Source organism: Brucella anthropi, assembly GCF_046630315.1.
Lineage (GTDB): Bacteria > Pseudomonadota > Alphaproteobacteria > Rhizobiales > Rhizobiaceae > Brucella > Brucella anthropi_A.
This window is the reverse complement of record NZ_LQBD01000002.1, coordinates 114,938-172,608: the sequence shown is the minus strand read 5'-3', so window position 1 is coordinate 172,608 and position 57,671 is coordinate 114,938. Positions and strand designations below refer to the sequence as shown.

Below are 57,671 nucleotides of genomic sequence, written 5' to 3'. Positions count from 1 at the left end.
GGCGGCGGAAACGACGTCATTCTCGACTTCAATCCCGGTGAAGACATTCTGCAAATTCAGAAGGGCATCAATGGCCTTGATATCTCTTCCGCAGACGATCTTGCCGACCGTGTCACGCAGGTTGGTGGCAATGTCGTTGTCGATCTCGGCAATGGCGACACCGTTACCCTCGTGAACACCAATGCAGATGACGTGCAGGCTCATCCCGACCAGTACTTCACTGTGCACTGATTGAACATTCAAGAGCGTGCCCGGCAATCCTCCCGCCGGGCACGTTTTGTTTTCACCGGGCACGCATCGTTCCTGACCTTGCGTGTCCGGGCCTTCCAGCAAGCCAGATTTCCCTGCAAGAATGAAAGGGCCACACATTGAACCTCGACCATTCTGCGGACATTGAAAGCAAAACCGAGAACCTCTCCATTTGCCGTCTTTGCGCCGATGTCGCTGTGGTCATCTGGGATATCCCGGGCCCGGCCCGCACAAGCACCAAATGCACATTTGAAATGACGGTCCAGCCGGTTCCCCTGCTGAGTGTCGGCATTCCGCTCGAAAATGGCGGCTTGCGCATGTTCTGGGCCATGCGCACCGGCAATGAACCCGCCGAACTTTCGCTTTCCGCAGGGGCTCTCGGCCCGACGGCGCAGGCGATCGTCTATCCGGCCAACGAACTCGCCCCCTTCGACGTCGAATATGTCGTGGGCGATCTCACCTTGTCCGGACATATCAAGCTTCTCACCACAATTCTGACCACGTGGCGCAGCACTTTCCGGCTTTCGCGAAACCAGACTTTCGCATCCCTCGTGCGAGACCTGACTTTCGCATTGACGCCGGAACCGCGCGAGGCCCAGCATTGCGGCGAACCGGTTCAGGGACACCATCTCCTTGAAACAGCGGTCGACCCGATGCTGGGCGAGATTTCTGCCGTCTATGGCATCACCTCCGGCAGCGTGATGGTCATTCCGCCGCGCTTTGTGGTGGGCAGGCCCACGCGCAATGCCTGGCAGCCATGTCACCTTCTGCTGGAAGCGGCGCAGGATCTGCCGTCATCGCTGCTGCTGGTGCTCACCGGCCAAAAGGGCGTTGCCGTTCGCAAGCTTGCCGCACCAGCCGGCGAGCAAACGGATTTTGCAAAATGGTGGACCAAATGGCAGGGCAATGGCGCATTGCGGGAATTTCTGGTTCGCCAGCTTGGCAAGCTCAGCCCTGCCGGTGCCGCAGTCGCCATCGACCTGCAAACGCGCACGCCATTGCCGGTTCGCCAGATCGCGCAGTCCGCCACCCATCCCGCAGCGGAGATCGACCTTGCTCTGGCGCTTGACGGCGGCTTGATCGTGGGCGGCTGGATGCACGATCCGGCGACCATGCTGGCGGATATCGAATATCTGCCGGAAAGCGGAAGCGCATTGTCGCTGAAGCCGAACTTTCACAAATTTCCCGGCAAGATAGCCAAGCGCGAAGATGCACCCCAGCAGGATGTGACAGGCTTTGTTGCCTGGCTTCCTTCGGTACAAAATCTCGGGCCGCTTTTGCAGCCACGGTTCCAGTTGCGCCTTGCATCGGGCGCGACCGCGCCTCTCGTGCCCGCACCGCAGCCCTTCGAGCCATCCGCGCAACGCAACCGCATCTTGCGCTCGGTGCCGCCGCAGCAGGCAAGGCCGCACGTCTTTTCGCATATTCTGGGACCGGCCCTTACCGAAGTCGAGAATAAGCTCGCCGCAACCGTGCGGATATCCGAGGTGAAGGATTATGGGACGACGCCCGCCTCCCCGCTCGCCTCCATCGTCATTCCGCTCTACCGCAATCTCGACTTCCTGCGTTTCCAGTTTTCATCCATGGCAACCGATCCGTGGCTTGTGGAAAATGCGGAGTTCATCTTCGTGCTGGATTCGCCTGAAATTCAGGACGACACCGAACACATGCTGGGCGGATTGCATATTCTGCACGACATGCCGTTCAAGCTTGCCATCATGAACCGCAATGGCGGCTATGCGCGTGCCTGCAATGCGGGCGCCAGCATTGCCACCGGCACGACCATCGTGATGTTGAATTCCGACGTCGTGCCTGCGCAACATGGCTGGTTGCAGCGGCTGATCCAGCCCTTGTTCGACCAGCCGAAGCTTGGAGCAATCGGCCCTCGCCTTCTGTTCGAGGACGGCTCGCTGCAACATGCCGGGCTCTATTTTGCGCGGGACCGCCAGGGCATCTGGCTGAACCATCATTATTACAAGGGCATGCCGGGCAACTATCCGCCGGCGCTGCGTCCGCGCGACGTGCCGGGCGTCACCGGCGCCTGTCTGATAACGCGCAAGGATATCTTCGATCTCGTCGGCGGTTATACGCAGGATTATATCATCGGCGACTATGAGGACAGCGATCTGTGCCTGAAGATCAGGCAACTCGGCTTCCAGATATTCTATGAACCTTCCATAGCACTTTATCATTTCGAGCGCCGCTCGATCCGCCGCAGCGCGGATTACATGCGCGGCCTCGCCAGCCAATACAATTCCTGGCTCCACACACAGCGCTGGGATGAAGACATTACCGAATTGATGGTCCAGCCACGGGAACAGGAGCGCACCGCCGACCTGTCGAATGTGATCATGACCAAATCTGAAAGGAGCGCCGCTTGACGGACGTGGTAGCGCTGAAACAGCCAGACCTTGAAGCCAGACCAGCAATAGCGGACGCGCAGATCGACTGGCTGATGCAATCTGTCTTGAAGAACCGCTTTTTACCCTCACCCGATCCGAACAGTGTGTTCGTCGGCGATGGTGACTATCGTGCGGTGGGTGCGGAGTTCCTCGGTCATTTCATTCGCAAGGGCGGGCTTCGGCCAGACGCGCGCGTGCTCGACATCGGTTCGGGCATCGGCCGCATGGCGGTGCCGCTGACGCAATATCTCGATCCGGCAAAAGCCCGCTATTCCGGCATCGACCCCGTGGCAGGCGGCGTGAACTGGTGCCGCCAGAACATCACATCGCGTTACCCGAATTTCGAGTTCCGCCACATCGATATCGCCCACGATCTCTATAATCCCAAAGGTGCGGTCAACGGGCTCAGTCTCGCCCTGCCCTTTGCAGACAAGAGTTTCGACTTCGTCATCATGACATCCGTGGTCACGCACCTGCCGTCCGACGAGGTCAAGACCTATCTCAATCAGGTTTCCCGAGTGCTTGCGCCGGGCGGGAAACTGTTCATGACAGCCTTCGTCGTGGACGATGTGGCCGCGCGCGACCGCCATGGCAAACGCGACAGGCGGCTTGCATTCGAACGCCACGGCAGCGGGCCGTGCTGGTTCGTGCCGGAACTGCCGCCGCTTGCAGCCGTGGGGTTTGAAAACGGCTTTCTGGACCGCGCCCTTGCCGGTGCAAACCTGACGCTCGACACAAAATCCTTCGGCCATTGGCGCGGCATCGCGGCGGATCACTACCAGGATATTTTCATCGCCTCGCGAGGTGTCGCCTGATGGCCCAGCGCATCCTCATCGCAGCCCATAACCACCCCTCGCTTCATCCCGGCGGGACGGAAATTTTCGCGCATGATCTGTTCCGCGCCTATCAGCGCGCGGGTTGCGAAGCCATGTTCATGGGCGCCACCAACAAGGTGCACCGTGAAGCCCGCCCCGGCACGAGCTTCCAGAGCATCGGCAATGGCGGTGATGAAATCCTGCTCTGGTCGGGCCATTTCGACCGTTTCTATATGAGCCAGATCGACCTTTACGGGATCGTTCCCGATATCGTCGAACTGCTGAACGACTTCCGGCCGGATGTGGTTCATCTGCACCACCTGCTTTTGCTGGGCGCCGAATTTCCACATATCGTGCGCCGCACCTTGCCCGATTGCCGTATCGTGCTGACCTTGCACGATTATTACCCCATCTGCCACCATGACGGCCTGATGGTCCGCACCACCGGCAAGGAATTGTGCCATGGAGCCGGCCCCGACCGCTGCCATGGCTGTTTCAAGGACATTGCGCTGGACAAATTCGTTCTGCGCGAACGGCATATCAAATCGCTTTTGAGCGCTGTCGATGCATTTGTTTCGCCGAGCGAATTTCTCAAGCAGCGTTACGTCGAATGGGGTCTTGCGGAAGAACTCATCAGCGTCATCCCCAATGGCCAGCCGGAACGCCCGGCGGTCGCACCCCGGCAGATGGAGCGCGGCAAACCTGTTTTCGGCTATTTCGGCAATCTCAATCCGTGGAAGGGCGCGACAGTCCTGCTTGAAGCAGCACAGCAGCTCATTTCGGAGGGCTTCGATTTCGAATTGCGTGTGCATGGTGCGGCACCGTTTCAAAGCGAAAGCTTCGTCAGCGAAATCGACCGGCTTTTTGCCGAGACATCGCCATTCGTCCAGCGCCGGGGCGCCTATCGCCGCGAGGACATCGCCCAGCTGATCCAGGCCGTCGACTGCGCGATCATGCCGTCGATCTGGTGGGAAAATGCGCCCCTCGTCATTCAGGAAGCACAGGGACAGAACCGCCCGGTCATATGCAGCAATATCGGTGGAATGGCCGAAATGATTGAAAATGAGGTCAATGGCCTCACCGTTCCGCCGAACGATCCGCTCGCGCTTGCCCAGGCGATGCGCCGAATGGCGGAAAACCCGGATCTGCGCCGGTCGCTCAGCGAAAATGCGCGCCATCCGGACACCATCGATACCACGGCTGCACGCTATCTCGACCTGATCGGGACATTGCGTATCGCGCGTGTCGAGGCAGCATGAGAGGTAAATCATGAACATCACGACCAAAATTCCATCCGAGGGAGAAGCAAGGCAGGCAGCGGCGCCCAATGCCGCAGCCGGGCCTCAAAGGACCGAAGCCATGAAAGGACGCGTTGACGCCATTGAGGAAGGCCGTCTCTACGGCTGGGCATTCGATCCTTCCGTCCCGACGGAGCGGCTTCTGATCCGCGTCCTGCTGGACGACAAGCCGATTGCCCAGGCTCCCGCCGACAAGGACCGACCCGACCTGAAGCGCAACGGCATCGGCGATGGCAAGCACGCTTTTGAAGTGATGCTGCCGCAATTCGCCGCCGCTCGCGCAGGCGAACTCGTCGTCGTTGCGGCCAATGCGGCCGGCACCGAGCAGAAACTGCGTGTGCCCAAACCCGACGAACAGGCCGCCGAAGCGCTGATTGCCGCGCCCATGACGCGCATTCTCGACAAGCTCGACATGCTGATGGCAGCGCAACGCCAGTTGCAGGTCAACCAGCATTCATTGCAGCGTGTCACGCCGACCCTTGATGCATCCGGCAATGCCGTTCCGGCTGAACTGCTGGACATTGCCAGTTCCGTCGATGGCCTGCGCACCGATCTCCATCAGCGCATGACCGAACTCGATGTGCATATCATGCGCATGGACGGGGTTGTCGCCGGGCTGGAACAGCGCATGGAAGATGTGCGCAAGCGCAGCAACGGCGATATCAAGCTCCTGTTCATGCTGATGTTCGTGATGGCAGGCTTCATCGCCGGTGCGTTGCTTACCCTTGCGGTCATGCCCTGAGGAACCATCGCATGGCGCAAGACGAAAGACCCACCCGCTCACCGGATCGCCCTCCCATGATGATGGAGGGCGAAATGGTCGTCGGCAGCGTGGTCGAGGACACGCTGGTGCTGGTGCTTGGCATCGGCAGCGCTACAAGCGATCAGGTGACGGCGTTCCTGAATGGCGATCCCGCCATGAGCGTGAAGACAAGCCTGATGACATGGCCGCTCAGGGAGCCTTCGCCCGCCGGAACGCATGGCTTTGTCGCCATCGTTCCAACCGCCGCCCTGCGCCGCGGTGTTCTGAAAACCATCATGTTCCAGCACCGGGCGAAGGTCGCCCGCTACAATTTCGCATCGCGCTCCGCCTCCATCGCGGACTTTGTCGCCATGATCGGCGATCTGGCCGGGCCAAGCCTGCCTGGCGTCATCGATGAGCTGGTGGAAGGGCTGATCTCCGGCCCCATCAGCCGGAAGAAACTTTCGGCCATCACCGTTCTGTTACAGGCGGGCGCCCGTTCCGATGGCTGTATCGAACTCATCGGCGGCAGCGACGAAGGCGAGATTTTCGTTCAGGGCTGGGCACAGGACCTGACGCCTGCCGTCACCCGGCTGCTGATCAGCGGCAGGAATCCGTCACTCGCCGAATGCGCGATCAGCGTTTTTGCCCGCCCTGACCTGAACGATGAAGCATCCGGCTTTGCCGGTCTTCTGCTTGCCAGTGAGCCGGTTGAACCGACCGATATAGAACGGCTGCTGTTTCGCGGACGGCGCGGCTGGCGTTTTACCGAAGTCTATGACCGCAGGCTCTTGTCCGGCTCCCGCGAGACACCGGGCCATATCCGGGCGATCCTGCCGAGGGTGCGCAGTTCGACGGATATTCTCCTGCGCATGCGCTCCGCCGCAAACCGTTTCGACGGTGCGGATACGGTCTCGGGCCTTCCCTTCCCTGTCCGGATGGGGATCGACAACGTCTTCCGGGTGGAGGGCAGCGGCATGCTGGTTTCCGGCTGGCTGCTCGATCCCGACAGCCATGTGGAAAGCGTGAAGCTGCGCCGTCATCGCGGCGAAATCCAGATCGACACGACCTGGACCCGCATCGACCGGCCCGACGTCACCCGCGAGTTCGACAACCAGCCGCCCTTCAATGCGGGCCTCGACCCCAACCGGCATGCCCATGGTTTCGTGGCCTTTGCGCCGGAACTTGCAGGCGACAGCACCGCGCCGTTCTATCTCGAACTTGCGATCAGCGACGGGCGGCGCGCCTTCTTTCCCTTGACGCCAACCCGCGTGACCTCGCGGGATGCCATCGTCCGGCAAATCCGCGCAACCGACCCGAATGCATGGGCGCTGCGCCATATCGTCGATCAGCAGCTCGTGCCATTGCTGCGCGGCGTCAACCGTCCCGCGCCGGAAGTGTTCGGCGTGGTCGATCTCGGTCCCTTTGAAGATGCTATCGGACCGGCGCTCATCATCGGCATCGATGAGCGCGTCGAGGAAATCGAACCCTTGCTGGCGCTGCTCGCGCTCGACCCTGAAACCCGCATCGCCCCGATCGTGGTCGCGGCGGCAACCGAGATCATCGACCGGGTCGGCGTGCAGATCAGGCGTCTTGCGGATTTCTATCGCCTGCGCATCCGGCTTGTTTCAGCCACCGGATCGGAAGACCTCTACGATGCGCTGGAAGTCGGCGCCCGCACTGTTTCGACGGATCAGGTCATCTTTCTGGCCGGATCGCTGCTGCCGCGCCGCGCCGGCTGGCTGAACAAGCTCGTCAGCGCCTATGAAGCGCACAAGGACTGCGTTCTGTCTCCAACTCTTGCTTATGAGGACGATTCAATCCGCTGGGCGGGAACCTGGGTTGCCGGACCGCAATCCGGCATGTCGGCTGACCGCGCGCTCATCAGCCGCTATGCCGGTTATCCCATCGATGCCGTTTCGGGCATGGCGTTAACGGAAGTGGCCACGGCGACATTCGAATGCTGCATTCTGCCGCGTGAAGCTCTGTTTTCCGTCGGCGGCTTTACGCGCGGCTATCTCGGCACCCATGAAAAGGGACTGGATCTCGGATTGAAACTGAAACAATCGGGCCTGCGCTCCTATTGGCTGCCTTCGGCACAAATGCTGGGCGCGGACGATACATCCGTAACCGACAGGGCATCGACCATAGCGCTCATCGAGCGCATCGACCGGCAGGTCTTCGACGCGCGCTGGTCGTCCATTCTTGCGGGCAGGCGCAAGGTGCAGGCGGAGGAACCCGCATGAGCGATAAACTGCGTGTTCTCGTCATCTCACACGCCCACCCTTCGATTTCACTCGGCGGCGGTGAAATTGCCTCCTACAATCTGCACAAGGGGCTGAATGCGGTTCCGGGCGTCCAGTCGGTCTATCTGGCGCGGGCCGCCCACCCGATCCCGCGGCACGGCACGACGGCGCTCATGAGCATGCGGCGCGCCAGCGACGAAATCCTGTTCCATGCCGACGAATACGACCATTTCTACCTGTCGAACAAGAACACCGATGAAATCCGGCGTGACCTTCTGCGCTTTGTGCGCGACTTCGACCCGGACATCGTGCATTTCCATCATGTTCTGGGGCTCGGGCTTGAGACGCTCTATGCCATTCGCGAGGCGCTGCCGGACCGCATCATTCTGGTGACGTTCCATGAGTTCCTGTCGATCTGCAACAATGACGGACAGATGGTCAAGGCGGGCACCTCGAAGCTTTGCAATGAGGCTTCCCCCATCGATTGCCATGCCTGTTTTCCGCAGATACCGCCCGCGCGTTTCCTCAAGCGGGAACGTTTCGTGCGCGGCATGCTGGAACTGGCCGACGCCTTCGTCTCCCCCAGCGAATTCCTGGCCAACCGCTATCTGGAATGGGGCCTGAACCCGGACAAGATGGCCGTCATCGAGAACGGCATCGCCATCCGCGACGTGACGCCTCCGCGTGAGCTGACCGGCCCGAACCCGCGCCGCAGCCGTTTTGCCTTTTTCGGGCAGATCAATCCGTTCAAGGGCATAGACGTTCTGGTCGATGCCGTATCGCGCGTGCCGGAACAGGTCTGGGGCGAGGATTCCCGCCTGATGATCTTCGGCGGCAATCTGGAAAAGCAGCCGCCCGCCTTTCAGCAGCGCATGCAGAAACTGATCGAGGAAGCCGGCCCGCGCGTGCGCTTCTACGGCGCTTACCAGAATGCTGAAATGCCGCGCCTCATGCAGTCGGTCGACTGGGTGGTCATGCCCTCGATCTGGTGGGAAAACTCGCCTATTGTCATTCAGGAGGCGCTGCACCATCGCCGCCCGGTCATCTGCTCCAACATTGGCGGCATGGCCGAAAAAATCCGCGACGGCGAAGACGGCCTGCATTTCCGCGTTCGCAGCGCCGAAGACCTGGCCGACCGCTTTACAGAAGTGCTGAGCGAGCCGACCATATGGGACAGGTTGCACCATTCCATCCGCAAGCCGGTCCACTATGTCGATTGCGCGAGGGAGCATCTTAATCTTTATAACCGGCTGCGGGAATCGAAACCCCGCAGGCAGAAACCGGCGGTTTCGGAAACCGCCCTTTCTCAGGCAAGCTGAGCCTGGCTTGCCTGTATCTTTGGAAAAAGGAAGACCGTATGGCACGCGCCCTCGTCATGATCCCTGCGGGAGAAGTGTACGATCACGACAATGTCCGCTGGTATCGTCACACCGACGTTCAGGGCAGCATCAATCACTATCACAATATCGGCGATGCCTTCGTCTATGAGTCATCGCTGAAGCTGATGAATTACGAAAAAGCTTCCGAACTCCCGATCACCAATTTCTCGCCGGAGAAGATCGATCAGCTGCGCGAAGACTATGATTATGTGATCCTGCGCGGCTCGAACTATATCAACAAGGATATGAACTGGCGTGACACGATCCCGGTCTTGCAGCGGCTGAAACTGCCGGTCATCGCATTCGGCGTCGGCGCACAGGCGCCGGTCAGGGGGGAAATACAGCTTTCCGAAGAGACGAAGGCGGTCCTGCGCATCATCGCGGATTCCACCACCTCCATCGGCGTGCGCGGCGCCTACACGGCCCAGGTGCTGAACGATATCGGCATCCGCAATGTGCGCATCGTCGGTTGCCCGACCGCATTTCGCCGCAACAACCAGCATCTGCGCATCAAATTGCCGCCCCTGGAAAATGTCGCAAAGGTCGGCGTTACGGTGCGCCGCGAGGTTTCACCGGCCTATGCGCAGGATATCGAGCAATATCTGACCCGTCACCGCAATCTCATCAAATCCATGGCCGAACGCTTCGATGTGACATTGATGGCGCAGGGCGAGATCGATGAAAAGAAGATGGTCTTCGGCACGGCGGAACAGAAGGAGGAAGCTATTGCAGCCCTCAAGAACCATCGCTGGACGGCGGACTGGTATTTCGACGAGACGATAGAGAATCTCTATCGCCATCGCATGTTCTATTCGGATGTCGTTGCCGATTACGAGGAACTGGTGCGCAAGCAGCAGCTTGTTCTCGGCTATCGCCTGCATGGCAATCTGATGGCGCTGGCCAATGGCGTTCCGTCCATCTACTTCACCTATGACAGCCGCACGGCCGAATTCGCCGAAACCTACAAGATACCGAGCTATGATGTCTTCAGCGACAAGCCTTTCCAACTGGAAGACTATTGGGATCAGTCGCTGTTCGACAAATATAACCGGGCATGGTTCGAAACCTATGCCGAGATGAAGCATTTTCTCGATGAAAACGGTGTCGACAACAAGATGACCGAAACCGGGCTGCCCATCGCGGAGCTGAAAGTCGCATGAGATTTAGTTTTCTGGCAATTGGGCGGAACCCTTGCCCTTCTGCTCCTCCGCCAGAAGCGACCAGGCCGCAATGAACATCGCGGCAATCAACGGCCCGACCACAAACCCGTTGATCCCGATCAGCGAAATGCCGCCAATCGTGGAGATCAGCACGACGTAGTCCGGCATGCGGGTGCCTTTTCCGACCAGCGGCGGACGCAGGAGATTGTCCACCAGTCCGATCACGAATACGCCGACGAAAACCAGAACAGCGCCGCTGGCCCATTCCCCGCTTGCAAAGAACCAGGCCGCTGCCGGCACCCAGACGAGGGCAGCGCCGATAGCCGGCAGCATGGAGAGGAACGTCATCATGACGCCCCACAGCAGCGCCGCCTCCACGCCCAGCATCCAGAAAGTCACCCCGCCGATCGTGCCCTGAATGATGGCAATGATGATGTTGCCCTTCACGGTCGCCCGGATGACGGCGGTGAATTTCTCCAGAAACTGCCGCGTGTAATCGTCGTTGAGCGGAATGGCCTGCCTGATCTTCCGTCCAAGGTCCGCACCGTCGCGAAACAGGAAGAACAACAGATAAAGCATGATGCCGAAGCCGATGAAGAATTGCAGCGTATTCTGGCCGAAGCTGACCAGTTTTCCGGCAAAAAGCTGGCTGCCCTGCATGATCGCGGACGATATGCGCGCGCGCCATTCCGCGAAATCGCCAAGCTCGAAGCGGGTCAGCCATTCCTCCAGCGTATCCGGCAAGGCGTTCAGAATGCGTGAGATGAAGCTGTTCAGATCGAACTCGCGGCTGCTCAGGCGCTGATAGAGGGAGTTTCCCTCCTGTACCAGCGAGCCGAAAATCGTGAGCATCGGAATGATGACGAGGCAGATGCACATCAAGATAGACAGGAGAGCGGCAATGTTCTTGCGCCCGCCGAAAAGACGTTCGAGCCGCTGCTGCACCGGCGAGAAGACGACCGCCAGGATGACCGCCCACAGGACCGCCGAATAATAGGGCAGCAGCAGCCACGCAAAGGCGACAGTGACCAGTGCCAGTAGAATGTAGAAGCTTGCGCGCTGGACGGACATGACCACCTGCCGAAATTTCCGGGAGAGAAAACCCTGCCCGGAAAATCGTTCCAATTCAATAGGGAAGCATGCGCCCGGCAGGTTACGCCGCTTTCAGGGGCACAAGCTTTTCATTGGGAAGAGAACGGGCAAGTGTGCTCAGAAGATCGCTTTGCGACACCAGACCGATGATACGGCGCATCTCATCGACCACCACGACGGCATGGGCCAGCCCATCGGTCAGGCTGGGCAAAAGGCTCATCACCGGATCGGCCTGCGCGGCGGTTGGCGCCTCCACGATATAGTTTCTGAAATCGTCGCCCGGATGCATCAATTCGCGCAAGCCCACCACGCCTTTCAGGCGACCGTCGAGCGCACGCACCGGCAAAGTCAGCAGATTATGCCGCAGGATCAGGTCGCGCGCCTGGCTTGCCGTTGCATCCTCATCAATACTGACGACATCGCGGGACATGATGTCCGCGCATGTCAGATCGCCATGCGCGCGCGTGGACACTTCAAGCTCCACCTGCCGCAGCAGTCGCCCCAGATCGTTGCGATCGATATCGAAGCTTTCATCCAGGGCAAGCAGGGCGCGGTCGATATCTTCCTCGCGGATGCCCATGCGGACCGAAGGCGGCAGATCGTCCGTGCTATGCTTGTTGACCGGGGCGGCAGCCGCCACATGCGGATATTTCCGGCGTGACAGTTTGTGAAACAGAATGCCGAGGCCAACCAGAAGGCACGAATTCAGCGCAACCGGCACGAGCGGGAACAGAAAGCCCCATCTGGCAACCGCAGAGCCGCCCAGAACGGCTGTCAGCGCCGCCGCGCCGCCGGGCGGGTGGAGGCTGCGGGTAACGGACATCGCCGCAATGGCAAGCGCCACGCCAAGGCCGATCGCCAGAGCCGGATCGTCGACAAACCGGGTAACGGCGAGGCCCATGAGGGCTGAAATCGTGTTGCCGCCGATGATGGCCCATGGCTGGGCCAGCGGGCTTGTCGGCACGGCAAAAAGCAGGACCGCCGATGCGCCGATCGGTGCGACGATCAAAGGCAGATGCGGGCCGCTGCCCAGCAACATGCTCGATAGGAAGCCGGTCAGCGCAATACCCATCAGGGCGCCGAGACAGGCAATCGAACGTTCCCGCAGTGTTGCGCCGGCGAGCGCCGGTTTGAACAGCCGGGACAAGCGCGACTGGTGTAGGTCAGGATTTCTCTGGGTCATTCCGTCAATGAGGCCGATGATGGGGAAGCTTCAGCGAAAACCCGTTGAAGCATAAGACTGTTTTCTTGGGGGCGAAAACAATATCCCGCCCTTGCCGGATTCGAACAAGAAAGCAAATCCGTATTCGTTCGCCGGAATGGAAAAAACGTTCTCCGTTCAACGATGGATCGGGAACAACGGCCTCACACCATCCCAGGGCCGAAAATCACAGGGCGCAGGCTTGCCGCCAAGGCGCGATGCGGGAGCTACCCAGACTTTGGTAGCATAAGTGTTTTCATTTCAGCTCGGGCATTGGCAATCGGAGGGGATGCATCTACATTCTTTTCAAAGAGCGCCGGATAATCATGCCGATCAAAGAGCAGCCCGGTGAAGAGCGGTTTGTTGCCGTCAATGAACAAAACTGCCCGAAGCGCCCGAAGAGGCGCGGGGAACCGAATTCGCAATACGGGCCCTGCCCGCCGCAACATAGTCTGGGAGGACGCTATGATGAAGACCATCGCCGCTCTGGCGACGACACTTGCCATTTCCGCTGCAACTTTCACCGCGCAGGCACAAACCTATCCTGAACGAACGATCACCATGGTTGTGCCTTTCGCAGCCGGTGGACCGACCGACACCGTCACGAGACTTGTCGCGGAATCCATGTCCAAGGATCTTGGACAACAGGTTATCGTCGAAAATGTCGGCGGCGCAGGCGGAACGCTGGGCGCGGGACGTGTCGCAAATGCCGATCCCGACGGCTATACGCTGCTGCTTCACCATATCGGCATGGCCACGAGCGCCACGCTCTACCGCAAGCTTGCCTATGACACGCTGAATGCATTCGAATATGTCGGCCTCGTCACGGAGGTTCCGATGACCATCGTGGCGCGCAAGGACCTTGAGCCGACCGATCTCAAGGGGCTGATCGACTATGCCAAGGCCAACAAGGATTCGGTGACGGTCGCCAATGCGGGCATCGGCGCGGCCTCGCATCTGTGCGGCATGCTGTTCATGAGCGCGATAGAAACGCCGCTCGTCACAGTGCCTTACAAGGGAACCGGCCCGGCCATGACCGATCTTCTCGGCGGACAGGTCGACATCATGTGCGACCAGACCACCAACACGACGAAGCAGATTCAGGCCGGCACGATCAAGGCTTACGCCGTCACCTCGCCGGAGCGCCTGGACGTGCTGAAAGACCTTCCGACCACCAAGGAAGCCGGTCTGGACGGCATGGAAGTGGGTATCTGGCACGGCATCTATGCACCCAAGGGAACCCCGACGGAAATTACCGAACGGCTGTCGAAATCGCTTCAGCAGGCCCTGAAAGACCCGAATGTGGTCGCCCGCTTCGCCGAGCTTGGCACAAAGCCGTCGCCGGAATCCGATGCGACACCGGCAGCGCTGAAAGCCAAACTCGAATCCGAAGTCGCGCGCTGGAAGCCGATCATCGAGGCGGCCGGTCAATACGCGGACTGACCCCATGGCAGGCTGTCAGGGCGCCCCTTCTGGCGCGCCTCGACAGTCCTGTCCCGTCCGTTGCGGGTCAGGACCGCAACGGACGGGATAACCAGCCGATTTCACATGCCGGTCCTCCGGCAGCGCCCTTTCAACGGCAGATCCGAAAGACGATTGGCCCATGAACGAGCCTTCACGGAAATTCTCAATCGATCCGACCAATGGATTGTGCGGCGGCCTTCTCACCCTGACCGGCGCCTTTTTTGCCTATCAGTCGCTGGGGCTGGAGCTCGGCACGTCGCTGCGCATGGGACCGGGATATTTTCCGCTGGTCCTCTCCGGCGTCCTGATCCTGCTTGGACTGGTCATTCTTGTTCAGGCCACACGTGTCTCCGGCGAGCCGATGGGGCCGATCGCATGGCGCGGCCTGTTTTTCATTCTGCCAGCGCCGATATTCTTCGGCCTCACCGTGCGTGGCCTCGGCTTCGTGCCGTCGCTGTTTCTGACATGCCTTATCGCCTCTTTCGCCTCCATGCGCATGAAACCGCTCGCCGCCATCATTCTCGCGGCTGCGATCACGGTCTTCTCCGTCATTGTGTTCAGCTACGCGCTAGCGCTGCCCTATCAGCGTTTCGGGCCCTGGTGGCCGTTCTAGAAGGGGCATGAACATGGACCTTTTCAGCAATCTCGCGCTTGGCTTCTCAACCGCATCGACGCTTGCCAATCTCGGCTTCTGCCTCATCGGCGTGTTGCTCGGCACGCTGATCGGCGTGCTGCCCGGCATCGGCGCCACGGCAACCATCGCCATGCTTTTGCCGATCACATTCCAGATCGGCGATCCGGTTTCCGCGCTCATCATGCTCGCCGGCATCTATTACGGCGCGCAGTATGGCGGCTCGACGACGGCAATCCTCATCAACATGCCGGGCGAATCCTCCTCCGCAGTGACGGCGATCGACGGCTACCAGATGGCGCGCCGCGGACGAGCGGGCGCCGCACTTGCCATTGCCGCAATCGGTTCCTTCTTTGCCGGTACGGTCTCCACCTTTCTGGTGGCGATCTTCGCTCCGCCGCTGACGGAAATTGCCCTGAAATTCGGCTCGGCTGAATATTTCTCGCTGATGGTCGTCGGGCTGGTGTCGTCCGTTGCGCTTGCGCATGGCTCGATCGTCAAGGCCCTGGCGATGGTGGTGCTGGGGCTCCTGCTAGGCCTTGTCGGCACCGACATCTATACCGGTACGCCACGGTTCACGCTCGGCATTACGGAATATTCCGACGGCCTCAATTTCGTTGCCGTTGCGGTCGGCGTGTTCGGCATCGCCGAAATCCTGCGCAATCTCGAAAGCGAACATACCCGCGAAGTGCTGATGGCAAAGGTCACGGGGCTGATGCCGACGCGCGACGATTTCAAGCGCATGACGGCGCCGATCCTGCGCGGCACCGTCATCGGCTCGGCGCTCGGCATCCTGCCGGGCGGCGGCGCCATCCTGGCCTCCTTTGCCTCCTACACGGTGGAAAAGCGCATTTCCGACACACCGGAAGAATTCGGCAAAGGCGCCATTGCAGGCGTGGCAGGGCCGGAATCCGCCAACAATGCCGGTGCGCAAACCTCCTTCATTCCCATGCTGACGCTCGGCATTCCCGCCAATCCGGTCATGGCGCTGATGATCGGCGCGATGATCATTCAGGGCATCGTGCCGGGGCCGAATGTTGCGACAGAACAGCCTGCCTTGTTCTGGGGCGTGATCGCGTCGATGTGGATCGGCAATCTGATGCTCATCATCCTCAACCTGCCGCTGATTGGCTTGTGGGTGAAGCTTCTGACAGTGCCCTATTATGTGCTGTTTCCGATCATCATGACCTTCTGTTCCATCGGCGTTTATAGCGTCAATTCAAACGTCTACGATCTCTATGCGGTCGCCTTTTTCGGCTTTATCGGCTATCTGCTGGCCAAGCTGCGCTGCGAGCCGGCTCCCCTGCTGCTTGGCTTCGTTCTGGGTCCCTTGCTGGAAGAACATCTGCGCCGCGCCATGATCCTGTCACGCGGCGACCCGGCAACCTTCTTCACCCGGCCGATCAGCGCCATTCTGCTGGCGATAGCCGCCGCCGTCCTGGTGGTCGTGCTGCTTCCTTCGGTGCGCAAGAAGCGCGACGAAGTGTTCGTCGAGGAAGGTTAACCCAGTTTAGGCCGAAAGATGACGCTCAGGCATTGATATGCTATAGAAACCGGGCTTTGGGTCGGGGGCTTGCATTGTCGTTTGAAACGCCAGCACGGAGGGAGTGTCATGGCGGACGAACAGCGCCTTAGCTTCCGGCAGCGACTGGCTGCCATCGTCATTGCCGGTATCGGCACCGCCGCCGCAAGCGCCTTTTCCTATGCCACCGCAATCTACGAGGCGGCAAATCCCGAACCCATGCGGGAGATCGAGCCCGGCGAGACGGTCGATACCGGGCGTTGGCAGGTGGCAGTGACCGATGCGCGCTTCGGCTCCGTTCCGCCGACCGGCGTAAAACCTTATGAGCCTAAGAACTACCTCATGGTCGATGTCAGTCTGGACAATCGTTCCGCATCGTCCGCCTATGCATCGCGAAAACTCCTGACCTTCGACCCGCCGGATCCGGCTCTGGCCGATCCAACATTTTATATCGTGCGCGACAAGTGGATCGCGGGCCGGGTTCATCCCGGCATGCCCGAAAAGCTGACGGTGGCGTGGGAATGGCCGCAAGGCAAAGCGCCGCCGCAGACTGTCCGCCTTCTCATCGGCAGCGAAATCTACAAGAAGCGGGATAATCTCTATGGGGCCTCCTCATGGCTCGACCGGGACCCGATTGCCGTCATTCAACTGCCGGTGCACATGGCATCCGCCGAGGGCGAAGGATGATGGGCTGGCTCAAAAGCGCCGTCATGCTGTGCGTGGCCATCGCAGCACTTTACGGGATGCAGCATTCCACCCCCTATTACAGCGATATTTTTTCCTCGGTAGCCATTGAGGGAAAACAGGGAAAGCCGGTCGAAACCCGGCGTTTTGTCGTTGGCATTGTGAATGCCTACCGGACCCGGCAATTGACGACACCGGGCATAGGAAGCACTCGTACTTATGATACGGACGGCGAATGGCTGGTCATCGAGGCCGCAGCGAAAGCGAAGGTCGAAAGCCTTGGCCTCGCATCCGTCGAATGGCTCGGGCCGAATGGCATCCGCTACGCCATGAGCAGCCGCCCGACCTATGCGCCCGGCATCGTGGGTTCTGAACGGCTGGAACCGGGGATACCACGCCCTGTCCTGATGGTGTTTGAACTGCCGCATGACCAGATCGCGGGCGGAAAGCTGCTCATTGCCGAATCCGCGCATTCTCCTCTTTCGGAACAGGCGCGGATCAGCATGAACGCAACCGCGCAGGACAATGTCAGCCGGTCGATCGCGATCAAGCGCATGGGAGCCATCATGCCCTGGCAATTGGAGGTCAGCCAATGAGCGAAGCGGCCCCTTCCGGCGAGCGGAAATCCTTCTGGCTATGCCTTGTTCTGCTGGTGATCACCCTGCCCATTGCCGCTTTTGTCGGTTCCGATGGCGCTCTGCTGCGATGGATCGAGCAAAAGCTGCAAGAGCCGGTGGTCGTGCCGCGCGGCAATGTGCAGGCTTTTGGGGGCGGCGAGTGGAAACTGGTGGCACTGGACAGGTTTCCGGGCACATTGCCGGAGACGAACATCGTGCTTGCCGAAGTCGAAGTGACAATTCAGGATGCCGATCAGCTGAAACGGTTGTTACCCTGTTTCATGACCGCGACGGACACCGAGGGCCGGCGCTGGTCGCCCCTTTATGTATCGGCGCAAACCATCGGGAAGCTGAAGCCGGAAGCTGCCGACAAGCCGAAATGTTACGATCTCTCCAATGAGAACGGCAGCGGTCCGGTGCGCCTTGTCGAGAGCTTCCTTGTTCCTGCAAAGGCCGGAGAGCTTTCGCTGTTGCTCACCATGCTCGGGAAACGGCCGGAGCATCTGGTTCTGAAATAGCCCTGCTCTTCTGGCTCGCGAGCGCATGTTCGAGGACCGCCGCCAGAAGTGCAACCCGTATTGCATCCAGCAGGATGCCGCCATCAAGCTCCGACGGACTGCCGATGAAAATAACCAGCACATTGGCAATATGCTGCCAGATTTCGATATCGTATGGGCCAAGATAATGGGTCGTGCCATACCAGATCCACGCGCCCAGCCAGCTTATGGCACGGTAGAGAACGATGAACGACAGCAGGGTTCCAAGCCCTGTTCCGGCGACCAGTTTCAGGCAGGTCCAGACAGGCCGGTAACGGCTGCGATAGCCGCCCAGATAATGCGCCGTGAAATCGAGCAGCCATTTCCGGAAGGTCGTTCCGCGTGATGGGGCTGGCGGAACAGGCGCTTTTTTCGCGGACAAATCATAGCCATAGATGATCGCAGCCATCACCAGCCAGACCATCGGCAGCAGCGCATAGAAGAACAGATTTTGTGTCTGCACCCATAAGCCCGGCTGCTGGAACTCGACCGGCACGAAATTTTCGGCAGCATAGGCACTCATTGAAAGCCATGCGGCACTCACTTCGAAACCATCGAGCAGCGCCCCGGCTCCGATCCAGCGGATGAGATCGTCTTTCCATTTGTCGAGCGCAAACAGACCGATAAAAATCCAGCTTGCATCCGCAGCCACAATAAGCAACCGAAGCCATGGCGAATGGATTTTTTCATTGGCGCGCTTGGCAAGCCAGCGGATCAGCCAACAGACAACGATAGCTGCAATCAGGCTGCCCGAGCGCATGAGGTCGAAAATATGCATTTTCTCGCCAAAGGCGGTGCGTTCGAAAGCAAGTCGCGAATATTCGCGCACCGTATCGCCAAGAAAGCCCCATGCGGCATAATAGGCAAAGAACGGCAGGATGACGGCCGCCGTCACCATCAGCATGCGGTCGGACCGGCGATTATCGGGCGCGGATGCCGCACCATCTGCCGCTGTCTGGCGTAAAGACCCGAGCTCCGGCAATCCGGGCCGCAACGTGGCGAACATCGTTACCACCACGAGTAGCTTGACCAGCACGACCAGCGAAAGAACGATCATTCCGGCAAGCGGAAAATATCCGCCCGCACTGACCGCAGCATCAAGCAGCAGGTCGCGCGCAATATAACCCAGAGTACCGATCAGCAGCAGCTGGGGCCAGAACCGAGCCAGAAGACGGCCCGTCAGGGCGAGCAGACCGCCAATATCCTTGAGCATCGCCATGACCGCAGTTTAGCCAGCCGATTGGTAGGGCTCAATATATTTTATATGCCTGATATATAGGTCGACACTTATCCGCGCCGCGTGCCGGAAGACACGATGTCGAGATAGACAGCCAGAACAAGAATACTGCCCTTGATGATCTGTTGCCAGAACGTATCGACGCCGAGCATGGACATGCCATTGTCGAGGCTCGACATGATGAGCGCGCCCACAAGTGCGCCCAACACCGAGCCGACGCCGCCGCGCATGGACGTGCCGCCGATGAAGCAGGATGCAATGGCGTCGAGTTCACCGCCCATGCCCGCCGATGGCGTGCCTGCCGCAAGGCGCGCGGTTGTCGTCAGCCCGGCCACCGCCGCCATCAGTCCCATCAGCGCGAAGACGGCCATCTTGACGAAGTTGACATTCACGCCGGAAAAACGGGTTGCTTCCGTATTGGAGCCAACCGCGTAGATGTGACGACCGAACACGGTCTGTTTTGCGATCACGGTGAAGACGCCGAGGATCACCAGCAGGATCAGGACCGGAACCGGCACGCCCTGATAGCTGTTGAGGATCAGGATGAAGCCGAGGATCAGGATGCCGATACCGAGAAGCCTTGCGATTTCCATGCCCGGCGAAAGTGTCTGGAGATTGTGCTTGCGCTTGCTGGCCCGCATGCGCAGCGTCATCAGGATCAGCACGCCGAACAGCGCAATGGCACACAGATTGCCAAGCCAGCCCGGCAGATAGCCCTGCCCGATATATTTGAAATCCGGCGAGATCGGCGCGATGGTGACACCGCCCATGATGCCAAGCACGATGCCGCGAAAGACAAGTTGCCCGCCAAGCGTGACGATGAAGGACGGTATGCCGAGATAGGCGGTCAGCCAGCCATTGAAGGCGCCAAGCGCCACACCGAGCGCCAGAACCGTGCTGATCGTCGCCCATAGGGGCCATCCATAGATCACGTCGAGAACGGCGGCGATGCCGCCGAGCAACCCCAACAACGCGCCGACCGAAAGATCGATTTCACCGGCAACGATGACGAACACCATCGCGGATGCAAGCATGCCGGTAATGGCCATCTGGCGCAGGAGGTTGGAGAAATTGCGCGCGGTCAGGAACTGCGAACGCCCCATCTCCGGATCGTAGGTGAGGATCGCAAACAATGCCCAGATGAGCGCAACCACGATCAGCAGCGCGACGATCTTGTAATCCGCCAGAAACTTTCGAAGGCTTTTGCCCGTCAATGTCATATCATGCACCGGTCAAATTTGAGCATTTCCAGCAAGGATGCGAGCCGACCCCGCGTTCGGAAAATGCGTGAAACAAACAGTTCATCGAGGATCAGGCCGCATTGGTCATCGGCTTGCCGATTGCGGCGGCAAGCACCTTCTCCTGGGTGAGATTTTCATTGGGGAAATCGCCGCGCAGCCTGCCCTCGCCGATCACGAGAACACGGTCGCTGATGCCCAGAACCTCCGGCATTTCGGAAGAGACCATCAGCACCGCGACCCCCTGTTTGGCGAGCGCGAAGATCAGCTTGTAGATTTCATATTTCGCGCCGACATCGACGCCCCGCGTCGGCTCATCCAGAATGAGCACCTTGGGGTCGGGCAGCATCATCTTCGACAGCACGGCCTTCTGCTGGTTGCCGCCGGAGAGCGATGCGATTTCCAGCATCGGATCGGCAGTCTTGACCTTGAGGCGCAGAATTTCGCGCTGGATCGTCGCCAGTTCCGCCTCCTTGTCGAGCAGTCCGCGCAGGGTAAACCGATCCAGCACCGAGATCGTCATATTATGGCCGACCGGCATGATGGGCAGGATGCCATCCTTCTTGCGGTCCTCCGGCACCATGCAGATGCCTTGCCGGACCGCATCGCGCGGCGTGCGGATCTTCAGCTCCCGGCCTTCAAGGAACACCTGCCCCTCATGCGCTCCCGGCCAGACGCCGAACAGGCTGGACACCAGCTCCGTCCGTCCCGCGCCCACCAGTCCGGCAATGCCGAGAATTTCCCCCCGCCGCAGCGTGAAGGAAACATCATCGACCACCTTGCGGTCGGGGTTGGTCACATCCCAGCAATTGATGTTGCGCGCCTCGAAAATGACCTCGCCAATATCGTGCGGCTCGCGCGGAAACAGGTTTTTCATCTCGCGGCCCACCATCATGGTGATGATGGCTGGCGTGGTGAGTTCCGCCATCGGTTTCGTGGCGATATGCGTCCCGTCGCGAATGACCGTCACCGTGTCGGAAATTTCGGCCACTTCATCCAGCTTGTGCGAGATGTAGACGCAGGCCATGCCCTGCGCCTTGAAATCCTTGATGAGATCGAGAAGGACGCGCGTTTCGGATGCCGTCAGCGCCGATGTCGGCTCATCCAGAATGAGCAGCTTGGCATTCTTGTTGATCGCCTTTGCGATCTCGATCAGCTGCTGCTTGCCGCCTGGATAATGATAGACCGGAAGCGCGACATTGATGTCGTGGATCTTGAGCCGCGCCAGAAGTTCGGTCGCGCGCGCATTCATCTGGTCATAATCGATGAAGCCGCCGCTTGTCGGCTCCGAGCCCAGAAAGATGTTTTCCGCAACCGACAGATGCGGCACCATCATCAGTTCCTGATGGATGATGACAATGCCGGCGGCTTCCGTGTCGCGGATGCCGCTCGCCTTCAATTCCCGCCCTTCCCAGAAAATCTCGCCGGTCCAGCTGCCATGCGGATAAACGCCGGAAAGCACTTTCATCAGCGTGGATTTGCCGGCACCATTTTCGCCGCAAAGGCCGACACATTCACCCGCGCGCACTTTCAGGTAAATACCGTCCAGCGCTTTCACGCCGTTGAAGTCCTTACCGATATTACGCATCTCCAGAAGATAGTCGGACATCGCATATGACCTTGCAGTAATGCAGCACAATGAGCCATCCGGAGCCGGATATGGTGAAAACGCTCCAGACAACGCTGTCAAAGACAGCATCGACACGTCGGCGAGGCCGGAAGCCGGATCATGATTTCCAGTCTTCGGGCCCCACCATTCGCACAGGGTTCGATCACCGGAAAGGCTTACTTTCCGTAGATCTGCTCCTTGGTGTAGAAGCCATCCTGAATGTAGATATCGATATTGTCCTTGGTCACGGCGGTCGGCGTCAGCAGAAGCGTGTCGACCTGCTTGCCGCCATTGTCGAGCTTGGCATTGAATTCAGGCTTTTCGCCCTTGACCATCTGGACGGTGAGCTTGGCCGCTTCCGACGCGATGAGTTTCAGCGGCTTGTAGACCGTTACGGTCTGCGTGCCGTCGATCAGACGCTTGACGGCGGCAAGGTCGCTGTCCTGCCCGGAAACGGCGGTCTTTCCAGCCAGCCCCTGCGCGGCCAGAGCCTGGATGGCGCCACCGGCTGTGCCGTCATTCGAAGCGACAACCGCATCGATCTTGTTTTGCGCTGCCGTCAGGGCGTTTTCCATGATGGAGAGCGCTTCCGTCGGGCTCCATTCCTTGACCCATTGCGAGCCGATAACCTTCACCTTGCCGGAATCGACGGCTTCTTTCAGCGCCTTTTCCTGACCGGCGCGGAGAAGCTTGGCGTTATTATCCGTCGGCGAGCCGCCGAGGAGATAATAATTGCCTTCCGGCTTGGCCTTGAGGACAGCTTCCGCCTGCATGAAGCCGACGCGCTCATTGTCGAACGAGATATAGGCGTCGATATCGGCATTGAGGATCAGGCGATCATAGGACAGAACCTTGATGCCGGATGCCTTGGCATCGGCCACGACCGCATCGAAAACCTTGGAATTCATCGGGACGATGACGATGGCGTCCACGCCCTGCGCGATCAGGTTTTCAACCTGCTTGACCTGCTTTTCCTCGTTGCCGTCAGCCGACTGCACATTGACCTTGGCGCCCAGCTTTTCCGCTGCTTCGATGAAATAGTCGCGGTCACGCGCCCAGCGCTCGACGCGAAGATCGTCGATGGAAAAACCGATCACCGGCTTTTCCGGCGAGGCAAGAACCGGTGTCGACGCCATGGCGCTGATGCCCAAAGCCGCGGCAACCAGCGCGCCGGTCAGAAAATTACGACGTTTCATGCAAGTCTCCTCCAAACACCGCCGGCCTTTCGCCGGCTGATACCAAACCGCGCCCCCGAACGTGTTCCGCCCCCGGAGTTCGGCACGACAAGACAGCCCCCCTTCGGAGCTGCTTATTCTTCGAATGGCTGATCCTCCCAAAGGCGCCTTGCGCCAAGATCACTCCATCGGGACAGCGTGCAGAAGACACACCGCCCATCCTCGGCAACCATTGATACGTGAAGAAAAATGAAGTGCAAGTATTTTTTGATTTACGTACCTCATTTTTGATCTTATGGTCCGCGTCGAGGAGCGAGAATGAAACCCACAGTCCATGATATAGCCAGAACAGCGGGCGTCAGCCTTGCCACGGTCGACCGTGTGCTGAACGAACGTCCGGGTGTGAGAGCGAAGACGCGCGACCGGGTTATGGCGGCGATGAACACGCTTGGCTATGTGCGCGATGTGGGCGCGGCCAACCTTGCGCGCGGCCGGCTTTATCAGTTCGATTTTATTTTGCCGGACAATGAAAACACCTTCATGCTGAGCCTGCGCGCGGAACTGCAAGCCGCGACCGAACGCGCCCTGGCCGAACGCATTCTGGTCAATCTCGTGCTGGTCCCCGCCTTCGATGAAGTAGCCCTTGTGAAGGCGCTGGACGAATGCGCTGCTCGCCCAGTCGGGCGCAGGCCCGACGGCGTCGCATTCGTGGCGGTCGATACCGATCCCGTGCGTGCGGCCTGCGCCCGACTGGGCGAACAGGGCATTCATGCCGTCACGCTCGTATCCGATCTCGGACAGTCCACGCGAACGCATTATGTCGGCGTCGACAATGGCGCGGCGGGGCGCACGGCAGCGCGGCTTCTGGGGCTTTTCGCCAACGGAACGGAAGGCGCGCTTGCGGTCGTCGCAGGTTCGTTGAAAGTCCGCGATCATCAGGAACGTTTCGACGGTTTTACGGCGGCCATGAAGGCCGACTTTCCGAGCCGTGAGATATTGCCGGTGCTGGAAGGTTTCGATGAAGACCCGCGCGTGGAAAAGCTTGTCGGCAGGCTGCTTGACGAGCGCGGCGACATTGCCGGGATTTACAGCCTCGGCGCAGGCAATAGCGGCCTGGTGAAGGCTCTGGCAAAGCACGCATCCAATCGCCCGCTGGTCATTGCGCATGAACGCGACAGCGTGACCTCGAAAGCACTAAAAGACGGCATCATCCATGCCGTTCTGGCGCAGGATGCGGGCCATGAAATCCGCAGCGCCATCCGGGTGCTGAAAGCCTCTGCGGACCGTCTGGCGATCGTGCCGGGGCAGGAATACATCCGCATTGAAATTTTTCTCAAGGACAACCTGCCGCATTTCGACTGACACGCGGGCGACAATACCTTTCCAACGGGGCCTTTCCAACAGGAGCAAATATGTATCTCGGGATCGATCTAGGAACATCCGGTGTCAAGGCGCTGTTGATCGATGACGGGCAGACGGTGATCGGCTCCGCCCATGGCGAACTGGATGTTTCGCGCCCCCACCCCGGCTGGAGCGAACAGGACCCGGCCCAGTGGATCAAAGCCTGCCGCACCGCAATCGACGGTCTGCGTGCGGCCCACCCGAAAGCGTTTTCGGCGATTGCCGGTATCGGCCTTTCGGGCCAGATGCACGGCGCTACCCTTCTGGACGAACAGGATCAGGTGCTGCGGCCCTGCATCTTGTGGAACGATACGCGCAGTTATCGCGAAGCATCCGAACTCGATGCCGACCTGGCATTTCGCGCCATCACCGGCAATATTGTCTTTCCCGGCTTTACCGCCCCTAAACTCGTCTGGGTGGCCAGGAACGAGCCGGATATTTTCGCGCGCATCCGCAAGGTGCTGCTGCCCAAGGACTATCTGCGTCTGTGGCTCACCGGCGACTATGTGTCGGATATGTCGGATTCGGCAGGCACAAGCTGGCTCGATACCGGCGCGCGCCGCTGGTCCAGCGCGCTTCTGGACAAGACCGGCCTCGATGAAAGCCGGATGCCGCGTCTTGCCGAAGGCACCGACGCCACCGGGCGGCTGCGGGCAGAACTTGCCGCCGAATGGGGCATTGGCGGTCAGCCGGTCGTGGCGGGCGGCGCTGGCGACAATGCGGCTTCTGCCTGCGGCATGGGCACGGTCAGGCCCGGCCATGCCTTCGTTTCACTCGGCACATCGGGCGTGCTCTTCGCGGCAAACGGCGCCTATCAGCCGAAGCCGGAAAGCGCGGTTCATGCCTTCTGCCACGCCCTGCCCGACACATGGCACCAGATGGGCGTCATCCTGTCCGCGGCAAGCGCGCTCGACTGGTATGCGCGGCTTGTCGGCAAAACGGCGCACGAACTCGACAGGGCACTCGGCGATACGCTGAATGCGCCGGGCAGCGCGACATTCCTGCCTTATCTCTCCGGCGAACGCACGCCGTATAACGATGCGAAGATACGCGGCCTGTTTTCAGGTCTGGAGCATGAATCCGATCAGCGCGCCTTGACGCAAGCCGTGTTGGAAGGCGTTGCCTTCGCGATCCGCGACAATCTCGCCGCGCTGCAATCGGCGGGCACCGAGATCAGCTCGCTCACCGCTGTCGGCGGCGGCTCGCGCTCCACCTATTGGCTGAAGGCCATCGCGACGGCCTTGAACGTGCCGATCGCCTTGCCGGAGGAAGGCGACTTCGGCGGCGCTTTCGGTGCTGCGCGGCTGGGGCTCATCGCCGCCACGGGCGCCGATCCGTTTGCCGTCTGCACGCCGCCGCGCACGGAACGCATGATAGAGCCGAAAGCCGCCCTCATCCCGGCCTATGAGGAAGCCTATCAGCGCTATCACGCCCTTTATCCGGCACTTCACGCCCTCGCCGGTTCGTGATGCTGCCGCACATCATCAGACATGAACGTCATTCGAACGGGAGGACATAATGAGCACCGGATTTTTCGGCGACATTCAAAAGGTAAGATATGAGGGACCGGACAGCGACAACCCGCTGGCCTTCCGCCACTATGACCCGGATGAAATCGTGCTGGGCAAGCGCATGGAGGATCACCTGCGCTTTGCCGTCGCCTACTGGCACAGTTTTGCCTGGGAGGGCGGCGACCCGTTCGGCGGACGCACCTTCGACCGTCCATGGTATTCCAGCGAGATGGACGCGGCAAAGCTCAAGGCCGACGTGGCTTTCGAGTTCTTCTCCCTGCTCGGCGCGCCCTATTATTGCTTCCACGATGCCGATGTGCGGCCAGAGGGACGCAACTTTGCGGAAAATACGCGCTATTTGAACGAAATCGTCGATATCTTCGAGAAGAAGCAGGCCGAAACCGGCGTCAAGCTTCTCTGGGGCACGGCGAACCTCTTCTCCAACCGCCGCTATATGGCGGGCGCAGCCACCAATCCCGATCCGGACGTGTTCGCTTTTGCCGCCGCGACGGTGAAAAGCTGCATCGACGCCACCAAACGGCTTGGTGGTGAGAACTACGTGCTGTGGGGCGGCCGCGAGGGCTATGAAACGCTGCTCAACACCGATCTTGGCCGTGAGCTTGACCAGATGGGCCGGTTCCTCAATCTGGTGGTCGAATACAAGCACAAGATCGGCTTCAAGGGCACGATCCTGATCGAACCGAAGCCGCAGGAGCCGACCAAGCATCAATATGATTACGATGTCGCGACGGTCTACGGCTTCCTGAAGCGCTACGGCCTTGAAAACGAAGTGAAGGTCAATATCGAGCAGGGCCACGCCATCCTCGCCGGTCATTCCTTCGAGCACGAACTGGCGCTTGCCCGCGCGCTTGGCATTTTCGGTTCCATCGACATGAACCGCAACGACTATCAGTCCGGCTGGGATACGGACCAGTTCCCCAACAATGTGCCGGAAATGGCGCTCGCCTATTATCAGGTCCTGCTGGCGGGCGGCTTCACGACCGGCGGCACCAATTTCGACGCCAAGCTGCGCCGCCAGTCGCTTGACCCGCAGGATCTGCTGATCGGTCATATCGGCGGCATGGATTGCTGCGCACGCGGGCTGAAAGCCGCCGCCGGAATGCTCGAAGACAGCGCATTGTCCAGGCCGCTTGATGAGCGCTATGCCGGCTGGAACGGCGATTTCGGCAAGAAGCTTCTGACCGGCCTTTCGCTGGACCAGATCACCGCTGAAGTCGAAGCGAAGGACATCAATCCGCAGCCGAAATCCGGCCGTCAGGAATATCTCGAAAACGTCGTCAATCGCTACGTTTGAGCCCGCTGAAACGAAAAGGGCGCCGCTGGCGCCCTTTCCTCTTTAGAGCTTGACCCAGCTGCCATTCTTCTGTGACGAGCGCACGCAGGCATCGATGAAGGCAACGCCCTTCAGCCCGTCATCGACAGTCGGATAGACCACTGCACTGTCCGGCTTTTTGCCATTGCGATGGGTTGCGATGGCATTGGCTGCTTCCGAATAGATCGTGGCGAAAGCCTCCAGATAGCCTTCCGGGTGTCCCGCCGGTATGCGGGTCACACGGGCGCTCGCAGGGCCGACGCCCGCACCGCCCCGCGTGATGAGCCGCTTTTGCCCGCCGAAAGGCGTGAACCAGAGATAGTTCGGGTCTTCCTGCGCCCATTCGATGCCGCCCTTCGTGCCATAGACGCGCAGGCGCAGCGCATTTTCATTGCCGGGCGCAACCTGGCTGCACCAGAGCATCCCCTTCGCGCCGCCTTCAAAACGCAGCATCACATGCGCATTGTCGTCGAGACGCCGTCCCTCGACAAAACTGTCGAGATCGGCAGCAAGGCTGTCGAGCGTCAAGCCGGTCACAAAGGAGGCGAGATTGAAGGCGTGGGTGCCGATATCGCCGGTCGCGCCGCCCAATCCTGATTGGGCCGGATCGGTGCGCCAGACAGCGCCCTTGGCGCCGGTCGCTTCCACCGCTTCGGTCAGCCAGTCCTGCGCATATTCCACCTGTACGACGCGCAAATCCCCAAGCTCACCATTGGCGATCATCTCGCGCGCCTGCCGCACCATCGGATAGCCGGTATAATTATGCGTCAGGACGAACAAGGCGCCGCTTTCATCGGCAAGTTTTTTCAGCTTCTTCGCATCGGCAAGGGTCGAGGTCAGCGGCTTGTCGCAGATGACATGGATGCCGCGCCGCAAAAACTCCTTGGCGGCGTCATAGTGAACATGGTTCGGCGTTACGATAGAAACGGCTTCGATACCGTTTTTCAGCCGCGCCTCGCGAATGGCCATGTCCTTGTAGCTGGAATAGATGCGGTCTTCGGCGAACCCCAGTTCACGCCCCGAGGTCTGCGCCTTTTCCGCTGATGACGACAAGGCGCCAGCCACCAGTTCGAACCGGTTGTCGAGCCGCGCCGCCATGCGGTGCACCCCGCCGATAAAAGCGCCAGCACCGCCGCCCACCATGCCGAGGCGGATGCGGGGAGCGGCAGTTTCCGTGGTCTTTGCTTCGATGGTCATTGCGTCCTCATAATCCCAGCATACGTCGATTGGCGGCGTCATCGGTGCCGCCGGCGGCGAAATCGTCGAACGCCTTGTCGGTGACGCGGATGATATGCGCCTTCACGAATTCAGCGCCTTCGCGCGCACCGTCTTCCGGGTGCTTCAGCGCGCATTCCCATTCGACCACGGCCCATCCGTCAAAATCATTCGCGGCCATCTTGGAGAACACAGCGCCGAAATCCACCTGACCGTCGCCCAGCGAACGGAAGCGGCCCGCGCGGTTGACCCAACCCTGATAGCCGCCATAGACGCCCTGCCGCCCGGTCGGATTGAACTCCGCATCCTTGACATGGAACATCTTGATGCGGTCCCTGTAGATGTCGATATTGTCGAGATAATCGAGGCATTGCAGGACATAATGCGACGGGTCGTAGAGCATATTGGCCCGTGGATGGTTTTTCACCTGCTCCAGAAACATCTCGAAGGTCACGCCATCGTGCAGGTCTTCGCCGGGGTGAATTTCATAGCAGATATCGACGCCGTGGTCTTCGGCATGATCGAGGATCGGCGTCCAGCGGCGGGCAAGTTCCTCGAATGCGGTTTCCACCAGACCGGCGGGACGCTGCGGCCATGGATAGATAAACGGCCAGGCCAGCGCCCCGGAAAAGGTTGCATGCGCGCCGATGCCCAGATTGCGCGAGGCGCGGATCGCCATCTTCACCTGCTCGACCGCCCATTGCTGGCGCGCTTTTGGATTGCCGCGCACTTCCGGCACAGCAAAACCATCGAAAGCTTCGTCATAGGCCGGGTGCACCGCGACAAGCTGGCCCTGCAAATGGGTCGAAAGCTCCGTCACCTCGACGCCGTTTTCCCGCGCCACACCGGCGAATTCGTCGCAATAATCCTTGGATTCGGAAGCCTTTTTCAGATCGATCAGCTGGCTCGCCCATGTGGGAACCTGCACCCCGGCATAGCCCTTTTCGGCAGCCCATCTGGTGATGCCATCCCATGTGTCGAACGGCGCTGCATCGCCTGCGAACTGTCCGAGAAAAATCCCCGGTCCCTTGATCGTCTTCATCGAAACTCCTCCAGAATGAAACAAGGCGCGCCTCTGGCGAGACGCGCCGGGCCGTGATCAGAACGGCGAATCCGGGAAATAAAAGTCCTTGGCATTATCCTTGGTGACGAGCGTTGCATCGAGGATATAGCTGCCGCTCACCGGAATCTGGTCATAGAAATGACCGGCGGCGAGTTCCATGGCGGTCGAGACCATCGCTGGCGGATAAAGCACATCGACCGGCACGAGCTTGTCGCCGTCCATCACCTTCTTGATCATATCCTTGGAACCGGCGCCGCCCACGACATATTGAATATCGGAGCGGTTGGCCTGCTTGATGGCTTCGAGAACGCCGACCAGCATGTCGTCATCCTGTGCCCAGACCACATCGATCTTCGGATATTTGGTCAGGAAGTCCTGCATCACGCGGAAGGCATCGTCGCGGTTCCAGTTGCCATATTGGCGGTCGAGAACCTTGACATTGGAGCCCTCGATCCCCTTGTCGAAACCGTCCTGGCGCTGCTGGTCGATCGGGATCGGCAGGCCGCGAATGACGACGACCTGTGCATCCGGCGTCGTGGCCTTGATATATTCACCCGCCACCTGTCCGAGCGCCGGGTTGTTGCCGGCCACATAGAGATCGCGGATGGAATTGTCGTTGCTGCTCGGCGCGCGGTCGACCAGGGCGACAAAGGTGCCCTTGTCCTTGATCTCCTTGATCGCGTTGACGAGCGGATCGGGATCGGTCGGCAGGACGACCAGCCCGTCGAGGCCCTGCACCGCCAGATCCTGCAACGCATTGGCCTGCGATGCCGCATCGGGCGATGTCTTGACGATGACATTGAGGCCCGGATGCTCTTCCATCAAAAGCTTTGCCACACGTTCGGCATGATAGACGACACCCGCCGTCCAGCCGTGATCAGCCGCCGGGATCGACACGCCGATCGTCACTTTCTTGTCCTGTGCGCTTGCCGCGCCGCCAAAGGCGAGCGCCCCCGCCGTCAAGGCGGCGAAAGCAAGCTTCATCAAATTCCCTCGCATGGTCTTCCTCCCAGTAAATGCGGGGCTCTCATTCCTCCCTGGCTGGAACCGCCCCACCAATCCCGCCAATCTCCAAAACCTATCTCCGCGACAGCGAGCGCTGCACCAGCATGGCGATAATGATGATCGCCCCCTGAATGGCACCCAGCAGATATTCGCTGACGAAGTTCGACAGGATCATGATGTTGCCGATGATCTCCAGAATGAATGCGCCGCAGATCGTGCCCCAGATGCGCCCCACGCCACCCCGCAGCGCCGTGCCGCCGACAACCACGGCGGTGATCGCCTGCAATTCCCACATCAGGCCGGTCGTGGCCGAGGTCGAACCGAGCCGGGGCACATAGAGAAGCACGGCAACAGCGACGCAAAGCCCCTGAATGATGAAGGCGATGGTGCGCACCTTCTTGACCGAAATGCCGGAATAGCGCGCCACGTCCTCATTCGAGCCGACCGCGATGACATGGCGGCCATAGCGCGTGCGATAAAGGACGAAGGCCGCAAGCGCTGCGGTGACGAAAATCACGATAACCGGCACCGGCACCCCGAGCACCGAGCCGAAATAGGCCGGGCGATAGAGCGACTGGATTTCTGGATTGCGCAGAGTGATCGCGCCGCCCTGCGACAGCCAGGTCGTCAGCCCGCGATAGATGCCCATAGTTCCAAGCGTGGCGATGAAGGGTTCAATCCCACCCACCGTCGTTATCAGGCCGTTCAACAGGCCGCAGGCAGCACCGACGATCAGCGCCAGCATCACGGCGGCAATCAGCATCATCACCGGATCGGCAATCATTCCGCTATTCATGAACAGGATCATGATGCTGGCGACGAATGCCACCATCGCGCCCACCGACAGGTCCAGCCCGCCGGACGAGATCACATAGGTCGCGCCAAGCGCGATGATGGCGATGAAAGCGCTGCGCGTTGCGACATTGAGAAGATTGTCGATACTGATGAAGTTCGGATTGGCAATCGCGCCCAGAACAAGCAGCAAGGCGAGCGCTATGAACGGGGCAATCGCCCGCAGGTCCCAATCCCTGGAGGTCCTCGGCACTCTGCTCTTATCGGTCGCAACCTGTGTCATCTCATTCCCACTTTATTGTTTTTATGCGGCATTTTCGGCTTCAACGCCGGTTGCAAGCACGACGATGTCATGTTCCGTCATGCGGTCGCCCGTCACCTCACCGGCAATCCGCCCTTCCCGCATCACCACGATGCGGTCGCAGATGCCGATCAGCTCCGGCATTTCCGACGAAACGACGATGATCGATTTCCCCTCATCGGCCAGCTTGGCGATGAACTGGTAGATCTGCTCCTTCGTGCCGACATCGATGCCGCGTGTCGGCTCGTCGATGATGACGATGGACGGATCGAGCATCATCATCTTGGCAAGCAGAAGCTTCTGCTGGTTGCCGCCCGAAAGCTGCCCCGCCAGAATATCCTTGCGGCCGGTGCGTATATCGAATGCGCGGATCGCCTCATCGAGCGCGTTGCGCTCCCGGTTGCGGTCGATCTGCAAGCCGCGCACGAATTTCTTCAAGGAAGCAAGGGTGAGATTGACGCCCATATCCTTGGACAGAAGCAGGCCTTTGCCCTTGCGGTCCTCGCTGAGATAGACGATCCCCGCCTTCTGGCTTTCATGCGCATTGCGAAAATGGACCGGCTTGCCATTGTGGCGCGCATCGCCCTTGCCGGGCCGCAGCCCGACGATGCCTTCCATCAGTTCAGTCCGTCCCGCGCCGACCAGACCGGCAAAGCCCAGTATCTCGCCCCGGTTCAGGTGAAAGCCCGCATTCTGCACATAGCCCGGCACGCTGAAATTCCCGATTTCCAGAATGGCAGCGTTGTCATGCTGGCTTGCGCGATCAGGATAAAGCTTGGAAACATCACGACCGACCATCAGACGGGCCATATCGCCAGGCTGCAACTCGGATGCCAAATGGCTGGACACCAGCTTGCCATCGCGAAGCACGGTCACGCGGTCGGATATTTCCTTCACCTCCGGCAGGCGGTGCGAAATATAAAGCACGGCGACACCCTTGGCGCGAATATCGCGAATGAGTTTCAGCAGCGCTTCCGTCTCGAAAGGCGTCAGCGAAGCGGTCGGCTCGTCGAATATCACGACACGATGCGGCACCAGCAGCACACGGGCAATCTGGACAAGCTGGCGCTGCGCAATCGACAAAGTTCCAACGACCGCATCCGGGTCGATATCGGCGCCAAGGTCGCGGATGGCCTTGCGCGCGCCTTCGCGCATTGCCCTGTCATCGACAACCAGCCCACGGTTGAGCTCGCGGCCAAGATAGATGTTCTGCGCGACGGTCAGATCGGGTGCGAGCAGAATTTCCTGATGCACCAGCACGATGCCCTGCGCCTCTGCCTCCACCGGCCCCGAAAAGGACACGGGCGCGCCATCGATGCGGATTTCCCCGCTGGTTGGGCGCTCATTGCCTGCCAGCAGTTTCATCAGCGTCGATTTCCCGGCGCCATTCTCGCCGATGATCGCATGAACCTCGCCGCCGAAAATGCGCAGGTCGATGTTTTTCAGAACCTGAACCGGACCGAATGACTTGGAAAGCGACACAGCTTCCAGCAGCGCAGGCCCGTCCGCTTCTCCCGGCGCGCTCATGGATGACCGCCCACGGCGAACTGCCGCAGCTGGCGCTTCCCAGGCACAGTCTTTCCCGGCGCTTTCGCCGATCGTTCTGGCTGCACGTGAACTCCTCCCAAAGCGTCACGATAAAAGCTTAGCTTTCGTTTTGAGGTACGTAAAGCAAAATATGCGCTCCCCCACCCTCATCAAAGCGGAGAAGCCATGTTCATGCAAGGCCGCCGCGGTGATGCGGGCGTCGGGCCGCAATCGCCGTCACTGATCCGGCAACAGGCTCATCAGATTGTCGATCAGCGGCGAGCGGTTGCTCCTCATCGAAACCAGCCCCAGCCGCGCCGCCAGCGGTTCCCCCTCGATCGGCCTGTATGTGACACCGGCCAGCTTGATCTGCGCAATGGCGGCGGGAACAATCGAGATTCCGAGATCGGCCGCGACCAGATTGACGACCGATGGCATTTGGGGCACCTCCTGCGCCACGATCATTTCAAAACCGGCCTTCCGGCAGGCTTCGACCACATCATCGTAAAGGCTGAGCCCAACAGTGCGCGGAAAGAATACGAAAGCCTCCTTCGCCAGGGCCGCAATCGGCAGTTTCGCGTGGGCTGCAAGAGGATGATGGCTCGGCAGGGCAATCAGCATCGGCTCGTCCGCCAGCCGCTTCATGCGCACATCCCTGGAATTTTCCAGACCCGGACGGATGAAGGCGGCATCCACTTCTCCCCGGACCAGATTTTGCATCAGCAGTCGGCTGTTCAACTCCGTCAGGGTCAGTTTCACATCGGGCCATCTGGCGCGAAACGTGCGGATCGTGGCGCTGACAATCGGATTGAACGCGGACGACGCGGTAAAGCCCAGCGCAAACCTGCCGGTTTCGCCCCGCGCCGCGCTTTGCGCCGCGAGCCTCGCTTTTTCGGCGGCGGCTAGCGAAGCCTTTGCCTCGCCGAGAAAAGCCGCCCCTGCCGCGGTCAGTTCGGCCCCATGCGGCACGCGATGAAACAGCGCCACGCCGATCTCGTTTTCAAGATCGCGGATCTGCTGGCTCAGCGGCGGCTGGCCGATCCCGAGCTTTCCGGCCGCGCGGGTAAAATTGCCCTCTTCGGCCACGGCCAGAAAATAACGCAGATGACGCAGTTCCATTGCCATATCCAAAAGCTATTGCAATTGCCATCTCCATATATTGGACAAATGGAGTGTATTTGACTAGATCAGAAAGCGGGAGGATTTGAAAAGGCAAAGCCATGTCACGCCTCGCAGAACGCAGTCTCGACAGCGTCAGAACACCACAAAGCCAGCTCAAGCTCGTCGCAGCGCCCACGGCATCCGAACAGAAGCACTATCTCGTCAAGGGCACGCCAGCCTTTCGCAATGCGAGCATTGCGCTCTTCCTGTCCGGCTTCGCGACCTTTTCCCTGCTTTACTGCGTCCAGCCCCTGATGCCGCTTTTCGCGCATGATTTCAGCATCACCCCCGCAGCCAGTTCCCTGTCGCTTTCCGTCTCGACCGGCTTTCTCGCCTTTGCAATCTTCTGCGCCGCCGCCATATCGGAACGTTTTGGCCGCCGCACCCTGATGTTTGTCTCGCTTCTGGGCTCCGCGCTTTGCACCATAGCCTGCGCGCTGGTGCCGGACTGGCATATGCTGCTCGTCATTCGCGCCTTGCAGGGCCTGTTGCTGGGCGGGGTTCCGGCAGTCGCCATGACCTATCTGGCAGAGGAAATCGACCCGCGCGGCCTCGGCGCATCGATGGGGCTCTATATTGCCGGCAACGCATTCGGCGGCATGGCGGGCCGCGTCATTGCCGGAACGCTTGCCGAATATTTTTCCTGGCGCGTCGGGCTGGCCGGCATGGGCCTGCTGGGGCTTGCGGCATCCATCGGCTTCCTTCTTCTCCTGCCCGCCTCGCGCAACTTCATCCCGCGGCCCGGCCTCAATGCGCGGTTTCATCTGGGCGCATGGATCGGCCATATCCGCAATCCGGCCCTGCCGCTGCTTTTTGCCATCGGCTTTCTGGTGATGGGTTCGTTCGTCACCATCTATAACTATATCGGCTTTCGCCTCGTGGCCGCGCCCTATGGTCTCAGCCAGACGGTGCTGGGCGCCATTTTCACGGTCTATCTGTTCGGCATAGCCGCGTCGTGGTTCGCAGGCAGGATGGGCGACAGGCTCGGCTACTTCTCCGTCCTTCCCATTGGGCTTGCCATACAGGCAGCGGGCTGTCTTCTCACGCTTTTCGCGTCGCTGCCCGCCATCATCGCAGGCATCATCCTCGTGACTGTCGGCTTCTTCGTCAGCCATTCGGTTGCAAGCGCCCTGGTCGGACGCCTGGCGCTTCACACCAAGGGACACGCATCCTCGCTTTACCTGCTTGCCTATTATCTGGGTTCCAGCATTGCCGGTTCGGCTGGCGGTTATTTCTGGGTGGCCGACGGCTGGCATGCGGTCGCGGAATTCACCTTCGTCATGCTTGCCCTGGCTTTTGCGGCGTCGCTGGCAGCCGCCCGCCTGTCCGGCATGGGATCGAACAAAAGATAAAATTTTACGGAACCATATCCTGTCCGGTGCGTTAAGGCCGCTCGGAAGGAGAATGATTGCATGCAGATTGTCGATGCTCTGGTCAAAAGATGCGGCAAGGAAAATTTCTATCAGGTAGAATTCATCGGTGAAAATGGCGAAACTGTCTGCGTATCCTTCCGCCACGATTCCGAGGAAGAGTTGAGCCACCACGACGCTATTGCGAGGGCGCTTGCCAAGATGGCGCCGCTCACGGCCTATGGTGCGGCGTTCATCAGTATCCTGTCCGCCAACAAGCTGAACACAGCCGCCACGGCGGCCTGACGCTTTCAATCAGGCAAGCCCTGCAAACCCGCCGGATGGCGGGGCGTTCCATGTTTGTTGATCTGAGTTTTATGAGCCGCTTTGGGATTGATATACCTTCGAAAATTGCCTAGCACTACAACTGCATTCTTCGTGATGCCGGGCTGCAAAGAGCAATTTGTCTCAAGTTCCGGTGCTCACGTACCTTTCTCAGACGCATAGTCTTATCCGAAAAGTCTGCAACTTTTCGGGACCATGCTTGGAAGTACGCTCCGCTCCGGTACTCGAAAATCACTCTTTTCGCCACGGCCTGACGAATTTGCAGTTGTAGTGCCTAGCTGCTTGGCAGGAGCGCGGCAATTGACTGAGGTTCGAACATGAGCGAATTGACCGACTGGCTATCGGACACGCATCCGATCCCCCGGAAGAATGCGGCGGAGGTCGTTTTCGACGATATTCGCTCGGCCATCACCACCGGTCGCCTTGCCGTCGGCACCCGCCTGCCTTCCGAAGCGCAACTTGCCGGCCGGTTCGGCGTCAGCCGCCCCATCGTGCGGGAGGCTCTGCGGTCGTTGCAGACGCTGGGCCTTACCCAGACCCGCACGGGCAGCGGCACCTATGTGCTGAACACTTCGCCCGCGCGTGAGCTGAATTACGGCGGCTATTCGGCGCGTGACCTGATCGAGGCGCGCCCCTTCATCGAAGTGCCTGCGGCGGGCTGGGCGGCGCTGCGCCGCAGTGCCGGGCAACTCGCCCATCTGCTGGAACTGTGCGACAAGATGGATCGCCAGACGGACCCGCAGAAATGGGAATTGCTCGATTCCGAATTTCATTGCGCCATTGCAGAGGCGTCCGGAAATACCGTCTTCGCCAAGATCGTGGCCGATGCGCGCGAAGCGCTGATCCAGCAATCCGAACTCGTCAACCTGATGTCGGGCCGTCGCGAGGCGTCGAATACCGAGCATCGCCGCATCGTCAAAGCCATTGAGGCGGGATCGCAAGCCGATGCCCGCGCGGCGATGGAAGCGCATCTGAGCGAGGTCAAGACAGCCGTAACGAGCATCATCGGCAAGGACGAGGTCTGACACAACAGGCGCAAGGCGGCTGCCTTGCGCAGGATTCGCACCGGTCATTCCAGCCGCGCCCGCCAGAGGCGGCATTTTCATGCCGGGCGAGCATAAGCCGGTAACGCTTTCTTCCCACAGATTTTTTCCTTTCCGCGATATGTCCGGAATCTGTCCGGGGCCCCTCATTTGAGGCCGAATACTTGACGCGCCTTCCCTGATATGCGTTAAAACCGTCGCAAAACCTGTCATGCAGCTTTACAGAATACCCACCAAATGGGGATGCACTTCATGTCCTCATTTCATGGTTGGCGATGTGTCCCCATTGGCGTTCCACATCGGAGCGGCCCCTGTTGAAAACGCGCTCTCAGGGAGGAGCAATGTCGATTGAAACTATGAAAGCCACACCGGCTGAACGTGAACTATTCATTGAAGAGGATCGCGGCTTTCACAAGGCCCTGAAGCCGCGGCAGATCCAGATGATCGCCATCGGCGGCGCGATCGGCACGGGGCTGTTTCTCGGCGCAGGCGGACGCCTGGCAATGGCGGGCCCCGCGCTGGTCTTCGTCTATGCCTTGTGCGGCTTCTTCGCCTTTCTGGTTCTGCGCGCGCTTGGCGAGCTCATCATGCACCGCCCCAGCTCCGGTTCCTTCGTCTCCTATGCGCGCGAGTTCTACGGCGAGAAGCTGGCTTTCGTGGCGGGCTGGATGTACTGGCTCAACTGGGCCATGACATCGGTGGCGGACGTGACGGCGGTTGCGCTCTACATGAATTTCTTCAAGCATTATGTGCCGTGGTTGCAGGGCATCGACCAATGGATGTTCGCGCTGACTGCCCTTGTCATCGTGCTGTCGATGAACCTCCTGTCGGTCAAGGTGTTCGGCGAACTGGAATTCTGGTTCAGCCTCATCAAGGTCATCGCGCTGGTCACATTCCTTGCCGTCGGCATTTATTTCGTCGTGTCCGGCACGCCGATCGACGGCCATACGGCCGGGTTCAGCATCATCACGGATAATGGAGGCCTGTTCCCGAACGGCATATTGCCTGCCTTCATCGTCATACAGGGCGTGGTCTTCGCCTATGCCTCGATCGAGCTTTTGGGCACCACAGCCGGCGAAACCGAAGACCCGCGCAAGGTCATGCCCGGCGCCATCCGCACCGTGGTCTTCCGCCTGCTCGTCTTTTATGTGGGTTCGGTCCTGCTTCTGTCGCTGCTTCTCCCCTCTACCGCCTATTCCGCCGGTGAGAGCCCGTTTGTGACCTTCTTCGGCAAGATCGGCATCGAGGGGGCGGATATCATCATGAACCTCGTCGTCCTGACCGCGGTTCTGTCGTCGCTGAATGCGGGCCTTTATTCCACCGGGCGCATCCTGCATTCCATGGCGGTTTCCGGCTCCGCGCCGGCCTCGCTGGCCAGGATGAACAAGAACGGCGTTCCCTATATGGGCATCGCAGTCACCGCCGTCGTCACCGTCATCGGCGTCATTCTCAATGCCCTCGTGCCTGCGGCGGCCTTTGAGATCGCGCTCAACCTGTCCGCGCTCGGCATCATCACGGCATGGGGCGTCATCGTGCTTTGCCAGCTGAAATTGTGGTATCTTGCCCGTTGCGGCGAAATCGTGCGCCCGGATTTCCGCATGTTCGGCGCGCCCTATACCGGCATCCTCACGCTTGCCTTCCTGCTTGGCGTGCTGGTCCTGATGGCGCTCGACTATCCGGTCGGCACCTGGACGATTGCCTCGCTCGCGATCATCGGCCCGGCCCTCATCCTCGGCTGGTATATGATGCGTGGACGCATCCATCGACTTGCCGCCGAACCTGCTGTAGATGCCGGCATCCCCGGTCAGTGAGAGGATTCGGAAATATGACATTTGCAAAGCCTTCCATCGCGCTGATCGCCACCGGCGGCACCATTGCCAGCAAGCGCGGGGAAGACGGAGCAAGCATACCGGTCCTGTCGGGCGGGGATCTTCTGGGTTTCGTGCCGGACCGCGAGGCGGAGCTTCGCCCGGTCGACCTGATGGCGAAGGATTCCGCAAGCCTGACCCTGTCGGACATGCAGCGCATCAGCGATGCCGTCGGCACCGCGCTGAACGATGGCGCGGTCGATGGCGTCATCGTCCTGCATGGCACGGACGCGATGGAGGAAACGGCGCTGCTGGTGCATCTCCAGCGCCGCATCGGCAAGCCGGTGATCTTCACCGGCGCGCAGTTCACCGCCGATCATCCGCAATCGGACGGCCCCGATAATCTCGCCGCCGCCATTCGGCTTGCCTGCGACCCGGCCAATGCCGGCAAGGGCGTGCTGATCGCCTTCGGCGGGCGGGTCGTCCCCGCCTGGGGGGCCTACAAGTTCAGCAGCGACAATGCCGACGCCTTTCGCTCCGCCCATCCGGTCCGGACCGAAAGCCCGGCGCTTGCCGCCCCCGTGGGCGGCGCTCGCATCGACACGATTGCCATTTATCCGGGGTGCGACGCCCTCCATATCGAAGCAAGCCTTGCAGCGGGCGCCAGCGGCATCGTTCTTGCGGCACTCGGGTCGGGCAACACCACGCCATGCGTTGTCGAGGCTGTCCGCGAATGTTCGCGCCGCAATATCGCCGTTGCGGTTTCAAGCCGCGTGCCGGAAGGCCGGTTGACCCCCGGCTATGGCGGCGGCGGCGGCGGATATGATCTTGCCGAGGCCGGAGCCATGCACGCGCATACGCTTCGCCCCGGCCAGGCCCGCATCCTGCTTGCCGCGCTGATTGCCAGCGGCAGTTCCAGGGACGGGATGATCCGCGCTTTCGGCGATTATCGATAGCACGTCTTCAGCCTCGAAACCGCCGCCTGCGGCTCATGTCGCCCTCAGGGCCTTGCTGCGTGCCAGACGCCGTTCACGCCGTCTCCGGTCACGTCGCCGGGCTTCCGGTCCTTCACCCAGTAATAGAGCGGCATTCCATCCTTTGCCCATTGCCGGCTCCCATCCTTGCGCTTGACCAGCGTATAGGAGCCGGAAGCCTTCGCCCCCTTCATCGCCGTAAAGGGCGGCCAGTTCTTCGCGCAGCTGTCATAGCAGTTGGACTGCCCCTTGCCATCCTTGTCGAAAGTGTAGAGCGTCATGTCCCTGGCGCCCGTCAAAACCTGCCCTTTCGCGCTTTCCATCGTCTTGGCAGGCGATGCGGCCAGGGCGGCTGAAGCCGCCACCGCCGCGACCGCCAATACGGACATAAAACCGAGCGTTTTCATGATCTACCTCACAGAGTTCCAATCGCGCCATGCGATATGGACTTAAGACAATTTTCGGCCGCGATTTGTTCCCGAAGCCGCATATTTTTTATCCGGGGCTCCAAAATGCATCAAACCCATTGATTGGCGAGCAAATATCGCTATATATAGCCACACACATAATAGATAGCTATACAATGTCCCAGTCACACCATGATCTCGAAGCGGCCTTCACGATGGAACTTTCCACGGCCGCGCGCAAAATGCGCAACCTGTTCGATTCCCGCGTCCGCGAGCGCGGGCTGACGCTGGCGCGCGCCCGCGTGCTCCTGCTTCTCGCCCGGCAGCGCGACTGGAACCAGCGCGAGCTGGCCGATGCGCTGGAAATCGAGCACCCTTCGGTGGTGCGCCTTCTGGATGGTCTGGAAAAGCAGGGCATGATCTACCGTGCCGCGGTCGAGGGCGACCGCCGCGCCAAGCGCATCGAACTGACGGATGCCGCGCAGACGCAGGTTCGAGAGTTGCAGGACATCACCCGCGCCATCCGGTCGGAGCTGCTGCACCGCATCGACAGGCCGTCGCTGGAAGCGGCACTTTCCGTGCTTCAGGAAATCAGCCGGACGGCAGAGATGACGCTCGCGGGCAAAGACCGCTGAATCCATGCCGGAAGAAACAACGCAGAGCGAGCCGCAACCGGCCTCACCGACCGGCGACACGGCTGCGGCGCAGGCGCCCGCGCCGCATATGCCGCTCTATATGTCGGCCATCTACATCGCCGCATCCGTCCTCATGTGGTCGACACGCGGCCTCAGCATGTATTTCATCTCGGCCAATACGCAGCAGATACAGGGCTCGCTCGGCGCAACACTGACGGAAACCTCCTGGCTGGTCGCCGCCTATATGGCGCCTTATGCCAGCCTGACCATCCTTCTCGTCAAGATCCGCACGCAATTCGGCCTTCGGCGTTTTGCGGAAATCGCAATCGGCGTCTTTCTCATTTCCTCCCTGCTGCATTTGCTCGTCTATGACATCTGGTCCGCGATCCCGGTCCGCTTCATTGCTGGCGCCGCCGCCGCGCCCATATCCACGATCGGCTTTCTCTACATGCTGGAAGCCTTTCCGCCGTCCAAGAAAAGGACGTGGGGTCTCAGCCTTGCGCTCACCTGTTCGGCCGCGGCAGGGCCGCTCGCCCGCGTCATCTCGCCATTGCTGTTCGACATCGGCCAGTGGCAGCAGGTCTATATGGTCGAGATCGGCCTGTCGCTTGCCGCCTTCGCCGTCGTTTACGTCCTGCCCCTGACGCAGGTGCCGCGCGCAAAAGTGCTGCACTGGCTGGATTTCGTCGCCTATGGGCTGATCGCCATCGGTTTCGGCCTTCTTGCGGTCATTCTGGTGCAGGGAAAGAATTACTGGTGGTTCGAAGCCCCGTGGATCGGCATATGCCTTGCGATTTCAATCGCGGCACTTGCCTGCGCCGCCGCAATCGAGCTCAACCGCGAACAGCCCTTGATGAACCTGCACTGGCTGGCTTCGCCGGAAATCCTGCGCTTTACCCTGACCCTGCTCATCTTCCGCATCGTGCTTGCCGAGCAGACGACCGGCGCGGTCGGCCTCTTTCAGGCATTCGGCCTGCAGGATGGTCAGAGCCGCGGCCTTTATCTGGTCATTCTCGCCGCTTCGCTAGCGGGCGGCATCGCCTGCGGCATGTGGATGAGGCTGGAGCGCGTTCCCGTCATCTTCGGCCTGGCGCTGGTCTTCATCGCGGTCGGGGCCTTTCTGGACAGCCACGCCACGAACCTCACCCGTCCGCACAATGCCTATCTGAGCCAGGGCCTGATCGCCTTCGGCGGCGCGCTGTTTCTGCCTCCGGCCATGCTTGCGGGCCTTACCAAGGCCCAGAAACAGGGACCAACCTATACGACGAGCTTCATCGTCATCTTCCTGTTCACGCAGAATATTGGCGGTCTGATCGGTTCCGCCGTGTTCGGCAGCTTCATCGCCATCCGCGAAAAGTACCATTCCGCCCATCTGGTGGAACAGCTGGTCATGTCCAATCCCGTCGTCGCGGCGCGCGTTCAGGCGCTGTCGGGCACCTATGCGAAAGTGCTGGCCGATCAGGGGCTGACAAAGGCCGAAGGGCTGGCGCTTCTGGGGAAGCAGGTCACGAAGGAGGCGACGGTGCTGTCCTATAATGATGCTTTTCTCGCGATCTCCGTCATTGCGGTCCTCTCGCTCGCTTGCCTGATCGCCTATCGCCTCTATGAAAACATGCAGGCCCGCCGCCACAGCGCTGCGGCCGGTTAAATCGACGAGTCTTTGAAAATGTCAGTTGGAAAACAGTATATTCGCGGTGGTCTTGCCCTCATCATCGGCCTTGCAGGCGTTCTGATGGTGCTGTGGGCGTGGCAGTTGCCGCCTTTCAAACACAGCGTCGAGACGACCGACAACGCCTATGTCCGCGGCCAGGTGACGGTTATCAGCCCGCAGGTTGCCGGTTATGTCACCAAGGTCAATGTCAACGACTATCAGACGGTGAAACAGGGCGACCTCCTGTTCGAGATCGACAGCCGCAGCTATCGGCAGAAGCTCGATCAGGCGCTGGCCGCGCTCGACAGCAAGAAGGCAGCCCTTGCCAATTCGCAACAGAGCCAGCGTTCGGCGGAAGCGACAATCCAGTCGCGGCAGGCGCAGATTTCCGGCGCGAAGGCGGCATTAGAGGTGGCAAAAGCCAGCGCCAGGCGGGTCGAGGCCCTGCTGCCGCGCGGCGTGACAACGCAAAGTTCCGCCGACACCGCGCATGGCACCCTGCTTCAGGCCGAGGCCTCCGTCGCGGAAGCGCAGGCAGCGCTCGCCGTCGCCCAGCAGGACCTGCAATCCATCATCGTCAATCGTGACAGCCTCAATGCCGATATCGCCAATGCGGAAGCGACCGTCGAACTGGCGCGGATCGACCTGCAAAACACCCGCATCCTCGCCCCGCGCGACGGCACGCTGGGCGAAGTGGGCGTGCGGCTCGGTCAATATGTGACGGCGGGAACGCAGCTCGTCTCCCTCGTGCCGAAGACCAAATGGGTGATGGCGAATTTCAAGGAAACGCAACTCTACGGCATGAAGGTCGGCCAGCCGGTCACCTTCACCGTCGATGCGCTGCGTCATGCCGAGCTGACGGGGCATATCCAGGCCTTTGCGCCTGCCGCGGGTTCCGAATTCAGCGTCATCAAATCGGACAATGCGACCGGCAACTTCACCAAGATCACGCAGCGTCTTTCCGTTCGCATCGCCATCGATGAAGATCAGCCGGATGCGGCCCGCCTGGCGCCCGGCATGTCGGTCGTCGTCCGTGTCGACACCAATGCGGAACCGATAAAAAATTAGAACAGCCGCAGCTTGCGGGCATGGAAGGCCTCGGCGTAAGTCTCGGGCGCGCGGCATTCCATGCCGCGCAAGCGGGCAAGCCCGCGAAAGGTTTCCGCGTCGAACCAGTCCTTCGACCGCTGGGAACCAAAATGCTTCATCAACAGGTCGATCTTGCGATCCAGGATCGGAGCCGACAGCGCCGAATAGGCATTGGGCTGCCCCAGATCGCCATCCCATTTCGGAATTTCATATTCGAGGATCACCTGATCCCGAAACAGGTTCCATGTCAGTTCGTTGACCGTGCGGTGATCCTGATGGGCGTCGCCCCGGCGATGGGTGAAGACCATATCCGGCTGCCCTCGCCCGCGCTGCCCGATCAGCCATTGCTTGATGTCGCGGCCCTGCGCCGGAAAATAGCTGTCCTCGAAAGAGGCAAGATGGATATGGAAACTGTCCGCCCCGCGCAGGAAATCGCGGGCGGAAGCCTCGGCCTCGGCATGCCGTTTCTCGTTCCCCGACAGCACGCACCACTCCACATGCAGCGGCGTGCCGCTCTCGATCAGGCCCATAAGCGTGCCGCCGCAGCCGATCTCGATATCGTCGGAATGCGCGCCCAGACAAAGCAGTTGCAGCGGGCGGCTGTGACTTGCGAGCGAACGCAGATCGATCATAGCGCTATCGCGACATTGGTGGCCCGCCGTGCGGCCTGTTCCGCCTTGTGCCGCTTCCAGGGCATGTCGCCCTTCTCCACCATATCCTCGAGCGTCTGCCAGTCGCGCAGCGTATCCATGGAGCGCCAGAAGCCCTCATATTTATAGGCCATCAACTGGTTCTCTGCGATGAGGCGGCCAAACGGTTCCAGCACCAGTTCCTCGCCCTCGCGCATATAGTCGAAGATTTCCCTGCGGAAGAGGAAATAGCCGCCATTGATCCAGATATCCGACGTGTTCGAGGTGCGGAAAGCCCGCACGTCGCCGCCCTCGGCAATATCGGCAAGGTGATAGGTCAGCGGCGGACGAACGGCCAGAAAGCAGGCAATCTTGCCGCTGGCGCGAAAACGTTCCGTCATGTCGTCAAGATCGACATCGCTGAGCCCGTCGCTGTAATTGGCGAGGAACATCTCCTCATTCGCCACATGCGAGCGGGCGCTCCACAGCCTTTCACCGATATTGCGCCAGATGCCCGTATCGAGCAGCGTCACGCTCCAGTCGCGATCCACGTCCTCAAGCAGCCGCACATTGCGCCCGCCATCGGAAACCACACAGTCGGCAAAGGTCTGCGGGCGGATCGTCAGGAAGAAATCCTTCACGACATTGGCCTTGTAGCCCAGGCACAGGACGAAATCGTCGTGCCCGTAGTCGCTGTAATATTCCATGACATGATGCAGGATCGGCTGGTGGCCGAGCGGGATCATCGGCTTCGGGATAGTCTCCGAATACTCGCGGATTCTGGTTCCAAGACCGCCGCAGAACAGAACGACTTTCATGACTTACCGCTCCTCTGTGAGTAGTGCCGGATCGATCAGGGTGACATGCGGAATGGGAATGATGAATTTCGCGCCCCATTCCACCACGTGCTGCATCTGCCTTATGATCTCGTCCTTGAAGTTCCACGGCAGGATGAGAATGTAGTCGGGCCGGTATTTGTCGATGGCCGGCACATCATGGATCGGGATGTGCATGCCGGGCGTGAAGCGCCCGTGCTTATAGGGATTACGGTCGACGGTAAAATCCAGAAAATCCGTGCCGATGCCGCAATAGTTCAAAAGCGTGTTGCCCTTGCCGGGCGCACCGTAACCGCAGATGCGTTTGCCGGCATTCTTGGCGGCGATCAGGAAGGACAGGAGATCGCGCTTGGTGCGCCGGGTCTTTTCGGCAAACTGCTCATAGGTCAAAATCTCGTTGAGGCCGAAGCTTTCCTCGCGCTTCAAAAGGGCTGCGACGCGCGGCCCCGCCTTCCGCTTGCTGCTGTTATGCGCAAGATAGACCCGCAGCGACCCGCCATGGGTGGGCAATTCCTCCACGTCGATGATCTTGAGGTGATGGCGATGCGCCATGTAGCGGATCGTCAGCAGGGAGAAATACGAGAAATGCTCATGATAGATCGTGTCGAACTGGTTCTGCTCGATCAGATTGGCCAGATGCGGAAACTCCAGCGTAATCACGCCCTCCGGCTTCAACAACAATTGCAGGCCGCGCACAAAATCATTGAGATCAGGCACTTGCGCCAGAACATTGTTGCCGATCAGGAGGTCGGCCTTGCGGCCCGCACCGGCCAGTTCGGCGGCAAGCGTCGAGCCGAAGAAATCCACGCGCGTCGGCACGCCCTTGGCGATTGCCGTCTCCGCCACATTGGCCGCCGGTTCGATGCCGAGGATCGGGATGCCCTTCGGCAGGAAATGCTGCAACAGATAGCCGTCATTGCTGGCGATCTCGACCACGAAACTGTCTTCATTCAGCCCCAGCCGCCCGGCGATCATGTCGCAATAGGTCTTCGCATGGCTGACCCAGCTTGTGGCGAAAGAGGAGAAATAGGCATATTCGGTGAAGATTTCGGCAGGCGAGAAATACTCCTTCAGCTGCACCAGAAAACAATGATCGCAGACAAGCGCATAGAGCGGATAATAGGGCTCCATGCGGTCGAGGCGATCCGCCGTGATGAAGCTCTCGCAGGGCGGCGACATCCCAAGATCGACGAAAGTGTGCTTGAGTAGCTTACCGCACAGGCGACAGCCGGTCTGCTCTTGCGCCATGCTCGTGCTCCGCGAAATATCCGGCGTCTGGATGGTCATATGTCATTCCTCGCCCTCTATGGCCGGGCCTTTTGCAGGGTTGAACTCCGATCCGCGTCGGATGACCAAAGCTACCCAGCGGCCCGAACATTGCCGAGACTGTCATCAGGGGCGAGCCGTACATACGATCGGGCGCAACATTCACCGGATGGGCTATGCGGCGCAGATACCCGATCTTCGCCCAAGGGCGGCGATGGCGTAGACGCCTACCGCTTTCGGACAGGCTGGCCTCATGCGGAAGGCGTCTGCGATGCATCGAAGAAGGTTCTATCGCGCGGATGCCCTGCTGTCAGAATGCGCCTATACGCAACCGGGGCAAAAACATGCGTTTCACCGCACTCGATATCGCCGGCGCCTGGTCCATGGCGCCGGAAAGGCTGGAAGACGAGCGCGGCTGGTTCGCGCGGGTCTATTGCGAGGCCGCCTTTGCCGAGCGGCAGATGGAAACGCATTTTCCGCAGCACAGCCTGTCCTTCTCGCGTGAGGAGGGAACGTTGCGCGGCCTGCATTACCAGAACGAACCGCATTCGGAGACCAAGCTCGTCACCTGCCTTCAAGGCGTGATCTGGGACGTTCTGGTCGACCTTCGCCCGCATTCGCCGACCTATCGGCGCTGGACCGGCGTGGAGCTATCCGCTGAAAACGGCGTGCAACTCTATATCCCCGAAGGGTGCGCGCATGGCTTCCAGACCCTGACGCCGGATGTGCTCGTGCGCTACATGATCTCCAAGCCCTATGCGCCTGATTATGCGACAGGTTTGCGTCATGACGACCCGTCGCTTGGCATCACCTGGCCCGGAAGGCCGAGCGTCATTTCCGACAAGGATCGGACCTGGCCGCTTCTTTGAGCAATCCCGCCTCGCGGAGCCGGTCCGCCGCATCGGCAAGGGCTGCGAAAGGCAATTTCGCCCGCGCGGCCATATCGAGGATGGAATGCTCGCCATCCGCCAGATTGAGCACCCAGAGCAGCGCCATGGCGTTTTGCGCCGCGCTCCTGTCGCCGCCCATGCTTCCATAGAGGCCGTGCCGTCCAAGCTGCGGCTCTCCCTTGGGCGACGTATTCAGCGGATGCCAGTTTCGTTCAGCAATTTCAATGGTTTGCCAGACCATGTTGAACGACTGTTCGAGACAGTCCGGCTTGATGAAATCGAGATTGTCGGCCGATGTGTGATATTGCGGAAAAGTGCCGTAAAGGCTGCGCTGGAACAGGCCGACCGGCAGGTTGAATCCCGGCGAACAGAACTGGCGCTCGTCATAGCCATAGGGCCAGAAATCATGCACCGTTGCATCAGCGCACCCGGAAAGCACATGCGCCATGATGCGATCGATCTCAGCATCGCCGCGACGGCTGCGCTTGTAATTCGGCCCGCCGGCATCACCAACACAGGACAGCACCAGCCCATGCCGGACCTTCTCCAGATGCGCCTCGTTTTGTTGAAGCCATGCAAGCGCGCCGAAAGTCGCCGGGCCGAAAAGCAGCCGATAGGTCAGGCGCGTGCGCCGTGATTGCAGAACCGCGCCAAGGTGGGTCAACAGCGCCAGCCCGGAACAATTGTCATTGGCGAGCGAGGGGTGGCAAAGATGGGCCGACAAAATGAACGTCTCGTCGCTTTCGCCGGGTTGAATGAACTCACCGAAGGTCAGGAAACCGTCGCGACGCTCCGCATCGATCACGACGTCATAGTCGCCGTCCGGCATCGACAGAAATTCACGATGCGCCATGCAGAAGCCCCAGCCTTCCGCGTGATAGCAGGTGCGATAGGGAATGAGGTCCGGCTGATCGGGCAGCGTGTGGATATGCTCCTTCAGCGCACCGAGCGGCATTCTTGCCCGCACAGGCACACTGAAATTCACAACATGCAGATTGTGCCGGGCAAAATCGACGATGCGCCTGCCGTTATCATCCGTGATATAGGCTTCGCGGATGATCCATTCCTGCGGCGCTTTCCAGTCGTAAAGCGGCGTGCCGGTCGGGACCTGATGGACCGTGAGCGGCAGGCGCTCCCCGATGATGGCGAGCGTTTCGCGCACGCCGTCCCCGGCGAGACTGCGGCAGAGCGGATAAAGACGGGCAGCAAGATCGTAAATGGCCATCCCGCCTGATGACGGCGGCATGGCGGTTTCCACGTCCTTGCAGCCTGCCCCCCTATCCATCACGCCGTCGCCCGCAGCGGTTGCGGCTGTTCCTCGACACGCCGCAGATCGGCATCCAGCGCGCCTTCCGCAATCAGCTTGCGGATATGGGCGATGCGCTGGAAGCGCGGCCCCTCGAATTCCTCCAGCGTCAGCGTCGAGCGGCTATAGGCGGCAAGGAGTTCGCGCGCACCGGCAACGGCATCCCATTGCGGTTTGGCTTGCGGCAGCACCCGCGCCAGCTTTTCAAAACTGACGCGGTAGGAGCGCGTATCCGGCCCGGCATCATCCGCATAGTCGATGCGGCAATCGGGAACATTGTCGGCCACGATGCCCGCAATATCCCGGATGCGGTAATTGTGCTCCGTCGAGCCGACATTGAAGGCTTCGTTCCAGACTTTTTCGCGCGGGGCTTCCATGGCGGCCATGAAGGCGCGGGAAATATCGCGGATATGGACGATGGGGCGCCAGGGCGTACCATCCGACTTGAGATAGATGAGCCCTTTCGTCACCGCCCAGGCAACCAGATTGTTGAGCACGATATCGAAGCGCAGGAACGGCGAAACGCCATAAGCCGTGGCAGGCCGCAGATAGACGGGGCAGAAGCCTGCATCCGCCAATTCGCGAATGTCCTGCTCCGCCCGCACCTTGGAGCGGCCATAGGCCGTGACCGGCTTCAGTTCGCCGGTCTCATCGATCAGATCGGCATCGCTGATACCGTAATTGCTACAGGACGAAGCAAACAGAAAACGCCCGACACCGGCCTGTTTCGCGGCCTTCGCCATGGCGACGCTCGCCCGGTGATTGATGTCGTAGGTCAGTTCCTCATTGAGATTGCCCAGCGGATCATTGGAAAGCGCGGCAAGATGAATGACCGCATCGAACCCTTCCAGATCGCGCGGCGACACATCGCGCACATCCTTGCGGATGGTCGGCACAGTCGTGACCGCGCCGCCTTCTTCAAAATGACAATGTTCATAAAGGCCGATGTCATAGCCGGACACGTCATGCCCCGCATCGATGAGGACCGGCACCATGACCGACCCGATATAGCCCTGATTGCCCGTGACCAGTACTTTCATGTCCGACTCCTCGCACCGTGATAAACACATGTTAGCCAGCGAGAACGGGAGCCGCGACTTGACCGAAGGCATGCCCGGTTCGGACAAGCGTTTATGAAAGGCATGAAAGGGCGTATCGGCTACTCCTTTAGGATGGCGTGCAGGCGCGCCGCGCTGCCGATCAGCAAAAGCCGGTCGGTTCCGCCACCGGCATTTTGCGCCCGCTTCGGCTTGAAGGTCGCAATCGTTCCCTCGAACCGGGGCGCGCCCGCATCCGCAAATGTGCCGGAAACCGGATCGAACCAGACGGCCTTCCCGACAACATCCTTCCGCACCGCGAAACCATCCGCATCGCCATAGATCACCGACAGCGTGCCGTCCGGCAAAGATGCGGCATGGCTTTCCGGGTTCACGGCAATGCGTCCTTCGCGATCGGGAAGCAGTTGCGGCCATGGCAGCCTGTCGAAGAGCCGCTTCAACACCGTCATCGACCGCGCACCGGGACTGTCCAGCGCATCGCGCCAGGTGCCTTCATAGGCAAACAGGCCGGAACTGCCGAAATGCCAGACGGGATTATTGCCGAAAAACTGCCCGGCAGCGCCCGCAAGCAAGGCACCATAGGCATTTCGGCGGATGGTTTGCGGTGTCGTTCCCCGTTCCTTCTCGTAGAATGTTTCCAGCAGAATGACCGGCATGGCAGTTTCCGCCGTGCGCGCAATCATTCCGGCATGGATATCCTCGTAGCTGTAGAGCGTGTCGAAGGAGAACCAGCGCTCCTTGCCCCATATCCCGGCGGTATTCGTCTCGGGGCCGGGATGGACCGTCTTCAGCGAGGACGGACTGGCCTTCATGATCCCCTCGGCCATGCTGGAAACCAGCCTCTTGTCCGGCGTATTGAAATCCCCACCCAAGACCCAGACAATATTGGAATATTGCCGAAAGCGTTCGGCCACTCTCTCGCCGTAGAGGCGCATTTTTTCCGGCCCTGCGGCCTCGATATTCCGAAACCAGCCCTGATCGCCGCCGCTTACCCCGAGATAGGCGGGCGCCAGAAAGACGACGAAACCAAGTTGTTGCGCCCGACCGATCACCCAGGCGGCATGATCGAAATATTTCGGATTGAGTTCACCGAAGGCATCACCCCGGAAAGGCCTCTCGCCATAGGCATTGGCAGGCGGATGGCTGGAGAACCGATGTTCAATGAGATTGACCAGAATGGCATTGAAACCGCGCTTCCTTCGATCCTGCAAATAGATCTCGGCATCCTCGCGTTTCAGTTCGGCGATCAGCGACCAGGCAGTGTCGCCCTGCAACAAAAAAGGCTTGCCCGTTGCATCCTCGAATATGCGCCGGTCTTGCCCAATCCTGATCGCAAACAGGTCAGCCGCATGGGAGGCCCCTGCCGCCATCGACAGCAGGGTCGCGGCGATCAGGGCTGCGGCAAGGCGCTTCATCGCATCGTCGGCGGATAGGCCGGCGCTTCGTTGAAGCGGCGATAGACCACCTGCGAAGGTCGCCCCGTCAGATAGGACGTCACGCCGTCGTTCAGCGCCCGGACATAAATGTCGAGCGCACCGTCGATTGCATCCACCGTGCGCGCAATGTCGGTGTCGCTGTGGGTATAGCTCACCACTAGCGACGGCATCAGCACGCCGCGCCGGATCGTCTCCTGAAGCAACAGCGTGCGAAATGCCTGCGAGGGCTGGCCTTTCTCGTCGAGCGTGCCATAGGCAAGGCAGCATGGACGCCCGGACAGCCGAACATGGTTTTGCAGGCCATGGCCGGCAATCGCCGCATTCACGCCATCGGCCAGTTTGGCGCCCTGCTCATGGAGCCTTTCAATCACCGGCTCATCGCGATAGATCGTCATCGTGGCAATCGCCGCCGCCATGGCATGGGTTTCCGCGCCATGGGTGGTGGAAAGCAGGAACACGCGCGGATGGTCGGTCTGGGTCAGACCGCCAAGCTGCATATATTCCGCCTTGCCGGCGAGCGCCGAGATCGCAAAGCCGTTGCCCAGCGCCTTGCCGAAACAGGAAAGATCAGGCTCGATACCATAGAGCTTCTGCGCCCCGCGCATATGCCAGCGAAAGCCGGTAATCATCTCGTCCAGAATGAACAGGGCCCCGTTTTCATGGGCGATGCGCCTTGCTTCCTGCAAAAATCCATTCTGCGGCTCATCGGCGCGCGCGGGTTCGAGAATGATGGCCGCGACACGCCCCGGATAATCCTCGAACAGGGCTTCCACGCTCGCAATATCGTTATAACGGAACGTTGCCGTCAAAGCCGAAACCGATGCCGGAATGCCCGCATTCATCCTTGTCGTACCGATGAACCAGTCATCGGTGGAAAAGAACGGATGATCGGCGCAGCAGGCAACCATGTCGCGTCCCGTATAGGCGCGCGCAAGCCTTACCGCGCCGGAAGTCGCATCCGAACCATCCTTGCAGAACTTCACCATTTCCGCGCCGTCGATCAGCTCCAGAAAGCTTTCCGCGCATTCGACCTCGATGGCGCCGGGGCGCGTGAAATTGCATCCGTCCTGCAAGGCGTCGCGCACGGCGCGCACCACCGGCGGATAGGCATGGCCGAGGCCGACGGCGCGATTGCCCATGCCATATTCGATATATTCATGGCCGTCGACATCGAAGACATGCGAGCCGGAACCGCGCTGGATGAAGCCGGGGGCCAGAACCGGATATTGGTCGTCGCCCTTGGCATAGGTGTGACAGCCGCCCGGAATAAGCGCATGCGCCTTGGTGGCGAGCAATTGGGAATTGCGGAACTGCGATGTGAAAAGATTCATGCCCCTTCTCCTTTCTGTTCACGGGTCACGCTGCGGACAATCTCGTATGCAGGCGCTCGCGCATCTGGCGCAGCCAGTTCTTCACCGGCTTGGGCAGGCGGCTGCGCAGGCTGGAATGAAGCGCGTTCGGCATCGACCATTGCGAAAGCGCCAGCGGCGGCGCGATTGCGGGGCGGTTTTTCGCCAGATGGTCGAGCAGGCCCGCATAGGCCCGCCCGGCGGTATCATTGTCGAAAACCGTCGCGACCTTTTGCCGGGCGGCACCTGCCATGCCCGCCAGCAGGTCGCGGTCGCTTGCAAGCCGGCCGATATGACGCGCCGCCTGACGGAAATCGCCGACGGGAAACAAAAGCCCGTCCTCGCCATCGGTGACGATGGTGTCGGTCACACCGGCGATCTTCGACACGACCGCCGGGCATCCCTGGCTCATCGCCTCGATCAGCGTCAGGCCAAAGCCTTCAAAGCGCGACGGCATGAGCATGATGTCATGCTGGCTCACCAGCCAGGGCACATCGGAAGGCGCAACCCAGCCGCTGAAGCTGACCTTGTCGCCAAAGGGCGCAAGCCGATGGCGCAGCTCCGCCAGGTCGGGACCGTCGCCCGCGACCGTCAGACGATAGGGGCAATCGAGTTCGCGCAGTATATCCGGCAGCCAGAAAACACCCTTCGAATTGTCTTCCACACGCCCCAGATAAAGCAGCCGCAGCGGGCGGCGCGCATCCGGCCCAGCACCATCGCGCGACAGATATATGCCCCGGTTCAGCCCATGCGGAATGACCAGCGTGCGCGCCGCATCGAAACCATATTGCCGCACCAGATCGTCGTGGCAGCGCTTCGAGACGCCGACCGTGGCATGAACATGATCGCGGATCGCCCGTGCCGCCGCATAGGTGCCGGGCGTGATGTTGTGCACGATCATGATGCGCAGGATGTCGGCGGGCAGATAGCGCACCAGATTGGTTTCGAAGCGGTGCGAAAGGACATTGACGAAGACGGCGTCGAAACGGTTTTCCCGCAGGAAGGCGATCATTCGCCTGGCGCGGGTTTCCTCATCCAGCAGGCCGAGGCGGTCTATGGCATCGCCCTTGCGCAGCGCATCCTCAAGCCCCTGCCCCGCGGGCACGGCGATCGTATCACCGGCAGCACCGGCAGCAAGCCAGCGAAGCTCTACGCCCGACTGGCCAAGCGAGGAGCGCAGGCGGGTGAAGACCGAATAGGTGCCGCCAATGTGGGGACGGACGAAGTAAGCGCATTTCATGGCCGCAACCTGTCGTCAGAGGAACATTTCAAGGGAGACAAGACTTCGAGGGAACAACGCCCTCGAAGCCTTGTTCCGGTATATCGGGGGGCAATGGATATACCGCCTCGCAGTGTATCGAAATTGCCCTGCCGCGCATGACGGCCATGAGGGGTACACACCCTCCTACAATAGAGGATGGGTTTCACCCTTCTGCCAGTTTTCCCGCAGCCCCGTCTGGCCTTAGCCTCAAATGCGGCGGGTTCGAAATTCGCATCGCGCCGCAGCCGGAGAAACGCGCATGAGAATAGGACTTTTCGGGCAATTCGGTTCCGGCAATACCGGCAATGACGGTTCGCTGGAGGCCATGTTGCAGCTCTTGAAACGCAGCAACCCCGACGAACAGCCTGTCTGCATCTGCTCCCGGCCCGACATTGTTGCGCAGAAATTCGACCTTCCGGCCCATCCGGTCTCGCAACCCTATTCATCCAGCCCGCTGCTACGGGCAATCAACAGGGTGCTGCTGCATGTTCCGCGCCGGATCGCCGGTTTCTGCCACGCGCTTCTGCTTGTTTCGCAGCTTGATCTTCTTATCGTGCCCGGCACAGGCATATTGGACGATTTCAACGAGAACCCCTTTGGCTGGCCTTTCACGGTGCTGCGGTGGTCTGTTGCGGCCAGACTTGCCGGCACACGCATGATTTTTGTGTCGATCGGAGCCGGTCCCATCGATCATCCGTTGAGCAGGTTCTTCATGCGCCGGGCATCCATGCTGGCGGCAATCCGCACCTATCGGGACCAGATTTCCCATGACTTCATGAAACAGCTTGGCGTCGACCCCGTTCAGGATTTCGTCAGCGCGGACATCGCCTTCGCATTGCCGACGGCTGCCGATGAAAGCCGGACCCGTCCCGATCCATGCGTCGGCATCGGCGTGATGCTCTATCGCGGATGGAAAAAGAACGGAAAGGATGGCGATGCCATCTACAGGGATTACATCGCCAGGATGGCGGCGCTTGCAGGAAGACTGCTTGATGAAGAGCGAAACGTCCGGCTGCTGATCGGCGATATGTGCGACAGGCAGGCCGTGCAAGACATGCTGGCAGCGCTTCCCCCCGCGCAAGCGGACAAGGTGATGTTCGAGCCCTGCGCATCCCTGCACGACCTCATGCGGCAGATCGCGCAAACGGACATCGTTGTCGCCAGCCGCTACCATAATGTGGTCTGTGCCCTTGCCATGGGGCGCCCGGTGATTTCGCTGGCTTATGCCGCCAAGAACGATGCCTTGCTGTACGATGTAGGACTGGCGGCATTCTGCCACCGGATCGATCGTTTCGACCCCGAAACAGTCCTCTCCCAGATCCACCTTGCCTTCGAGCAACGCGCGGTATTGACCCGGCAAGTGGAAGCCGGCGTGGAGCGTTATCGCAGCCGGCTGGCGGCACAGGAAGAAATTCTGTGCGCCAATTTTCTCGAAACGGCCCGGAAAGCAGCCGATCCCGCAGTTCAGCCGCCGCGCAGGCTTCGCCAGGCCGACCGTTTCAGCAGATAGTCGAAAGGCGGCAAGACCGTCAGCAAAGGCTCCCGCTTCAGCGCGAACGCCATCAGCGGACCGGCGACTTTCGGCCTGCGCGCCAGATTTGTTATCGCGGACCAGTAGGCGCGTTTGGCCAGGCAATCCTGTGCCATGGCGAACCATCGGCGCCGGTGCGGCAGGCTCGCCCCCTCATGATCGAAAAAGGACCGGAAGCCGGCCTCGAATTCGCGGTTCCAGTTCAGGATGCCATTCACCGCCGCCGACTGGTTCCGGGGATGCGAGCGCGCAAAGGCCTGGATCTGGTCAGTCGAGGCGACAGCCCCGCGCATGGCGATGCGCAGCCACATTTCCAGATCGTCCGTGTGGGAAAGCGAGGCGCGGTAATATCCAGCCTGCTTCTGGATCGCAGTCCTCACAACCGCGCTCGGGCCGGCAACCGGATTGAATGCGTGCCGACAGGCAAATGCGATGAACTCCTCCCCCGACCGTATGCGCCACCGGCCGGATTCAGGCGGGGCGACGGTCGGCAAGGGGATCGTGTCGCCCGCCCTTATCTGGCCTGTCGCGCCATGCGCCAAATGCACGTCCGCATGTTGCGAAAGCACGCCTGCCGCCCTCTCCAACGCATCTGCGGCCAAAAGATCATCCGAACACAGGATCAGGAAATATTCGGAGTTGGCCCAGTCTATGCTTTCGTTGAACGAAGCATGGGGGCCCATATTCTTCCGGCGAAGCAGCAGTTCGACACGGCCATCGCTCGCCGCAAGGCTCTTCGCCACCTCGACGCTGTCATCGGTCGATGCATTGTCGATGATCAGCACGCGCACATGCACCCCGCGCTGCGACAAGACGCTCTCGACGCAGGCGCGCAGATAATGCCCGTAATTGTAATTGGGGATGGCGATATCGACAGTGTGCATGCGCATTCCCTCGCGGTGGCCGCTCATTCAGCCGGGGTTGAGGAGGTTAGCCCGTTGCGCCAGCGCCGGAAGATGCGGCGGTTGAACGCGCTCATGGTGGCAAATGTCATGACGATGTGGTTCAGCTCGCCTGCGAACGGATGCCGCGTGACGAAGACGGCGGCAACCCAGCTCACCGCGGCAAGAAACCCGATGCCGACGCCTTGAAGCGGCGGAAAATCGAATGAAAACCCGTTGGCCGCCAGCGCGGCGAATGGCAGGGCAAGGGTCAGCGCCGTCACAAGCCCGCTCTGCGCGAAGGCGCTGACAAGCGCGCGATGTGAAAAGGAAACATGTTTTTTCACATAGAGGATCGAAACGACCATCTGGAACGGCGAGGTGATGAACTGGCTGAGCGCAACCGCGAACAGGCCGTAGAAGGCCGCGACACACAATACGGGCGCCACGACCGAACGCGAAACCAGGCTGAACACGAAGGCATCCCGGTTGTGCCCCAGCGCCATCAACAGCGGATAGGTCAGCAGGACCGGACACCAGAACATGTTCGCCACGCAGGATATGGCGACGATGGGGACGGCTTCATGCCAGCCCTCGCCCAGAATGATGCGCACGGCCGGATAGGCGAGGAAGGCCAGCACCGCCTGCGCCGGCCAGTAGACCACGCTGATATAGGACAGCGCCCGGATATAGGACTGGCGGATGTCGACGCCTTCGCGCACCTGCGCCGAGAGCATGGGGAATGCGACGGCAAAGATCGCCGAGAGGATGACCCGGTCCGGCAATCCGCTGACGGTGCCTGCGCGATTATAGATGCCGACCTGCGAAATGGGCATGAACCGCCCCAATATGAGCTGCGGAAAGGTTTCGCTGATTTTGCCGAGGCTGGAATTCGCGCCAAGATAGATGCCGAAGCGCCAGGCCGCATCGATGCCGTCGAATGTCGGCCGCAGCAGGCGCCGCAACGGATGGATCGTGATGGCAAGCCCGGTCGTGACCGCGGCCGCCGCAAGCAGGCCGACCGCGAAGCAAAGATAGCCGAACCCCATATAAGCCGCGACGATCGTGGCCAGCGCGCCGACGCCCGAACCGGCGGTCCGGATACGGGCAAGCACGCCAAAGGCCATGTCGCGCCGCAACAGCGCGATGATCGGCATGGACAGGCTTTCGACAATGGCCGCGACAATCGTGATGTCGAGAAAGAAGCCGAGCATCGGATCGCGATAGGATGCGGCGAAGAAATCGCGCAGCCCATAAAGCCCCGCCGACAGCAGCAGCGTGACGCCCATCAGATAGGTCAGCGACGTCTGGAGATCCTTGT

At 60.4% G+C, this 57,671-nt stretch carries 50 protein-coding genes (2 of these 50 running past the window's edge); 27 read left to right on the top strand and 23 right to left on the bottom strand.

The annotated features are described in order from the left end of the window. The 8 genes from AVM02_RS02500 to AVM02_RS02465 form a co-directional block, all read left to right on the top strand. A protein-coding gene (locus tag AVM02_RS02500) for a calcium-binding protein (protein WP_411505442.1) crosses the window boundary here: on the top strand, window positions 1-231 show its final stretch. The gene continues 429 nt to the left of window position 1, outside the view; only the last 231 of its 660 coding nucleotides appear in the window; the start codon falls outside the window, past its left edge; it ends in the stop codon at window positions 229-231. A gap of 137 nt (window positions 232-368) precedes the next feature. Next, window positions 369-2,630: a glycosyltransferase family 2 protein gene (locus AVM02_RS02495; RefSeq protein ID WP_411505441.1), complete on the top strand. Its 2,262-nt coding sequence runs from the start codon at window positions 369-371 to the stop codon at window positions 2,628-2,630. After that, window positions 2,627-3,466, top strand: a complete 840-nt coding sequence (locus AVM02_RS02490; RefSeq protein ID WP_411505440.1) for a class I SAM-dependent methyltransferase — start codon at window positions 2,627-2,629, stop codon at window positions 3,464-3,466. The genes AVM02_RS02495 and AVM02_RS02490 overlap by 4 nt, the downstream gene beginning before the upstream one ends. Then, window positions 3,466-4,725, top strand: coding sequence for a glycosyltransferase family 4 protein (locus AVM02_RS02485; protein ID WP_411505439.1), 1,260 nt, complete (start codon window positions 3,466-3,468; stop codon window positions 4,723-4,725). Before AVM02_RS02490 ends, AVM02_RS02485 begins: the two co-directional genes overlap by 1 nt. A 10-nt stretch (window positions 4,726-4,735) precedes the next feature. After that, window positions 4,736-5,506: a hypothetical protein gene (locus AVM02_RS02480; protein ID WP_411505438.1), complete on the top strand. Its 771-nt coding sequence runs from the start codon at window positions 4,736-4,738 to the stop codon at window positions 5,504-5,506. 11 nt (window positions 5,507-5,517) lie between these two features. Next, complete coding sequence (locus tag AVM02_RS02475; RefSeq protein ID WP_411505437.1) at window positions 5,518-7,752, top strand: glycosyltransferase family 2 protein; 2,235 nt, start codon at window positions 5,518-5,520, stop codon at window positions 7,750-7,752. Then, on the top strand, window positions 7,749-9,071 hold the full coding sequence (locus AVM02_RS02470) for a glycosyltransferase family 4 protein (protein WP_411505436.1): 1,323 nt from the start codon (window positions 7,749-7,751) through the stop codon (window positions 9,069-9,071). The genes AVM02_RS02475 and AVM02_RS02470 overlap by 4 nt, the downstream gene beginning before the upstream one ends. A gap of 38 nt (window positions 9,072-9,109) precedes the next feature. Beyond that, window positions 9,110-10,291 (top strand): polysaccharide pyruvyl transferase family protein, encoded by a 1,182-nt coding sequence (locus tag AVM02_RS02465; RefSeq protein WP_411505435.1) that lies wholly within the window; start codon window positions 9,110-9,112, stop codon window positions 10,289-10,291. A 3-nt stretch (window positions 10,292-10,294) separates the two neighbouring features. Here AVM02_RS02465 and AVM02_RS02460 read toward each other — a convergent pair whose 3' ends face one another. Beyond that, a complete protein-coding gene (locus tag AVM02_RS02460) occupies window positions 10,295-11,362 on the bottom strand; it encodes an AI-2E family transporter (protein WP_411505434.1) in 1,068 nt (355 codons plus the stop codon). Window positions 11,363-11,444: 82 nt separating this feature from the next. After that, the gene (locus tag AVM02_RS02455; RefSeq protein ID WP_411505433.1) at window positions 11,445-12,566 is read right to left on the bottom strand and encodes an HPP family protein; all 1,122 of its coding nucleotides are present in this window, start codon (window positions 12,564-12,566) and stop codon (window positions 11,445-11,447) included. Between the two features lie 483 nt (window positions 12,567-13,049). Here AVM02_RS02455 and AVM02_RS02450 point away from each other — a divergent pair, with 483 nt between their 5' ends. The 6 genes from AVM02_RS02450 (at window position 13,050) to AVM02_RS02425 (ending at window position 18,020) form a co-directional block, all read left to right on the top strand. Beyond that, the gene (locus AVM02_RS02450; protein WP_411505432.1) at window positions 13,050-14,027 is read left to right on the top strand and encodes a tripartite tricarboxylate transporter substrate-binding protein; all 978 of its coding nucleotides are present in this window, start codon (window positions 13,050-13,052) and stop codon (window positions 14,025-14,027) included. Between the two features lie 160 nt (window positions 14,028-14,187). After that, the gene (locus AVM02_RS02445; protein ID WP_411505431.1) at window positions 14,188-14,661 is read left to right on the top strand and encodes a tripartite tricarboxylate transporter TctB family protein; all 474 of its coding nucleotides are present in this window, start codon (window positions 14,188-14,190) and stop codon (window positions 14,659-14,661) included. A 13-nt stretch (window positions 14,662-14,674) separates the two neighbouring features. Beyond that, window positions 14,675-16,183 (top strand): tripartite tricarboxylate transporter permease, encoded by a 1,509-nt coding sequence (locus AVM02_RS02440; RefSeq protein WP_411505430.1) that lies wholly within the window; start codon window positions 14,675-14,677, stop codon window positions 16,181-16,183. 108 nt (window positions 16,184-16,291) lie between these two features. After that, window positions 16,292-16,888, top strand: a complete 597-nt coding sequence (locus tag AVM02_RS02435) for a hypothetical protein (protein ID WP_411505429.1) — start codon at window positions 16,292-16,294, stop codon at window positions 16,886-16,888. Then, window positions 16,888-17,481 (top strand): hypothetical protein, encoded by a 594-nt coding sequence (locus AVM02_RS02430; protein ID WP_411505452.1) that lies wholly within the window; start codon window positions 16,888-16,890, stop codon window positions 17,479-17,481. The genes AVM02_RS02435 and AVM02_RS02430 overlap by 1 nt, the downstream gene beginning before the upstream one ends. Beyond that, window positions 17,478-18,020, top strand: coding sequence for a hypothetical protein (locus tag AVM02_RS02425; protein ID WP_411505428.1), 543 nt, complete (start codon window positions 17,478-17,480; stop codon window positions 18,018-18,020). Before AVM02_RS02430 ends, AVM02_RS02425 begins: the two co-directional genes overlap by 4 nt. Here AVM02_RS02425 and AVM02_RS02420 read toward each other — a convergent pair. From AVM02_RS02420 to xylF, 4 genes are all read right to left on the bottom strand, one after another. Then, on the bottom strand, window positions 17,977-19,257 hold the full coding sequence (locus AVM02_RS02420; RefSeq protein ID WP_411505427.1) for a hypothetical protein: 1,281 nt from the start codon (window positions 19,255-19,257) through the stop codon (window positions 17,977-17,979). The genes AVM02_RS02425 and AVM02_RS02420 overlap by 44 nt on opposite strands. Window positions 19,258-19,325: 68 nt before the next feature. After that, window positions 19,326-20,495, bottom strand: a complete 1,170-nt coding sequence (locus tag AVM02_RS02415; protein WP_411505426.1) for a sugar ABC transporter permease — start codon at window positions 20,493-20,495, stop codon at window positions 19,326-19,328. Between the two features lie 91 nt (window positions 20,496-20,586). Next, the gene (locus AVM02_RS02410) at window positions 20,587-22,122 is read right to left on the bottom strand and encodes a xylose ABC transporter ATP-binding protein (RefSeq protein ID WP_411505425.1); all 1,536 of its coding nucleotides are present in this window, start codon (window positions 22,120-22,122) and stop codon (window positions 20,587-20,589) included. 176 nt (window positions 22,123-22,298) lie between these two features. Next, on the bottom strand, window positions 22,299-23,318 hold the full coding sequence (xylF, locus tag AVM02_RS02405; protein ID WP_411505424.1) for a D-xylose ABC transporter substrate-binding protein: 1,020 nt from the start codon (window positions 23,316-23,318) through the stop codon (window positions 22,299-22,301). Between the two features lie 297 nt (window positions 23,319-23,615). Here xylF and AVM02_RS02400 point away from each other — a divergent pair, with 297 nt between their 5' ends. From AVM02_RS02400 to xylA, 3 genes are read left to right on the top strand one after another with little or no spacing between them, the layout of a single operon-like run. Further along, window positions 23,616-24,659 (top strand): LacI family DNA-binding transcriptional regulator, encoded by a 1,044-nt coding sequence (locus AVM02_RS02400; protein WP_411505423.1) that lies wholly within the window; start codon window positions 23,616-23,618, stop codon window positions 24,657-24,659. 50 nt (window positions 24,660-24,709) lie between these two features. Further along, on the top strand, window positions 24,710-26,167 hold the full coding sequence (gene xylB, locus AVM02_RS02395) for a xylulokinase (RefSeq protein WP_411505422.1): 1,458 nt from the start codon (window positions 24,710-24,712) through the stop codon (window positions 26,165-26,167). 49 nt (window positions 26,168-26,216) lie between these two features. Beyond that, window positions 26,217-27,524, top strand: coding sequence for a xylose isomerase (gene xylA, locus AVM02_RS02390; RefSeq protein WP_411505421.1), 1,308 nt, complete (start codon window positions 26,217-26,219; stop codon window positions 27,522-27,524). A gap of 42 nt (window positions 27,525-27,566) precedes the next feature. Here the strand turns inward: xylA and AVM02_RS02385 are convergent, their stop codons facing one another. From AVM02_RS02385 to AVM02_RS02360, 6 genes are all read right to left on the bottom strand, one after another. Further along, window positions 27,567-28,739: a Gfo/Idh/MocA family protein gene (locus AVM02_RS02385; protein WP_411505420.1), complete on the bottom strand. Its 1,173-nt coding sequence runs from the start codon at window positions 28,737-28,739 to the stop codon at window positions 27,567-27,569. A gap of 7 nt (window positions 28,740-28,746) precedes the next feature. Further along, on the bottom strand, window positions 28,747-29,799 hold the full coding sequence (locus tag AVM02_RS02380; protein WP_411505419.1) for a sugar phosphate isomerase/epimerase family protein: 1,053 nt from the start codon (window positions 29,797-29,799) through the stop codon (window positions 28,747-28,749). 57 nt (window positions 29,800-29,856) lie between these two features. Next, on the bottom strand, window positions 29,857-30,819 hold the full coding sequence (locus AVM02_RS02375; protein WP_411505418.1) for a substrate-binding domain-containing protein: 963 nt from the start codon (window positions 30,817-30,819) through the stop codon (window positions 29,857-29,859). A 79-nt stretch (window positions 30,820-30,898) separates the two neighbouring features. After that, complete coding sequence (locus tag AVM02_RS02370; protein ID WP_411505417.1) at window positions 30,899-31,900, bottom strand: ABC transporter permease; 1,002 nt, start codon at window positions 31,898-31,900, stop codon at window positions 30,899-30,901. Between the two features lie 21 nt (window positions 31,901-31,921). Next, entirely contained in the window at window positions 31,922-33,445 is a 1,524-nt protein-coding gene (locus AVM02_RS02365) for a sugar ABC transporter ATP-binding protein (protein ID WP_411505416.1), read from the bottom strand. Window positions 33,446-33,682: 237 nt separating this feature from the next. Further along, the gene (locus tag AVM02_RS02360) at window positions 33,683-34,564 is read right to left on the bottom strand and encodes a LysR family transcriptional regulator (protein ID WP_411505415.1); all 882 of its coding nucleotides are present in this window, start codon (window positions 34,562-34,564) and stop codon (window positions 33,683-33,685) included. 101 nt (window positions 34,565-34,665) lie between these two features. Here AVM02_RS02360 and AVM02_RS02355 point away from each other — a divergent pair, with 101 nt between their 5' ends. The 5 genes from AVM02_RS02355 (at window position 34,666) to AVM02_RS02335 (ending at window position 40,107) form a co-directional block, all read left to right on the top strand. Beyond that, window positions 34,666-35,958, top strand: coding sequence for an MFS transporter (locus tag AVM02_RS02355; protein WP_411505414.1), 1,293 nt, complete (start codon window positions 34,666-34,668; stop codon window positions 35,956-35,958). Between the two features lie 60 nt (window positions 35,959-36,018). Next, complete coding sequence (locus AVM02_RS02350) at window positions 36,019-36,261, top strand: hypothetical protein (protein WP_411505413.1); 243 nt, start codon at window positions 36,019-36,021, stop codon at window positions 36,259-36,261. Between the two features lie 356 nt (window positions 36,262-36,617). Then, a complete protein-coding gene (locus AVM02_RS02345) occupies window positions 36,618-37,325 on the top strand; it encodes a FadR/GntR family transcriptional regulator (protein WP_411505412.1) in 708 nt (235 codons plus the stop codon). A gap of 359 nt (window positions 37,326-37,684) precedes the next feature. Then, entirely contained in the window at window positions 37,685-39,154 is a 1,470-nt protein-coding gene (locus tag AVM02_RS02340; protein WP_411505411.1) for an amino acid permease, read from the top strand. A gap of 14 nt (window positions 39,155-39,168) precedes the next feature. Continuing rightward, entirely contained in the window at window positions 39,169-40,107 is a 939-nt protein-coding gene (locus AVM02_RS02335) for an asparaginase (protein WP_411505410.1), read from the top strand. Window positions 40,108-40,151: 44 nt separating this feature from the next. Here AVM02_RS02335 and AVM02_RS02330 read toward each other — a convergent pair whose 3' ends face one another. Beyond that, the gene (locus AVM02_RS02330; protein WP_411505409.1) at window positions 40,152-40,532 is read right to left on the bottom strand and encodes a hypothetical protein; all 381 of its coding nucleotides are present in this window, start codon (window positions 40,530-40,532) and stop codon (window positions 40,152-40,154) included. A gap of 176 nt (window positions 40,533-40,708) precedes the next feature. Here AVM02_RS02330 and AVM02_RS02325 point away from each other — a divergent pair, with 176 nt between their 5' ends. From AVM02_RS02325 to AVM02_RS02315, 3 genes are read left to right on the top strand one after another with little or no spacing between them, the layout of a single operon-like run. Continuing rightward, window positions 40,709-41,167, top strand: a complete 459-nt coding sequence (locus tag AVM02_RS02325) for a MarR family winged helix-turn-helix transcriptional regulator (protein ID WP_411505408.1) — start codon at window positions 40,709-40,711, stop codon at window positions 41,165-41,167. Between the two features lie 4 nt (window positions 41,168-41,171). Further along, window positions 41,172-42,815, top strand: a complete 1,644-nt coding sequence (locus tag AVM02_RS02320) for an MFS transporter (protein WP_411505407.1) — start codon at window positions 41,172-41,174, stop codon at window positions 42,813-42,815. Window positions 42,816-42,833: 18 nt separating this feature from the next. Then, complete coding sequence (locus AVM02_RS02315) at window positions 42,834-43,886, top strand: HlyD family secretion protein (RefSeq protein WP_411505406.1); 1,053 nt, start codon at window positions 42,834-42,836, stop codon at window positions 43,884-43,886. Here AVM02_RS02315 and AVM02_RS02310 read toward each other — a convergent pair. Genes AVM02_RS02310 through AVM02_RS02300 form a run of 3 tightly spaced genes read right to left on the bottom strand, consistent with a single transcriptional unit; the run spans window position 43,883 to window position 46,659 of the window. Beyond that, complete coding sequence (locus AVM02_RS02310) at window positions 43,883-44,539, bottom strand: PIG-L deacetylase family protein (RefSeq protein ID WP_411505405.1); 657 nt, start codon at window positions 44,537-44,539, stop codon at window positions 43,883-43,885. The genes AVM02_RS02315 and AVM02_RS02310 overlap by 4 nt on opposite strands. Beyond that, a complete protein-coding gene (locus AVM02_RS02305; protein ID WP_411505404.1) occupies window positions 44,536-45,354 on the bottom strand; it encodes a sugar phosphate nucleotidyltransferase in 819 nt (272 codons plus the stop codon). The genes AVM02_RS02310 and AVM02_RS02305 overlap by 4 nt, the downstream gene beginning before the upstream one ends. A 3-nt stretch (window positions 45,355-45,357) precedes the next feature. After that, window positions 45,358-46,659 carry a methyltransferase domain-containing protein gene (locus AVM02_RS02300; protein WP_411505403.1) on the bottom strand — a complete coding sequence of 434 codons (1,302 nt, stop codon included), beginning with the start codon at window positions 46,657-46,659 and terminating at the stop codon, window positions 45,358-45,360. A gap of 323 nt (window positions 46,660-46,982) precedes the next feature. On the opposite strand from AVM02_RS02300, the gene rfbC reads away from it, so the two are divergent. After that, window positions 46,983-47,507 (top strand): dTDP-4-dehydrorhamnose 3,5-epimerase, encoded by a 525-nt coding sequence (gene rfbC / locus AVM02_RS02295; protein WP_411505402.1) that lies wholly within the window; start codon window positions 46,983-46,985, stop codon window positions 47,505-47,507. Here rfbC and AVM02_RS02290 read toward each other — a convergent pair. The 5 genes from AVM02_RS02290 to AVM02_RS02270 form a co-directional block, all read right to left on the bottom strand. Beyond that, window positions 47,470-48,813 carry a DUF4910 domain-containing protein gene (locus tag AVM02_RS02290; protein ID WP_411505401.1) on the bottom strand — a complete coding sequence of 448 codons (1,344 nt, stop codon included), beginning with the start codon at window positions 48,811-48,813 and terminating at the stop codon, window positions 47,470-47,472. The genes rfbC and AVM02_RS02290 overlap by 38 nt on opposite strands. Continuing rightward, on the bottom strand, window positions 48,813-49,874 hold the full coding sequence (locus AVM02_RS02285; protein ID WP_411505400.1) for an NAD-dependent epimerase/dehydratase family protein: 1,062 nt from the start codon (window positions 49,872-49,874) through the stop codon (window positions 48,813-48,815). Before AVM02_RS02285 ends, AVM02_RS02290 begins: the two co-directional genes overlap by 1 nt. A 119-nt stretch (window positions 49,875-49,993) precedes the next feature. Next, window positions 49,994-51,307 (bottom strand): DUF4038 domain-containing protein, encoded by a 1,314-nt coding sequence (locus AVM02_RS02280; RefSeq protein ID WP_411505399.1) that lies wholly within the window; start codon window positions 51,305-51,307, stop codon window positions 49,994-49,996. Beyond that, window positions 51,304-52,659 (bottom strand): glutamate-1-semialdehyde 2,1-aminomutase, encoded by a 1,356-nt coding sequence (locus AVM02_RS02275; protein WP_411505398.1) that lies wholly within the window; start codon window positions 52,657-52,659, stop codon window positions 51,304-51,306. The genes AVM02_RS02280 and AVM02_RS02275 overlap by 4 nt, the downstream gene beginning before the upstream one ends. A 25-nt stretch (window positions 52,660-52,684) precedes the next feature. After that, window positions 52,685-53,917 (bottom strand): glycosyltransferase family 4 protein, encoded by a 1,233-nt coding sequence (locus tag AVM02_RS02270; RefSeq protein WP_411505397.1) that lies wholly within the window; start codon window positions 53,915-53,917, stop codon window positions 52,685-52,687. Between the two features lie 280 nt (window positions 53,918-54,197). Here AVM02_RS02270 and AVM02_RS02265 point away from each other — a divergent pair, with 280 nt between their 5' ends. Continuing rightward, window positions 54,198-55,448 carry a polysaccharide pyruvyl transferase family protein gene (locus AVM02_RS02265; protein ID WP_411505396.1) on the top strand — a complete coding sequence of 417 codons (1,251 nt, stop codon included), beginning with the start codon at window positions 54,198-54,200 and terminating at the stop codon, window positions 55,446-55,448. Here the strand turns inward: AVM02_RS02265 and AVM02_RS02260 are convergent. Beyond that, on the bottom strand, window positions 55,403-56,353 hold the full coding sequence (locus AVM02_RS02260) for a glycosyltransferase family 2 protein (RefSeq protein ID WP_411505395.1): 951 nt from the start codon (window positions 56,351-56,353) through the stop codon (window positions 55,403-55,405). The two genes, AVM02_RS02265 and AVM02_RS02260, sit on opposite strands and share 46 nt — an antisense overlap. Window positions 56,354-56,376: 23 nt before the next feature. Beyond that, window positions 56,377-57,671, bottom strand: partial view of an oligosaccharide flippase family protein gene (locus AVM02_RS02255; protein WP_411505394.1) — the 3' portion only. It continues 211 nt past the right edge of the window; only the last 1,295 of its 1,506 coding nucleotides appear in the window; the start codon falls outside the window, past its right edge — the gene reads right to left on this strand; its stop codon occupies window positions 56,377-56,379.

Coding starts and splice junctions, on each gene's coding strand:
- AVM02_RS02270 (WP_411505397.1), bottom strand. CDS start 53,917: ATGAAATGCGCTTACTTCGTCCGTCCCCACATTGGCGGCACCTATTCG.
- AVM02_RS02385 (WP_411505420.1), bottom strand. CDS start 28,739: ATGACCATCGAAGCAAAGACCACGGAAACTGCCGCTCCCCGCATCCGC.
- AVM02_RS02485 (WP_411505439.1), top strand. CDS start 3,466: ATGGCCCAGCGCATCCTCATCGCAGCCCATAACCACCCCTCGCTTCAT.
- AVM02_RS02305 (WP_411505404.1), bottom strand. CDS start 45,354: ATGAAAGTCGTTCTGTTCTGCGGCGGTCTTGGAACCAGAATCCGCGAG.
- AVM02_RS02340 (WP_411505411.1), top strand. CDS start 37,685: ATGTCGATTGAAACTATGAAAGCCACACCGGCTGAACGTGAACTATTC.
- AVM02_RS02425 (WP_411505428.1), top strand. CDS start 17,478: ATGAGCGAAGCGGCCCCTTCCGGCGAGCGGAAATCCTTCTGGCTATGC.
- AVM02_RS02435 (WP_411505429.1), top strand. CDS start 16,292: ATGGCGGACGAACAGCGCCTTAGCTTCCGGCAGCGACTGGCTGCCATC.
- AVM02_RS02415 (WP_411505426.1), bottom strand. CDS start 20,495: ATGACATTGACGGGCAAAAGCCTTCGAAAGTTTCTGGCGGATTACAAG.
- AVM02_RS02265 (WP_411505396.1), top strand. CDS start 54,198: ATGAGAATAGGACTTTTCGGGCAATTCGGTTCCGGCAATACCGGCAAT.
- AVM02_RS02440 (WP_411505430.1), top strand. CDS start 14,675: ATGGACCTTTTCAGCAATCTCGCGCTTGGCTTCTCAACCGCATCGACG.
- AVM02_RS02420 (WP_411505427.1), bottom strand. CDS start 19,257: ATGGCGATGCTCAAGGATATTGGCGGTCTGCTCGCCCTGACGGGCCGT.
- AVM02_RS02480 (WP_411505438.1), top strand. CDS start 4,736: ATGAACATCACGACCAAAATTCCATCCGAGGGAGAAGCAAGGCAGGCA.
- AVM02_RS02315 (WP_411505406.1), top strand. CDS start 42,834: ATGTCAGTTGGAAAACAGTATATTCGCGGTGGTCTTGCCCTCATCATC.
- AVM02_RS02465 (WP_411505435.1), top strand. CDS start 9,110: ATGGCACGCGCCCTCGTCATGATCCCTGCGGGAGAAGTGTACGATCAC.
- AVM02_RS02260 (WP_411505395.1), bottom strand. CDS start 56,353: ATGCACACTGTCGATATCGCCATCCCCAATTACAATTACGGGCATTAT.
- AVM02_RS02330 (WP_411505409.1), bottom strand. CDS start 40,532: ATGAAAACGCTCGGTTTTATGTCCGTATTGGCGGTCGCGGCGGTGGCG.
- AVM02_RS02285 (WP_411505400.1), bottom strand. CDS start 49,874: ATGAAAGTACTGGTCACGGGCAATCAGGGCTATATCGGGTCGGTCATG.
- AVM02_RS02320 (WP_411505407.1), top strand. CDS start 41,172: ATGCCGGAAGAAACAACGCAGAGCGAGCCGCAACCGGCCTCACCGACC.
- AVM02_RS02325 (WP_411505408.1), top strand. CDS start 40,709: ATGTCCCAGTCACACCATGATCTCGAAGCGGCCTTCACGATGGAACTT.
- AVM02_RS02290 (WP_411505401.1), bottom strand. CDS start 48,813: ATGGATAGGGGGGCAGGCTGCAAGGACGTGGAAACCGCCATGCCGCCG.
- AVM02_RS02410 (WP_411505425.1), bottom strand. CDS start 22,122: ATGTCCGACTATCTTCTGGAGATGCGTAATATCGGTAAGGACTTCAAC.
- xylF (WP_411505424.1), bottom strand. CDS start 23,318: ATGAAACGTCGTAATTTTCTGACCGGCGCGCTGGTTGCCGCGGCTTTG.
- AVM02_RS02445 (WP_411505431.1), top strand. CDS start 14,188: ATGAACGAGCCTTCACGGAAATTCTCAATCGATCCGACCAATGGATTG.
- AVM02_RS02380 (WP_411505419.1), bottom strand. CDS start 29,799: ATGAAGACGATCAAGGGACCGGGGATTTTTCTCGGACAGTTCGCAGGC.
- AVM02_RS02370 (WP_411505417.1), bottom strand. CDS start 31,900: ATGACACAGGTTGCGACCGATAAGAGCAGAGTGCCGAGGACCTCCAGG.
- AVM02_RS02400 (WP_411505423.1), top strand. CDS start 23,616: ATGAAACCCACAGTCCATGATATAGCCAGAACAGCGGGCGTCAGCCTT.
- AVM02_RS02365 (WP_411505416.1), bottom strand. CDS start 33,445: ATGAGCGCGCCGGGAGAAGCGGACGGGCCTGCGCTGCTGGAAGCTGTG.
- AVM02_RS02450 (WP_411505432.1), top strand. CDS start 13,050: ATGATGAAGACCATCGCCGCTCTGGCGACGACACTTGCCATTTCCGCT.
- AVM02_RS02375 (WP_411505418.1), bottom strand. CDS start 30,819: ATGCGAGGGAATTTGATGAAGCTTGCTTTCGCCGCCTTGACGGCGGGG.
- AVM02_RS02355 (WP_411505414.1), top strand. CDS start 34,666: ATGTCACGCCTCGCAGAACGCAGTCTCGACAGCGTCAGAACACCACAA.
- AVM02_RS02275 (WP_411505398.1), bottom strand. CDS start 52,659: ATGAATCTTTTCACATCGCAGTTCCGCAATTCCCAATTGCTCGCCACC.
- xylA (WP_411505421.1), top strand. CDS start 26,217: ATGAGCACCGGATTTTTCGGCGACATTCAAAAGGTAAGATATGAGGGA.
- AVM02_RS02455 (WP_411505433.1), bottom strand. CDS start 12,566: ATGACCCAGAGAAATCCTGACCTACACCAGTCGCGCTTGTCCCGGCTG.
- AVM02_RS02430 (WP_411505452.1), top strand. CDS start 16,888: ATGGGCTGGCTCAAAAGCGCCGTCATGCTGTGCGTGGCCATCGCAGCA.
- xylB (WP_411505422.1), top strand. CDS start 24,710: ATGTATCTCGGGATCGATCTAGGAACATCCGGTGTCAAGGCGCTGTTG.
- AVM02_RS02310 (WP_411505405.1), bottom strand. CDS start 44,539: ATGATCGATCTGCGTTCGCTCGCAAGTCACAGCCGCCCGCTGCAACTG.
- AVM02_RS02470 (WP_411505436.1), top strand. CDS start 7,749: ATGAGCGATAAACTGCGTGTTCTCGTCATCTCACACGCCCACCCTTCG.
- AVM02_RS02350 (WP_411505413.1), top strand. CDS start 36,019: ATGCAGATTGTCGATGCTCTGGTCAAAAGATGCGGCAAGGAAAATTTC.
- AVM02_RS02300 (WP_411505403.1), bottom strand. CDS start 46,659: ATGACCATCCAGACGCCGGATATTTCGCGGAGCACGAGCATGGCGCAA.
- AVM02_RS02475 (WP_411505437.1), top strand. CDS start 5,518: ATGGCGCAAGACGAAAGACCCACCCGCTCACCGGATCGCCCTCCCATG.
- AVM02_RS02280 (WP_411505399.1), bottom strand. CDS start 51,307: ATGAAGCGCCTTGCCGCAGCCCTGATCGCCGCGACCCTGCTGTCGATG.
- AVM02_RS02335 (WP_411505410.1), top strand. CDS start 39,169: ATGACATTTGCAAAGCCTTCCATCGCGCTGATCGCCACCGGCGGCACC.
- AVM02_RS02345 (WP_411505412.1), top strand. CDS start 36,618: ATGAGCGAATTGACCGACTGGCTATCGGACACGCATCCGATCCCCCGG.
- AVM02_RS02460 (WP_411505434.1), bottom strand. CDS start 11,362: ATGTCCGTCCAGCGCGCAAGCTTCTACATTCTACTGGCACTGGTCACT.
- rfbC (WP_411505402.1), top strand. CDS start 46,983: ATGCGTTTCACCGCACTCGATATCGCCGGCGCCTGGTCCATGGCGCCG.
- AVM02_RS02360 (WP_411505415.1), bottom strand. CDS start 34,564: ATGGAACTGCGTCATCTGCGTTATTTTCTGGCCGTGGCCGAAGAGGGC.